Source organism: Allobosea sp. GW822-FHT03F07, assembly GCF_058801345.1.
In genome coordinates this window covers 55,636-109,057 of sequence record NZ_JBXAND010000006.1, presented here as the reverse complement: position 1 = coordinate 109,057, position 53,422 = coordinate 55,636, and the positions used below count along the sequence as shown (strand labels likewise).

Annotated in this window: 58 protein-coding genes, 1 tRNA gene and 1 pseudogene (2 of these 60 running past the window's edge); 34 read left to right on the top strand and 26 right to left on the bottom strand. The window is 66.6% G+C overall.

Annotated elements, in window-relative coordinates:
• Positions 1–403, top strand: the 3' portion of a protein-coding gene (recO, locus tag AC1RMY_RS18040; protein ID WP_492866818.1) for a DNA repair protein RecO. Its footprint begins 341 nt before the window's first position; the window shows 403 of its 744 coding nt (coding positions 342–744); its start codon lies beyond the left edge, outside the window; the stop codon is at positions 401–403.
• A 199-nt stretch (positions 404–602) separates the two neighbouring features.
• Here recO and AC1RMY_RS18035 read toward each other — a convergent pair.
• Positions 603–695, bottom strand: a pseudogene (locus AC1RMY_RS18035) (DUF1003 domain-containing protein); the annotation flags it as partial.
• 63 nt (positions 696–758) lie between these two features.
• Between AC1RMY_RS18035 and AC1RMY_RS18030 the strand changes: the two are divergent.
• Both AC1RMY_RS18030 and parC read left to right on the top strand, forming a co-directional pair.
• The gene (locus AC1RMY_RS18030; protein WP_492867214.1) at positions 759–1,286 is read left to right on the top strand and encodes a hypothetical protein; all 528 of its coding nucleotides are present in this window, start codon (positions 759–761) and stop codon (positions 1,284–1,286) included.
• Entirely contained in the window at positions 1,232–3,475 is a 2,244-nt protein-coding gene (gene parC / locus AC1RMY_RS18025; protein WP_492866816.1) for a DNA topoisomerase IV subunit A, read from the top strand. The genes AC1RMY_RS18030 and parC overlap by 55 nt, the downstream gene beginning before the upstream one ends.
• A gap of 273 nt (positions 3,476–3,748) precedes the next feature.
• Here the strand turns inward: parC and AC1RMY_RS18020 are convergent, their stop codons facing one another.
• The 10 genes from AC1RMY_RS18020 to hemB form a co-directional block, all read right to left on the bottom strand.
• Positions 3,749–4,360: an outer membrane protein gene (locus tag AC1RMY_RS18020; RefSeq protein ID WP_492866814.1), complete on the bottom strand. Its 612-nt coding sequence runs from the start codon at positions 4,358–4,360 to the stop codon at positions 3,749–3,751.
• Positions 4,361–4,466: 106 nt separating this feature from the next.
• Positions 4,467–5,459, bottom strand: coding sequence for a DUF2336 domain-containing protein (locus AC1RMY_RS18015; RefSeq protein WP_492866813.1), 993 nt, complete (start codon positions 5,457–5,459; stop codon positions 4,467–4,469).
• Positions 5,460–5,649: 190 nt separating this feature from the next.
• On the bottom strand, positions 5,650–6,672 hold the full coding sequence (locus AC1RMY_RS18010; protein ID WP_492866812.1) for a DUF2336 domain-containing protein: 1,023 nt from the start codon (positions 6,670–6,672) through the stop codon (positions 5,650–5,652).
• A 168-nt stretch (positions 6,673–6,840) separates the two neighbouring features.
• On the bottom strand, positions 6,841–7,587 hold the full coding sequence (locus tag AC1RMY_RS18005; protein WP_492866810.1) for an arginyltransferase: 747 nt from the start codon (positions 7,585–7,587) through the stop codon (positions 6,841–6,843).
• Positions 7,588–7,662: 75 nt separating this feature from the next.
• Positions 7,663–8,013 carry a hypothetical protein gene (locus tag AC1RMY_RS18000; RefSeq protein ID WP_492866809.1) on the bottom strand — a complete coding sequence of 117 codons (351 nt, stop codon included), beginning with the start codon at positions 8,011–8,013 and terminating at the stop codon, positions 7,663–7,665.
• A gap of 74 nt (positions 8,014–8,087) precedes the next feature.
• Positions 8,088–8,561: an RDD family protein gene (locus tag AC1RMY_RS17995; protein ID WP_492866807.1), complete on the bottom strand. Its 474-nt coding sequence runs from the start codon at positions 8,559–8,561 to the stop codon at positions 8,088–8,090.
• A gap of 55 nt (positions 8,562–8,616) precedes the next feature.
• A complete protein-coding gene (locus tag AC1RMY_RS17990) occupies positions 8,617–9,876 on the bottom strand; it encodes a threonine ammonia-lyase (protein WP_492866806.1) in 1,260 nt (419 codons plus the stop codon).
• Positions 9,877–9,915: 39 nt separating this feature from the next.
• Positions 9,916–11,325: a branched-chain amino acid ABC transporter permease gene (locus AC1RMY_RS17985; RefSeq protein ID WP_492866804.1), complete on the bottom strand. Its 1,410-nt coding sequence runs from the start codon at positions 11,323–11,325 to the stop codon at positions 9,916–9,918.
• Positions 11,326–11,388: 63 nt separating this feature from the next.
• Complete coding sequence (locus AC1RMY_RS17980; protein ID WP_492866802.1) at positions 11,389–11,760, bottom strand: GatB/YqeY domain-containing protein; 372 nt, start codon at positions 11,758–11,760, stop codon at positions 11,389–11,391.
• 82 nt (positions 11,761–11,842) lie between these two features.
• Positions 11,843–12,811 (bottom strand): porphobilinogen synthase, encoded by a 969-nt coding sequence (hemB, locus tag AC1RMY_RS17975; protein ID WP_492867189.1) that lies wholly within the window; start codon positions 12,809–12,811, stop codon positions 11,843–11,845.
• A gap of 278 nt (positions 12,812–13,089) precedes the next feature.
• Between hemB and AC1RMY_RS17970 the strand changes: the two genes are divergently transcribed.
• The 4 genes from AC1RMY_RS17970 (at position 13,090) to AC1RMY_RS17955 (ending at position 16,842) form a co-directional block, all read left to right on the top strand.
• A complete protein-coding gene (locus tag AC1RMY_RS17970; protein WP_492866800.1) occupies positions 13,090–14,145 on the top strand; it encodes an enoyl-CoA hydratase/isomerase family protein in 1,056 nt (351 codons plus the stop codon).
• 2 nt (positions 14,146–14,147) lie between these two features.
• On the top strand, positions 14,148–14,600 hold the full coding sequence (locus AC1RMY_RS17965) for a DUF6163 family protein (RefSeq protein ID WP_492866798.1): 453 nt from the start codon (positions 14,148–14,150) through the stop codon (positions 14,598–14,600).
• A gap of 205 nt (positions 14,601–14,805) precedes the next feature.
• On the top strand, positions 14,806–15,318 hold the full coding sequence (gene ldtR, locus AC1RMY_RS17960; RefSeq protein ID WP_492866796.1) for a transcriptional regulator LdtR: 513 nt from the start codon (positions 14,806–14,808) through the stop codon (positions 15,316–15,318).
• Between the two features lie 282 nt (positions 15,319–15,600).
• Complete coding sequence (locus AC1RMY_RS17955; protein WP_492866795.1) at positions 15,601–16,842, top strand: L,D-transpeptidase family protein; 1,242 nt, start codon at positions 15,601–15,603, stop codon at positions 16,840–16,842.
• 103 nt (positions 16,843–16,945) lie between these two features.
• Here the strand turns inward: AC1RMY_RS17955 and AC1RMY_RS17950 are convergent, their stop codons facing one another.
• On the bottom strand, positions 16,946–17,644 hold the full coding sequence (locus tag AC1RMY_RS17950; RefSeq protein ID WP_492866793.1) for a L,D-transpeptidase: 699 nt from the start codon (positions 17,642–17,644) through the stop codon (positions 16,946–16,948).
• A gap of 222 nt (positions 17,645–17,866) precedes the next feature.
• Positions 17,867–18,745 carry a LysR substrate-binding domain-containing protein gene (locus AC1RMY_RS17945; RefSeq protein WP_492866791.1) on the bottom strand — a complete coding sequence of 293 codons (879 nt, stop codon included), beginning with the start codon at positions 18,743–18,745 and terminating at the stop codon, positions 17,867–17,869.
• 99 nt (positions 18,746–18,844) lie between these two features.
• Between AC1RMY_RS17945 and AC1RMY_RS17940 the strand changes: the two genes are divergently transcribed.
• On the top strand, positions 18,845–20,155 hold the full coding sequence (locus tag AC1RMY_RS17940; RefSeq protein ID WP_492866789.1) for an aspartate aminotransferase family protein: 1,311 nt from the start codon (positions 18,845–18,847) through the stop codon (positions 20,153–20,155).
• An 18-nt stretch (positions 20,156–20,173) separates the two neighbouring features.
• On the opposite strand, the gene nhaA is transcribed toward AC1RMY_RS17940, so the two are convergent.
• Positions 20,174–21,361: a Na+/H+ antiporter NhaA gene (gene nhaA / locus AC1RMY_RS17935; protein ID WP_492866787.1), complete on the bottom strand. Its 1,188-nt coding sequence runs from the start codon at positions 21,359–21,361 to the stop codon at positions 20,174–20,176.
• A 220-nt stretch (positions 21,362–21,581) separates the two neighbouring features.
• Between nhaA and glyA the strand changes: the two genes are divergently transcribed.
• From glyA to AC1RMY_RS17920, 3 genes are all read left to right on the top strand, one after another.
• Positions 21,582–22,883 carry a serine hydroxymethyltransferase gene (glyA, locus tag AC1RMY_RS17930; RefSeq protein ID WP_492866785.1) on the top strand — a complete coding sequence of 434 codons (1,302 nt, stop codon included), beginning with the start codon at positions 21,582–21,584 and terminating at the stop codon, positions 22,881–22,883.
• 73 nt (positions 22,884–22,956) lie between these two features.
• Entirely contained in the window at positions 22,957–23,199 is a 243-nt protein-coding gene (locus tag AC1RMY_RS17925) for a hypothetical protein (RefSeq protein ID WP_492866783.1), read from the top strand.
• The gene (locus tag AC1RMY_RS17920) at positions 23,199–23,672 is read left to right on the top strand and encodes a PIN domain-containing protein (RefSeq protein WP_492866782.1); all 474 of its coding nucleotides are present in this window, start codon (positions 23,199–23,201) and stop codon (positions 23,670–23,672) included. The genes AC1RMY_RS17925 and AC1RMY_RS17920 overlap by 1 nt, the downstream gene beginning before the upstream one ends.
• 25 nt (positions 23,673–23,697) lie before the next feature.
• Here the strand turns inward: AC1RMY_RS17920 and AC1RMY_RS17915 are convergent, their stop codons facing one another.
• Positions 23,698–24,657, bottom strand: coding sequence for a hypothetical protein (locus AC1RMY_RS17915; RefSeq protein WP_492866780.1), 960 nt, complete (start codon positions 24,655–24,657; stop codon positions 23,698–23,700).
• A gap of 343 nt (positions 24,658–25,000) precedes the next feature.
• Here AC1RMY_RS17915 and nrdR point away from each other — a divergent pair, with 343 nt between their 5' ends.
• From nrdR to AC1RMY_RS17860, 11 genes are all read left to right on the top strand, one after another.
• Complete coding sequence (gene nrdR / locus AC1RMY_RS17910) at positions 25,001–25,492, top strand: transcriptional regulator NrdR (protein WP_492867187.1); 492 nt, start codon at positions 25,001–25,003, stop codon at positions 25,490–25,492.
• Complete coding sequence (gene ribD / locus AC1RMY_RS17905; protein WP_492866778.1) at positions 25,485–26,630, top strand: bifunctional diaminohydroxyphosphoribosylaminopyrimidine deaminase/5-amino-6-(5-phosphoribosylamino)uracil reductase RibD; 1,146 nt, start codon at positions 25,485–25,487, stop codon at positions 26,628–26,630. The genes nrdR and ribD overlap by 8 nt, the downstream gene beginning before the upstream one ends.
• Complete coding sequence (locus AC1RMY_RS17900; RefSeq protein WP_492866776.1) at positions 26,630–27,277, top strand: riboflavin synthase; 648 nt, start codon at positions 26,630–26,632, stop codon at positions 27,275–27,277. Before ribD ends, AC1RMY_RS17900 begins: the two co-directional genes overlap by 1 nt.
• 34 nt (positions 27,278–27,311) lie before the next feature.
• A complete protein-coding gene (ribH, locus tag AC1RMY_RS17895; RefSeq protein ID WP_492866774.1) occupies positions 27,312–27,821 on the top strand; it encodes a 6,7-dimethyl-8-ribityllumazine synthase in 510 nt (169 codons plus the stop codon).
• Complete coding sequence (gene nusB, locus AC1RMY_RS17890; RefSeq protein ID WP_492866772.1) at positions 27,818–28,285, top strand: transcription antitermination factor NusB; 468 nt, start codon at positions 27,818–27,820, stop codon at positions 28,283–28,285. Before ribH ends, nusB begins: the two co-directional genes overlap by 4 nt.
• Before the next feature lie 157 nt (positions 28,286–28,442).
• Complete coding sequence (gene thiL, locus AC1RMY_RS17885) at positions 28,443–29,441, top strand: thiamine-phosphate kinase (RefSeq protein ID WP_492866771.1); 999 nt, start codon at positions 28,443–28,445, stop codon at positions 29,439–29,441.
• Positions 29,442–29,482: 41 nt separating this feature from the next.
• Positions 29,483–30,688, top strand: a complete 1,206-nt coding sequence (locus AC1RMY_RS17880; protein ID WP_492866769.1) for an MFS transporter — start codon at positions 29,483–29,485, stop codon at positions 30,686–30,688.
• A gap of 37 nt (positions 30,689–30,725) precedes the next feature.
• Entirely contained in the window at positions 30,726–31,526 is an 801-nt protein-coding gene (allE, locus tag AC1RMY_RS17875; protein WP_492866767.1) for a (S)-ureidoglycine aminohydrolase, read from the top strand.
• A gap of 221 nt (positions 31,527–31,747) precedes the next feature.
• Positions 31,748–33,904, top strand: a complete 2,157-nt coding sequence (locus AC1RMY_RS17870) for a sodium-translocating pyrophosphatase (RefSeq protein WP_492866765.1) — start codon at positions 31,748–31,750, stop codon at positions 33,902–33,904.
• Positions 33,905–34,135: 231 nt separating this feature from the next.
• Positions 34,136–35,320 (top strand): DNA cytosine methyltransferase, encoded by a 1,185-nt coding sequence (locus tag AC1RMY_RS17865; RefSeq protein WP_492866763.1) that lies wholly within the window; start codon positions 34,136–34,138, stop codon positions 35,318–35,320.
• Positions 35,317–35,808, top strand: a complete 492-nt coding sequence (locus AC1RMY_RS17860) for a very short patch repair endonuclease (RefSeq protein WP_492866761.1) — start codon at positions 35,317–35,319, stop codon at positions 35,806–35,808. Before AC1RMY_RS17865 ends, AC1RMY_RS17860 begins: the two co-directional genes overlap by 4 nt.
• Here AC1RMY_RS17860 and AC1RMY_RS17855 read toward each other — a convergent pair.
• A complete protein-coding gene (locus AC1RMY_RS17855) occupies positions 35,710–36,558 on the bottom strand; it encodes a hypothetical protein (RefSeq protein WP_492866759.1) in 849 nt (282 codons plus the stop codon). The two genes, AC1RMY_RS17860 and AC1RMY_RS17855, sit on opposite strands and share 99 nt — an antisense overlap.
• A 93-nt stretch (positions 36,559–36,651) precedes the next feature.
• Complete coding sequence (locus tag AC1RMY_RS17850) at positions 36,652–37,146, bottom strand: outer membrane protein assembly factor BamE (protein ID WP_492866757.1); 495 nt, start codon at positions 37,144–37,146, stop codon at positions 36,652–36,654.
• A 142-nt stretch (positions 37,147–37,288) separates the two neighbouring features.
• Between AC1RMY_RS17850 and AC1RMY_RS17845 the strand changes: the two genes are divergently transcribed.
• From AC1RMY_RS17845 to sugE, 7 genes are all read left to right on the top strand, one after another.
• Positions 37,289–37,843 carry a ubiquinol-cytochrome C chaperone family protein gene (locus AC1RMY_RS17845; protein WP_492866755.1) on the top strand — a complete coding sequence of 185 codons (555 nt, stop codon included), beginning with the start codon at positions 37,289–37,291 and terminating at the stop codon, positions 37,841–37,843.
• Complete coding sequence (locus AC1RMY_RS17840) at positions 37,833–38,387, top strand: YceD family protein (RefSeq protein WP_492866753.1); 555 nt, start codon at positions 37,833–37,835, stop codon at positions 38,385–38,387. Before AC1RMY_RS17845 ends, AC1RMY_RS17840 begins: the two co-directional genes overlap by 11 nt.
• 115 nt (positions 38,388–38,502) lie before the next feature.
• A complete protein-coding gene (plsX, locus tag AC1RMY_RS17835; RefSeq protein WP_492866751.1) occupies positions 38,503–39,573 on the top strand; it encodes a phosphate acyltransferase PlsX in 1,071 nt (356 codons plus the stop codon).
• Positions 39,574–39,585: 12 nt separating this feature from the next.
• On the top strand, positions 39,586–40,563 hold the full coding sequence (locus tag AC1RMY_RS17830) for a beta-ketoacyl-ACP synthase III (protein ID WP_492866749.1): 978 nt from the start codon (positions 39,586–39,588) through the stop codon (positions 40,561–40,563).
• Between the two features lie 189 nt (positions 40,564–40,752).
• Positions 40,753–41,067: an integration host factor subunit alpha gene (locus tag AC1RMY_RS17825; protein WP_108050887.1), complete on the top strand. Its 315-nt coding sequence runs from the start codon at positions 40,753–40,755 to the stop codon at positions 41,065–41,067.
• 35 nt (positions 41,068–41,102) lie between these two features.
• A complete protein-coding gene (locus AC1RMY_RS17820) occupies positions 41,103–41,576 on the top strand; it encodes a MerR family transcriptional regulator (RefSeq protein WP_492867185.1) in 474 nt (157 codons plus the stop codon).
• A 149-nt stretch (positions 41,577–41,725) separates the two neighbouring features.
• The gene (gene sugE / locus AC1RMY_RS17815; protein ID WP_492866747.1) at positions 41,726–42,040 is read left to right on the top strand and encodes a quaternary ammonium compound efflux SMR transporter SugE; all 315 of its coding nucleotides are present in this window, start codon (positions 41,726–41,728) and stop codon (positions 42,038–42,040) included.
• Positions 42,041–42,098: 58 nt separating this feature from the next.
• Here sugE and AC1RMY_RS17810 read toward each other — a convergent pair whose 3' ends face one another.
• Positions 42,099–42,317, bottom strand: coding sequence for a hypothetical protein (locus AC1RMY_RS17810; RefSeq protein ID WP_492866745.1), 219 nt, complete (start codon positions 42,315–42,317; stop codon positions 42,099–42,101).
• Between the two features lie 148 nt (positions 42,318–42,465).
• Between AC1RMY_RS17810 and AC1RMY_RS17805 the strand changes: the two genes are divergently transcribed.
• On the top strand, positions 42,466–42,969 hold the full coding sequence (locus tag AC1RMY_RS17805) for a YciE/YciF ferroxidase family protein (RefSeq protein ID WP_492866743.1): 504 nt from the start codon (positions 42,466–42,468) through the stop codon (positions 42,967–42,969).
• 61 nt (positions 42,970–43,030) lie between these two features.
• On the opposite strand, the gene AC1RMY_RS17800 is transcribed toward AC1RMY_RS17805, so the two are convergent.
• The 3 genes from AC1RMY_RS17800 to AC1RMY_RS17790 all read right to left on the bottom strand — a co-directional run bounded on the left by AC1RMY_RS17800 (position 43,031) and on the right by AC1RMY_RS17790 (position 44,676).
• Complete coding sequence (locus AC1RMY_RS17800) at positions 43,031–43,174, bottom strand: hypothetical protein (RefSeq protein WP_492866741.1); 144 nt, start codon at positions 43,172–43,174, stop codon at positions 43,031–43,033.
• Complete coding sequence (locus AC1RMY_RS17795; RefSeq protein ID WP_492866739.1) at positions 43,171–44,184, bottom strand: LysR family transcriptional regulator; 1,014 nt, start codon at positions 44,182–44,184, stop codon at positions 43,171–43,173. The genes AC1RMY_RS17800 and AC1RMY_RS17795 overlap by 4 nt, the downstream gene beginning before the upstream one ends.
• 66 nt (positions 44,185–44,250) lie before the next feature.
• The gene (locus tag AC1RMY_RS17790; RefSeq protein ID WP_492866737.1) at positions 44,251–44,676 is read right to left on the bottom strand and encodes a DoxX family protein; all 426 of its coding nucleotides are present in this window, start codon (positions 44,674–44,676) and stop codon (positions 44,251–44,253) included.
• Between the two features lie 238 nt (positions 44,677–44,914).
• On the opposite strand from AC1RMY_RS17790, the gene AC1RMY_RS17785 reads away from it, so the two are divergent.
• Entirely contained in the window at positions 44,915–45,847 is a 933-nt protein-coding gene (locus AC1RMY_RS17785; RefSeq protein WP_492866735.1) for a ring-cleaving dioxygenase, read from the top strand.
• 78 nt (positions 45,848–45,925) lie between these two features.
• Positions 45,926–46,549 carry an alpha/beta hydrolase gene (locus AC1RMY_RS17780; RefSeq protein ID WP_492866733.1) on the top strand — a complete coding sequence of 208 codons (624 nt, stop codon included), beginning with the start codon at positions 45,926–45,928 and terminating at the stop codon, positions 46,547–46,549.
• A gap of 40 nt (positions 46,550–46,589) precedes the next feature.
• Here AC1RMY_RS17780 and AC1RMY_RS17775 read toward each other — a convergent pair whose 3' ends face one another.
• Both AC1RMY_RS17775 and AC1RMY_RS17770 read right to left on the bottom strand, forming a co-directional pair.
• A complete protein-coding gene (locus AC1RMY_RS17775) occupies positions 46,590–46,820 on the bottom strand; it encodes a transcriptional regulator (RefSeq protein ID WP_492866731.1) in 231 nt (76 codons plus the stop codon).
• A 323-nt stretch (positions 46,821–47,143) separates the two neighbouring features.
• Complete coding sequence (locus AC1RMY_RS17770) at positions 47,144–48,004, bottom strand: LysR substrate-binding domain-containing protein (protein ID WP_492866729.1); 861 nt, start codon at positions 48,002–48,004, stop codon at positions 47,144–47,146.
• 138 nt (positions 48,005–48,142) lie between these two features.
• Between AC1RMY_RS17770 and ilvD the strand changes: the two genes are divergently transcribed.
• On the top strand, positions 48,143–49,984 hold the full coding sequence (gene ilvD, locus AC1RMY_RS17765; RefSeq protein WP_492866727.1) for a dihydroxy-acid dehydratase: 1,842 nt from the start codon (positions 48,143–48,145) through the stop codon (positions 49,982–49,984).
• A gap of 179 nt (positions 49,985–50,163) precedes the next feature.
• Here ilvD and AC1RMY_RS17760 read toward each other — a convergent pair.
• Positions 50,164–50,241 (bottom strand) — tRNA-Pro (locus tag AC1RMY_RS17760).
• 208 nt (positions 50,242–50,449) lie between these two features.
• Here AC1RMY_RS17760 and AC1RMY_RS17755 point away from each other — a divergent pair.
• Positions 50,450–51,268 carry a class I SAM-dependent methyltransferase gene (locus AC1RMY_RS17755; RefSeq protein ID WP_492866725.1) on the top strand — a complete coding sequence of 273 codons (819 nt, stop codon included), beginning with the start codon at positions 50,450–50,452 and terminating at the stop codon, positions 51,266–51,268.
• On the opposite strand, the gene AC1RMY_RS17750 is transcribed toward AC1RMY_RS17755, so the two are convergent.
• A complete protein-coding gene (locus tag AC1RMY_RS17750) occupies positions 51,238–52,503 on the bottom strand; it encodes an O-antigen ligase family protein (protein ID WP_492866723.1) in 1,266 nt (421 codons plus the stop codon). The two genes, AC1RMY_RS17755 and AC1RMY_RS17750, sit on opposite strands and share 31 nt — an antisense overlap.
• On the bottom strand, positions 52,500–53,422 hold the 3' portion of the coding sequence (locus AC1RMY_RS17745) for an undecaprenyl-phosphate glucose phosphotransferase (protein WP_492866721.1). Its footprint extends 628 nt past the window's final position; only the last 923 of its 1,551 coding nucleotides appear in the window; the start codon falls outside the window, past its right edge; its stop codon occupies positions 52,500–52,502. The genes AC1RMY_RS17750 and AC1RMY_RS17745 overlap by 4 nt, the downstream gene beginning before the upstream one ends.

The window sequence follows — 53,422 nt, the reverse complement described above, 5'->3', positions numbered from 1 at the left end:
TTCCGTGCTGGTCGAGCATCTCGACGAACCCAGCCTCGCCCCGGCGCTGGTCGTGCGCTTCGAGCTGGCGATGCTCTCCGAACTGGGCTTCGGGCTCGATCTCGCGCGCTGCGCTGTCACGGGCTCGCCCGATGATCTCAGCCATGTTTCGCCGAAATCCGGCAAGGCCGTCAGCCGCAAGGAAGCCGAGCCCTATCGCGATCGGTTGCTGGCGCTACCGCCCTTCCTGAGCGAAGGGCAGGGTGCGCGCCAGCCGACACCTGCCGACCTTCTTGCCGGTTTCGCGCTGACCGGCCATTTCCTGCGCCGTCACGTCTTCGAGCCGCGCGGCTTGGCCGAGGCGCCGGAGCGCGCGCGGCTGGTCGAGTTCGCGCTGCGCGCCGGCGCCACCCCGGCCGCCTGAGCGCTGCGCAGCTCCTGCAGCAATTCGATCTGGACCTCCTGGATCTCGGCGAGGCGCTGCCATTGCCGGTTGACCAGATGGTCCATCTTCTCGTGCAGATGCCGGATTTCCAGCTCGGCCTTGAGGTTGACCTGGTAGTCGTTGCGCGAGCGCGCCGGTCCTTCGCCTCCTGGCGCTGCTGGCTCATCATGATGACGGGCGCCTGCACGGCGGCGAGGCAGGAGAGGGCGAGGTTGAGCAGGATGAAGGGGTAGGGGTCGAACTGTGCCGCGCCGATGATGTTGATCACCATCCAGACGGCGATGAAAACCCCGAACGAGATCAGGAAGCGCCAGCTTCCGCCGAAGCTCGCGACATGGTCGGCGAGGCGCTGGCCGAAGGTGCGGTCGCGGTCGATGTCGTCGTCGGTGTTGCTGGTGATCAGCTCGGAGCGGGCGAGGCTTTCGGCCACCTGCCGGTCGAGCTCGCTGATTTCGCCGCGTTCGCTCGCCAGCAGAGCGTTGACGTAGCGCAGGCGATAGGCGGCGATCTGGTCTTGCGCGATCAGCGCATGGTCCGGCAAACCAGGGTGGTCCTGGCGGATCGCCTCGGCCAGGGCCGGCCGCAGCGCATCGATATGGACCAGTTCGCGCTTCGGCACGGGCTTTCCGGTGAGGGAACAGATGCCCTTGTCCGTGCTGTGATTGTAGTTCGTCATGCAGCTCTCCGTCGGTGCCGGGCGCATTCTCGTCGATTGCATGGGGCGATATCGCCCGCCATCGTTCTAGCCGGGCGATTCGCGCCGTGCGATAGAGGCGCGAACGAAATGACAGTCGGGGCAAGCACGCAATGGGTAAGCCGGTCGATCCGCCGCCGGAGGACGAATCCGAGCGCATCGATCTGAAATCGGCGCTCGAAGAGCGCTATCTCGCCTATGCGCTCTCCACCATCATGCACCGGGCGCTGCCGGACGCGCGCGACGGTTTGAAACCTGTCCACCGTCGCATCCTGCATGCGATGCGCCTGCTCAGGCTCGATCCCGGCCAGGTCCACAAGAAATGCGCCCGCATCGTCGGCGACGTCATCGGCAAGTTCCACCCGCATGGCGACCAGTCGGTCTACGACGCGCTGGTGCGCCTCGCGCAGGATTTCGCTCAGCGCTATCCGCTCGTCGACGGCCAGGGCAATTTCGGCAATATCGACGGCGATAACGCCGCCGCCTATCGCTACACCGAAGCCCGCATGACCGAGGTCGCGCGGCTCCTGCTCGACGGCATCGACGAGGACGCGGTCGATTTCCGCGAGACCTATAACGGCGAGGACGAGGAGCCGATCGTGCTCCCCGCCGCCTTCCCGAATCTGCTCGCCAACGGCTCGCAGGGCATCGCGGTCGGCATGGCGACTTCGATCCCGCCGCACAATGCCGCCGAGCTCTGCGACGCCGCTCTCTACCTGGTCCAGCACCCGGAGACCTCCTCCGAGCAGCTGATGACGTTCGTGCAGGGCCCGGACTTTCCGACCGGCGGCGTCATCGTCGAGAGCCGGGCCTCGATGGCCGAGACCTACCGCACCGGTCGCGGCGCCTTCCGCACGCGGGCGCGCTGGGAGGCCGAGGATCTCGGCCGCGGCACCTGGCAGGTCGTCGTCACCCAGATCCCCTACATGGTCCAGAAGGGCCGGCTGATCGAGAAGATCGCCGAACTCCTGAACGAGAAGAAGCTGCCGCTGGTCGCCGACATCCGCGACGAATCGGCCGAGGATATCCGCATCGTCATCGAGCCGCGCGCCCGCAATGTCGATCCGGCGCTGATGATGGAATCGCTCTTCCGGCTGACCGAGCTGGAATCGCGCATTTCGATGAACATGAACGTGCTGACCGGCGGGCTGGTGCCGCGCGTGCTCGGCCTGAACGAGGCCCTGCGCGCTTGGCTCGACCATCGCCGCGACGTGCTGCTGCGGCGCTCGCGCTTCCGGCTGGGGCAGATCGAGAAGCGGCTGGAAATCCTGCGCGGCCTGCTGATCGTCTATCTCGACCTCGATCGCGTCATCAAGATCATCCGCGAGGAGGACGAGCCGAAGATCGAGCTGATGCGCTTCTTCGAGCTGACCGAAATCCAGGCCAACGCCATCCTCGACACCCGCCTGCGTGCGCTGCGCAAGCTCGAGGAAATGGCGCTCAAGACCGAACTCGACGAGCTGACCACGGAAAAGGGCCAGATCGAGGAGCTGCTGGCGTCCGAGCCGGTGCAGTGGAAGCTGATCCAGCACGACATCCGCGAGGTGAAGAAGCTCTTTGGGCCGGAGACGGAGATCGGCAAGCGGCGCACCACCTTCGCCGACATGCCCGACACTACCGACATCGACCTGACGCAGGCCATGGTCGAGCGCGAGCCGGTGACGGTCGTCATTTCCAAGAAGGGCTGGATCAGGGCGCTCAAGGGCCATGTCCAGGACCAGTCGACGCTGACCTTCAAGGGCGATGACGGGCTGAAGACCGCCTTCTTCACCGAGACCACGGCAAAGCTCCTGGTGCTCGCCTCGAACGGCAAGGTCTTCACGCTGGAGGCCTCGAAGCTTCCCGGCGGGCGGGGCTTCGGCGATCCGATCCGCCTGATGATCGAGCTGGAGGAGACCGCCGAGATCGTCTCCGCCTTCCCCTATCGGCCAGGCCTCAAGCTGCTGATGGTGACTTCCGACGGGCGCGGCTTCGTCGCGCCGACGGATGATGTCGTCGCTAATACCCGCAAGGGCAGGCAGGTGCTCAACGTCGATGCGCCGGTGACCGCCCTGCTGGCGGCCCCTGCCGATGGCGACCATGTCGCGATCATCGGCGAGAACCGCAAGCTCAACTGCTTCCCGATTTCCGAGGTCGCGGAGATGGGTCGCGGCAAGGGCGTCCGCCTGCAGCGCTACAAGGATGGCGGCGTCTCCGACGCCAAGACCTTCAAGCTGGCGGACGGGCTGACCTGGCGCGACACCTCCGGGCGGACCTGGACCGTGGCACAGAGCGAACTGATGGAATGGCTCGGCCATCGCGGCGAATCCGGCCGCCTGCCGCCGAAGGGCTTCCCGAAGAACAACAGATTTGCTTGAGAGGGCCGTTAAGGGCGCGGGGAACCCTCTCCCATGGGGAGAGGGCATGGTGAGGGGTCGGCCGCTGGACGACCGACCGTGACCTCACGGCCGTTTCGCTGTCAGGCAAGCGCTCCGCTGGCCCAGGGGCCTACACCTCACCCCTGTCCCTCTCCTTACAGGAGAGGGGTTCCGCGCGCCCTCTGCTGAGAAGCCAGGACCAATTAAGCTGTGTGTTGCCAGAGCCTTGGAAGCTGCGGCGGAATCACCCCCGCAACCGCCTGAATCGATCTCTCAGCGGATCGCCTCGCCGACGACGCCGACTTCGAGGCCGAGCGTCAGGTTGTTGGTCACGGCCCATTCGACGCCGGCGCGCGCCTCCGGCCGGACCCGTATATCGCTGCGCGTGAACGGCGTGGACCACGGCGTCGCGCCATAGCGCCAGGTTTCATTGGCGGCGGCCATCCCGACCTTGCCGTAGACCAGCACATCTGGCGTCACGAGCACGCCGGCCTTGATCTGGAAGGCGCCGGCAAAATCGCGCGTATAGGCGGTCTGGCCGAAGCCCGGCGTGCCGTAGCCGCCCAGCGCCGGCGCGTATTCGAGTGCGCCGACGATGCCGTAGACGAAGTTGCCCTCCTGCCGCATCGTCCCCGCCTCGAGCCCGAAGGTCGGCCCGGCATTGCCGCCGAGCCGTTTGGAGCTGGAAACCTGGAAGCCGGTCGAGATCCGGGCGTAGGAGCCGTCCCATTTGGGAACGAGCGTAGGCTCCGACCAGGCGAAAGAGGGCAGCGGCGCAAAGCCCGTGAAGGGCAGCCAAGCCTGCGCGCTGGCACTTCCCGAAAACAGCGCTGCCGCGCCGAGTGCACAGGAAAAGACTGCGCCGGAAAGAAGGGGAAATCTCACGTCGAAAGCCATCCTCGCCGCCGGTTTGCGCAAGGCATGCACACACCGCACATGGTCAGGCTAGCATGAGGTCGCCCGAATGTCGCGGATTTGTGGCGCGGGAAGATCAGGCGAGCTTGGTCTTGAGCTTCAGAAAACGCATCGTGCGTTCGGCCACGGCCGGATCGAGCCGCTCATAGCTGCGCAGATCGTCCTTGGTGGCGTTCTTGGCGAACATCAGCCGCCTCGCCCGCAGGGTCAGGATGGCCTCGAAGGCCGCCGTCCCGATGCCCAGCGCCCGGCAGGCGACGGCGATGCCGCTGGCATCGCGTTGCATCAGCACGCGCAGAGCCTGGTCGGTCGTCAGGCTGGCGACCTGGGCGAAGACCAATGCGAGATGAAAGGCGCGGTCTTCGTGGGCGAGCATGGTCACGATCTCGTCCAGTGGCCGCGCTCCGGCCGTGAGGTCGGCGAGCAGCAGCTTGATCTCGAGGCGCTGCTGCCGGGCCTGCCGGGCCAGGTGGACCGCTTCGCTGCTGGCTTTCGACCACAGCCCGCCTTCGTCGCTGAGTTGCTCGACCATCCGCATCACCCTCTCGGCCCGGTTCGGCGTGAGGTTGGAGCGGGTCGATAGCGCAAGGCCGATCTCGCCGTCGGCGCCGCCGCGCTCGATCAGCCGGTCGAAGCCCTTGTCGGACAGGCTCGCGCCTTCATTGGCGCTGACCGTGTGCAGGACTTCGCGGTCGCCGCGCTCGACGAGGATGTCCGTGACGCTCTCGGAGAGCCGCGAGCGTTCGGCGATCGCGACGAGATGGCGCTGCGACTGGCTGACGGCGATGGCCGCCAGATCGGTGTCGGTCAGCACCGGCGAGAGCTTCAGGACGAGACGCGCGACATCCGCGTCGGAGTCCGTGGCCAGCGTCACGGCGACGTCGCGTGGCAGTGCCGGCGTCGCGGCGACGCGATCGGCATAATCGCGGCGATCCTCGGTTTCGAGATGTGGAAGCGATTTCACGGCGATGTCGCCGTAATGCGCCTGGGACTCCGCGCTCGGCGTCTCGTCCAGCAGAAAGAGGTCGGTGACGGCGTTGAGAAGCTGTCGACGGGAATCCGACGACATCTCTGCGGGCATCCGGGTCAATTCGTCGAACATGAGGCGGTCCAGGCGCAATCTATCAGACTAGCCTTACGGCATAGCGCTTGCCTGAACCTTAAGATGAACCTGGACGGACGGGGTGAACCAGAGAATTTCTTCCGGATATGCCAGCCGGCGCAGGTTGCCGCCCACGTCTTCCGGGAGACCTTGCCCGTCAGGCGACCCTGGCCTTCATGCGGATGAAGCGCATGCCGCGCTCCGCCGCCGTCATGTCGATCTGCGCGTAGCGGCGCAGATCCTCCTCAGTATCCTTGTTGGCGAACATCAGGCGCCGCGAGCGCAGGCCCAGGATCGCTGCGAAAGCCGGGTAGCCGACATCCAGCGCACGGCAGGCCAGGGCTATGCCGCTGACATCCCGTCGCAGCAGGGCGCGCAAGGCCTGCTCGACGCCGATATCCGACGAGCGGGCGATGACCTGGGCGAGGTGATAGGCGCGGTCCTCGTTGGCGAGCATGATCAGCACGTCGTCGATCACGCGGGTCTTCGCCTTGAGGTCCTTCAGGAGCAGGCTGACTTCCAGCCGCTGCTGGCGCGCCTGCCGGGCGATGGTGGCCGCCTCGCTCTCGGGGCGCAGTTCGACATCGTCCTCGCCGAGTTCGGCCAGCAGGCGCATGACGCGCTCGGCGCGGCCGTCGGTCAGATCGGAGCGGACGGCGACGGTGCGCGGGATCGCGGGTTCCTCGCGGCCACGCTCCAGCAGGCGGTCGAAGCCCTCCTCGGAGAATTCGGCGCCCTCGTTGCCGCCGACCGTCTTCAGCACGCCATTGTCGCCGCGCTCGACCAGGATGTCGGTGATGCTCTCCGACAACCGGACGCGCTCTGCGATGGCTGTGAGATGCTCCTGCGACTGGTTGAGCGCGATGGCGGCGAGGTCGCGATCGGTCAGGACCGGCGACAGGCGCAGGACGAGGCGCGCCACTTCGCTTTCGGGATCGCCGGCGAGCGCGTTGGCGACGCTGCGTGGCAAGTTCGGCTCGGCCGCGACCTCGTCGGCATAACCTTGGCGCGCCTCGGCATCGAGATGCGGCAGGGCGCGCAGCGCAATCTCGCCATAATGGTGCTTGGACATCCCGGTCGGCTCCGGATCGTAGAAGAACAGATCCGTGACCGCGTGCAGAAGCCGCCGGCGTGCATCCGACGAGGTCTCCGCAGCGAGTTTGAACAGGGAGTGCAGCATGACGCCCTCCAAGCCTTTCTGATCGGGGCCAGGCTTGCGAGAAGCCTCGACAAATGTGGCGCAGCACCGCCGCCACGCAACCATTGTCATGGAATGGTATGAACAAAAGCTGTTGCGGGTCTTACCCCGGCGAGAGCCTGCGGACGGGGATTGTTCCGGGGGAAGGCGTCAGCCGACGCGCTCCCAGCCCTGCGGCAGCAGGCGCTCCTGCGGCAGGAAGCGTTCCTTGTAGGCCATCTTCGGCGAGCCATCGACCCAGTAGCCGAGATAGACGTAAGGCAGGCGCAGGCGGCGCGCCCGTTCGATATGGTCGAGCACCATGAAGGTGCCGAGCGAACGTTGCTCCAGCGCCGGATCGAACACCGAATAGACCATCGAGAGCCCGTCGCTGAGCGTATCCGTCAGCGCCATCGCATAGAGATCGCCCTGGCCGCGCCCGGTGAAGCCGCTGTCGGGCCCGCGGCGGCGATACTCGATCAGCGAGGTCTCGACATGGCTGTCCTCGACCATCATCGCGAAATCGAGCGCCGACATCGTCGCCATGCCGCCATCGGGATGGCGCTGGTCGAGATAGGAGCGGAACAGAGAGTAGTGCTCGGAGCGGGGGCGCGGCGGCAGGCTCTCGCCGATCAGGTCGCTATTGCGCGACATCACCTTCCGGAAGCCGCGTGACGGGCGGAAGTCGTCGACGATGACCCTGACCGAGACGCAGGCCCGGCAGGTTTCGCAGGCCGGCCGATAGGCGATGCTCTGCGAGCGCCGGAAGCCGCCCTGGCTGAGCACGTCGTTGAGGTCGCGCGCGCGGGATCCGACCAGATGGGTGAACACCTTCCGCTCCTCGCGCCCGGGCAGGTAGGGGCACGCGGTCGGTGACGTCAGATAAAATTGCGGGGCATCCCGCAACGGGCGCGTCACGTCAGGTTCGCTCCGGAAAACCGCTTCGCATATTCAGTGTATCACCCGCCGGTCCGGCAACAAGCGTCGCCCGGATCAGCCGAACATGTTTTGCTTGCTGAGCCCGAAGATGTCGTTGGCGAGCGCCGCCGCGATGCCGAGCGTCATCACGATGAGCCCGGTCATGAAGAGGCGCTGCGTGCGGTCGTAGCGTGTCACGAGCAGCGAATCCCGGCCCATGAGATTGGCGAAGGCCTTGAGCTGCATGCCGATGCCGGCGGCCAGCAGGATCAGCGGGATGAAGTCGATACGGCTCCACGCATTCGGATTGGCGGCCCAGCGGCTGAGGAAGGTCAGGGAGAAGCCGAGGATGATGCCGACGGCCGTCAGCGAGCCGTTACGGAAGGTCGAGTCGATCTTCTCCGGCTGATCCGGCTCGGCGGCCATCGGCTTCGTCCGTCTCGCATCGCTTCAGCTAAAAAGGCAGAAAGCGTGACGCGAGGCAACTGGCCGGCGATATGTCAGGCGCGCACCACCACCAGCCCGGTGAGCAGGTCGTGGCCCAGCCGCCGGTCGCTGCGGACGAGGCCGCAGAGGATGTCGAGCAGCCAGAGCCCGACCGTGCCCGCCGCGACATAGAACAGCAGAGCGTGAACCGCCGCAGCCAGTCCGTCCGGGCGCCCGCCGGTCGCGGTCTCGACCCTGAGCCCCGCCATTCGCATGCCGAAGGTCGCCTGGCGCGGGCCGCCAATCGTCAGCGCCGCATAGCCGAGCGCCGTCGCCACGCTTGCGATCGGGATCAGCAGCCAGGCCGCGCCGAAGGTGACGATGCCGAGCAGGGCCAGCGCGAACCAGACCAGCGAGCCCAGGATGAAGAGCACGATGATATCGCCGATCCAGGCGAAGATTCGCGAGCCCAGCACGCCGCTGACGTCCTGGACGGGGCGCTCGCCGACCGCGACGATCGGGGGGCGGCTGTAGCGTGTGTCGGTCATCTGTCCCTGGTTCCAATTCGTGCGGCCGGAATGGCCGCGCAGCGATAATGTCGGTTCAGCGTCCCGGTTCCGCAAGACTGCGCTCGGTGAGACCACGCGGCAATACGCGATGCGGCGCGAAGCCGCTTTCCCGCAAGGCCGCCTCGATCGCCGCCGAATGCGCGCTGCCGCGGGTCTCGACGGTGACGTCGAGCGTCACGCCCTTGGCGGGGACGTCGAGGAAGAGCCGGCCATGGCTGACCTCCAGGATGTTGGCGCCCTGCTCGCCGAGGAGGCTCGCGACCTTGCCGAGGAGCCCCGGCCGGTCGCTGGTGGTCAGGCGGAAGGCGACGATGCGGTCCTCGCGCTCGAGCTCGCGCACCATCACGGCGGCGAGCAGCCGTGTGTCGATGTTGCCGCCGCAGAGCACGAGGCCGACCTTGCGCCCGGCATAGCGCCCGGGCTCCTTCAGCATCGCGGAGAGACCGGCCGCTCCCGCGCCTTCCGCAAGGCTGTGCTGGAGACTGGCGTAGGCATAGACAGCCCGCTCGATCAGGTCCTCGCCGACGAGCACGATGTCGGAGACGAGGCTGGAGACGATCGGCAGCGTCTGGACGCCGACGGTCTTGACGGCGATGCCCTCGGCCAGCGTCGCCCCGCCGATCGGCAGGTCATCAGCGTTGATCGCGTTGAAGAAGGAGGGGTAGAGTTCAGCCTCGACGCCGATCAGTTCGATGCCAGGCTTCAACGCCTTGGCCGCGACCGCATTGCCGGCCATCAGCCCGCCGCCGCCGAGCGGGATGATCAGCACGTCGAGGTCGGGCTCGTCGTCGAGCATCTCGCGGGCGATCGTGCCCTGGCCGGCCATCACGGCGGGATCGTCGTAAGGGTGGACGAAGACCAGTTCCTCGGCCTGCGCCAGTTCGCGCGCCCTTTGAGCGGATTCGTAGAGCGTCTCGCCGTGCAGCACGACGCGGGCGCCATGGGAGCGGGTGTTCTCGACCTTCACCAGCGGCGTCGTCTCGGGCATCACGATCGTCGCGGGGATGCCGAAGCGGCGGGCGTGATAGGCGACGGCCTGGGCGTGGTTGCCGGCCGACATCGCGATGACGCCGCGCTCGCGCTCGTCCTCGCTCAGCGTCAGCAGCTTGTTGACCGCGCCGCGCTCCTTGAAGGAAGCCGTCGCCTGCATGTTCTCGTGCTTCACCAGAACGGTCGCGCCGGTCAGCTCGGAGAGCCGCGGTGCCGGCACCAGCGGCGTGCGCAGGACATGGCCCTCGATGCGCCGCGCCGCCTCCTCGACATCCGCGGGGGTGATCACGAAGGGCTCGCTCATGGCCAGATTTCCATTGATCGGTTCTCAGACTTGTGTTCGTCAGACTTGGCGCGGCGCCAGCGCACCATCGCCGAAGAAGCCGCCGGGCCGCAGGATCAGCACCGCGGCGAGCAGGGCATAGACGGCGATGTCGCGCTGTTCGAGCGGCATGGTCGATGACCACAGCACTTCGAACAGCGCGATGCAAAGCCCGCCAAGCGCCGCCCCGGCCGGTGAGCCGATACCGCCCAGGATCGAGCCGACCAGCGCCTTCAGCCCCAGCGAGAAGCCGCCTGCGAAACCCATGCCGCCATAGACGGCGGTGACGATCACGCCCGCCATGCCGCTTGCCGCGCAGGCGAGGATCAGGGCCCGGTCATGGACTGCCCGCGCATCGACGCCGAACAGCGCTGCGGTCCGCGCATCGTCCGAGACGGCGCGCCATTGCCGGCCATAGGCCGAGCGGGCGATCATCCGCACGAGGCCGAGCGTGACTGCAAACCCCATCGCGGCCACAGTGAGACCCAACGGCGTCACCGTCACGATGAAGTTGCCCGCCCGCGCCAGAGCCATCGGCTCGTTGAAGACCGGAGGCAGCCAGCGCAGCCCCGCCCCCTGCGCCAGCCGCAGATATTCCGATAGCGCGATGGAAAGCCCGATCGTCGCGATCAGCACCTGCTGGCCGGGAGCCTGCCCAAGAGAAGCCCGCCCAAGAGAAGCCTGTCGGATCGGCGCCTGCCGCCCCTGGCCCAGCGGGTCAAAGGCATGGTCGAGCGGGCCCAGCACGAAGCGGCCCATCGCGAAGCCGTGGAGGGCGCAGGCCAGGATCGCCACGAGGAAGGCGACGACCAGCCCCGAGGCCGGGGTCGAGGCGGCGAGCGAAAACAGCAGCGCGGCGCCGACCACCGCGGACAGGGCTCCCAGCGCCGCGAACTCGCCGAAGCTCAGGATGATGCGCCCGGTCAGCCCGTAGATCAGCGCATAGGCGCAGGCGAGCAGTGCGTAGATCGCGGCGGAGGGCAGGGCGCTCAGCCCTTGCTGGAGGCCATAGGCGAGGCCGGCCGACAATTCCGGAAGCGCCTCGGTGCGGGCGGCGCCGGGATCGGGCGGCGGTTCCTCGCGATTCTCCAGATAGAAGCGCCGCAGCAGGTAGAAGCTGGCATCGCTCATCGGGCGGCCGTCGCTGGCGATGCCGATCAGCGCGCCGCGCTGCAGACTCTGGCCCTCGCCGGCGAACAGGCAGTCGATGCGCCTCCGTTGCACGGCCCCGCCCCCCGCTGGCACGCTGTAGAGGATGCGCAGAATGTTGGCGCGCGGCCCGTCTTCGACGCCCTCGATCGTGATCGGCGTGCCCGGCGCATTCAGCGCCGGAATCGCCTGCCGGCAGAGCCGCTGCTGGTCCGTGTCGAAGCTCTCGCCGCAGGAAGCGAGCGCGAGCACGAGCAGAATCGTCGGCAGGAGAGGACGCATGTGGCGCGACGGTAGCTCCTGCCGACGCCGTTTAAAACATGACTCCGCAGCGAGTATCCGCGGTCAACTCAAGTCGGGCGGATCGAGATAGCGACCCAGGATCAGCGCCCCATGAGACATATCCTGAGCCTTGTCGCCATGCCCGAGACGGCGATAGTCATCCGCCGCGTCGCTCCGGCTGCGAATTTCGGTTTCGACCACACCGCGCAGCTCGTCCTTGCCCAGCACCCTGCGCGGGACTTCGGAAGCCCCGTCGCCAAAAGCATGAAATACATAGGTGCTGTGCCGGTCACCGACCGGAACAGCCTGGGCATTTTCGATCGCGGCGATCAGCTCGCGCAGGGCCGTGACTTCGGCAGCCTTGCGCTCGCGCATCGCTGTCAGCAGGTCGGCTCTGAGCAACGCCAGGAAGCGCTGGCTCTCATCTGTGATCATGGTGAAACCGTATCGATATTCCGGCACGGCGTAAGCCTGTTGGAGCCGTCGAGGCAAGCGGCCTCGTTCGAGCCGGGAAAACTCAGCCCGCGGCCTTCAGCGCCTGAGCCACCTGCGGAGCGAAATAGGTCAGCACGCCGTCGGCGCCGGCGCGCTTGAAGGCGGTCAGGCTCTCCATCATCGCCCGGTCGCCGTCGAGCCAGCCATTGCGGGCGGCGGCGACGATCATCGCGTATTCGCCGGACACTTGATAGGCGAAGGTCGGCACCCGGAAATGGTCCTTCACCCGCGCGACGACGTCGAGATACGGCAGGCCGGGCTTGATCATCACCATGTCGGCGCCCTCTTCGAGGTCGAGCCCGACCTCGGCGATGGCCTCGTCCGAATTGGCCGGATCCATCTGATAGGTGCGCTTGTCGCCGACCAGCGTCGCGTTGGTGCCGATCGCGTCGCGGAACGGGCCGTAGAAGGCCGAGGCGTATTTCGCCGCATAGGCCATGATCTGCACGTCCTCATGGCCCGAGCCGTCGAGCGCGTCCCGGATAGCCGCGACGCGGCCATCCATCATGTCGGAGGGCGCGATGACGTCCGCGCCCGCATCGGCCAGCGCCAGCGCCTGCTGGACGAGGATCGCGACGCTGGCGTCGTTGAGGATGCGCTCGCCCTCCATCACCCCGTCATGGCCGTGGGAGGTGTAGGGGTCGAGCGCGGCGTCGCAGATGATGCCGATCTGCGGCACCTCGGCCTTGATCGCTCGGACCGCCCGGCACATCAGGTTGCGCGCGTTCAGCGCCTCCGAGCCGGTCGGATCGCGCAGCGACTTCTCGACGAAGGGGAAGGGCGCGATCGCGGGGATGCCGAGCGAGGCGGCATGCGCGCTCTGGCGCACCGCCTCGTCGATGTTGAGCCGGTCGACACCCGGCATCCAGGCGACGGGCGTGCGCGCCTCGGCCGAATCCATCAGGAACAGCGGCCAGATGAGGTCGTCCGTGGAAAGCCTGGTTTCGCGCACCAGCCGCCGCGACCATTCCGCCTTGCGGTTGCGGCGCATGCGCCGGGTCAGCCCGAGCGATGGGGCGTTCACATCCTGGCGTGCCTGCGGGGCGGGGAAGGGCCGCACGTTCCGGGTGTCCAATGGTGCCTCCGCTGCCGGCAATGCCGGGACTTGGCTACCCGGAAGCTGGCTCTTAGCACATCGGAACGGTTCCAAAAAAGGGCGTGTGGTCGCATGCCTGCTCCCGCTGAAGCGGCGCAGCCGGTCGCCGCCGCGTTGACAACCATCGACGCCCCGGACCAGAACCGGAGCGAAACCGCGGAGACAGAAGGCGCATGTCGCAGAATCCGGAGATTGTTTGCGAGGTGCGCGGAGCCGCCGGCATGGTCATCCTCGACCGGCCCAAAGCCCTGAACGCCCTGAACCTGCTCATGGTGCGCGAACTCGCCCGGGCCCTTGCCGCATGGGAGAAGGACCCGCGGGTCGAGCGCATCGTCGTCACCAGCACCAGCGAGAAGGCCTTCTGCGCCGGCGGCGACATCCGCGCGCTGCACGATCTCGGTAAGGCCGGCCGCCATGACGAGATGCTCGCCTTCTGGGGCGAGGAATACATCCTCAACGCCCATATCAAGCGCTATCCCAAGCCCTATGTCGCGCTGGTCGACGGCATCGTCATGGGCGGCGGCGTCGGGATCTCGCTGCATGGCAGCCACCGCATCGCCGGCGACCGCTATCTCTTCGCCATGCCCGAGGTCGGCATCGGCTTCTTCCCCGATGTCGGCGCGACCTATGCGCTGCCGCGCCTGCCCGGAGCAGCCGGGACCTATCTCGCCATGACCGGAGACCGCGTCGGCGCCGCCGATGCGTTGGCGATCGGGCTCGCCACCCATGCCGTGCCGAGCGCCCGAATGGCGGAACTGGCGGACGCCCTGACGCACCCCGATGCGCTGGACGATATCCTGGCCGGCTTCAGCCATGATCCCGGCCCGGCGAAGCTCGCGAGCGAGCGCGCGACGATCGCGGAATGCTTCGGCGCGGCGAGCCTGCCCGAGATTTTCGCTCGGCTCGACCATGCCGCGGCGGCCGGCAGCGAATTCGCCGGCAAGCTGCGCCGGACGCTGGCCGTGAAGTCGCCGACGAGCGTCGCCATCGCCTTCGAGCAGATGCGCCGCGGCGCCGGCATGGATTTCGCCGAGGCGATGCGCACCGAATTCCGGATCGTCTCGCGCATCGCCCATGGCCATGACTTCTACGAGGGCGTGCGGGCCGTCGTCATCGACAAGGACCAGGCCCCGAAATGGCGGCCGGACTCGATCGGTGCGCTCGATCCTGCAGCGATCGAGGCCTATTTCGCGCCGCTCGGCGTGGCCGAACTGGCGCTGGAGGCCTGAGCTTGGGTCTTGGCGGAGATGGAGACGCCCTGCGCGGCACCCGGGCGGAGGACAGTTCTGGCGGCGGGGTCGAAACGGCGTCGCGGCGCTGGCGGACTGTCCTGGTCTGGATGCTGCGCATCCTCTCGGTGCTCTGGCTCGCCAAGGGCCTGCTCGCCTGGGCCGTGATCTTCGGCGTCGGCGGAGAGAGCCAGCCGCCCTTCGAGGCCAGGTTGCTCAGCTTCCAGGCGATCACGGTCTATTTCGCGGTGATCGACCTCGTCGCCGCCGTCGGCCTCTGGCTGACCTCGACCTGGGGCGGCGTGCTCTGGCTTCTGGCGGCGATCAGCCAGCTCCTGCTCGCCTTCTTCTTCCCGCGCCTGCTGCCGATGGCGCCCTGGCTGGTCGGCAGCTATGTCGCCGCGATCCTCGCCTATTTCCTAGCGACCTGGGCGGCGGAGAACGAAGGCTCCTGATCCGAAATGTCGATCGATTGCGTCGAGCCACGGTAATAAACGCTTTAGCTTAAGCGTTTCTGGCTTCATTTTGGATTCACCCAAAGGGGTAAATCTCCGATTCATCCTGATATTTAAACTCGTTTTCATCCGCGTCGCCTATGGTGTTTCTCAGAAGCGGATCGGGAGATCAATCCTGACCGGCAGTCAACAGGCGGGATATACCATGAAATCGAGCGTCAAGACTTCGGTCGTCGAAAGGTCTGAAGAAGCTGATCTGAAGGTCAAGCCTCTCTACCTGGAGTCACTCACTCTCGTCGAGCGGCTGCATCGCCGCCTCCTCGACGTCATCAAGGACGAGTTCGAGCGGCGCGGCCGCGACGACGTCAACAGCGTCCAGGCCCTGCTGCTCTACAACATCGGCGATGCCGAGCTCAGCGCCAGCGAACTGCGGACGCGCGGCTACTATCTCGGCTCGAACGTCTCCTACAACGTCAAGAAGCTGGTCGAGCTCGGCTATCTCCACCATGCCCGCTCGCGGATCGACCGCCGCTCGGTGCGCATCAGCCTGACCGAGAAGGGCGCCGAAGTGCACAATCTCGTGAAGGGCGTCTACGACAAGCACGTTCGCACGGTCGAACAGATCGGCGGCATCGCCTCCGACGACTTCGAGCGGATGAACAACGCCCTGCTGCGCCTCGAGCGCTTCTGGACCGACCAGATCCGCTACAAGCTTTGAAACCGGCGCTTCAGCCCGGATCTGGCGCCTCCAGCCGTCCTTCGAAGCTCCCGGCCCGCCGCCGGGGGCTTCGCCGTGTCCGCGCTGCAACAGCGCCCGGCTCGCTTCGCCATGCATGTGTCGAGACATGGCCATGCCCTAAATTCGCCGCTCTCATCACGCGACGTTAACTGTGCTACGGCAGCGTCGTCTGGATACGAGGTCCTCCGCGCAGCGGGGGCAGGTATTCTTGCGGCGCTTCTTGGCGCCCGGGCGAGATGGACGAGTTCAAAGAGGGAAGCGATGTCGACGAAGAGCCTGACCCGCCGCGAAACAGTTTTGGCGCTGCTTTCGGGCGCCGCTGCGACCACGGCCGCGCCGGCCTTCGCCCAGCAGGCGGAGTGGCGCCAGAGCTATGATTCGGGCGCTCGCAACGCGGTTGCCCGCTCCCATACGCCGATGATCTCGCCCGAGTCCCTCCAGGCGACCGAGCAGGCGATCATCGCCTATCGTGACCTCGCGGCCCGCGGCGGCTGGCAGCCGGTCCAGCTCGGCGAGAAGATGGGCGTCGGCTCGCGCGGTCCGGGCGTCGTCGCCCTGCGCCAGCGCCTGATCATCACGGGCGATCTCGACGCCAATGCCGGCAACAGCAATGTCTACGACTCCTATGTCGAAGCCGGCGTCCGGAATTTCCAGGCTCGTGTCGGCCTCTCCACCACGGGCGCGATCAACCGCGCCACCGTCGCCGCGCTGAACGTGCCGATCGAGCGCCGCATCCGCCAGCTCGAGACCAATGTCGTGCGCTTGCGCTCGCTCTCGGGCAATCTCGGTCAGCGCCATGTCGTCGCCAACATTCCCGCCGCGACGGTCGAGACCGTCGAGAACGGCGTCGTCGCGACCCGTCACGCCGCTGGCGTCGGCAAGATCGACCGCCAGTCGCCGCTGCTCTCGACCAAGATCCCCGAGGTCAATTTCAATCCGACCTGGACGGTGCCGGCCTCGATCATCAAGAAGGACCTCATCCCGAAGATGAGGAAGGAGCCGAGCTACCTCACCGAGAACAAGATCCGTATCATCGGTCCCGCTGGCGAGATTGCGCCCGAGCGCATCAACTGGAACTCCGACGAGGCGACCCGCTACACCTTCCGGCAGGACCCCGGCGGCGAGTTCAACTCGCTCGGCTTCGTGCGCATCAACATCCCCAGCCCGCACGGCGTCTACATGCACGACACCCCGGCCAAGGGCATCTTCGGCGACGATTTCCGCTTCGTCTCCTCGGGCTGCATGCGCGTCCAGAACGTGCGCGACTATATCGCCTGGCTGCTCAAGGAAACGCCCGGCTGGGACCGCGCCCGGATCGACCAGGTCATCGCTTCTGGCGAGCGCGTCAACGCCCGCATCAGCAATCCGGTGCCGTGCTACTGGGTCTATGTCACCGCCTGGGCGACGCCCGATGGCGGGGTGCAGTTCCGCGACGACATCTACAACAAGGATGGTCTGGGCTCCGCGCCGATCGCCGCGCTGCAGGGCGAACGAGACATCTGAGCGGTCGCTACCGCTGCTGAACAGAAAAGGCCCGCCGGAGACGGCGGGCCTTTTCCATATGGGCAATGGGCGGCGATGCAGTCAACGCAGAGAGCGGGGCTGCCTATGCCGGCAGGACGACCACCTTCGTCTTGACCGGCGTTTGCGAATACAGGTGGATCATGTCCTGGCTGAGCAGGCCGACGCAGCCACTCGTGACGCCCGAGCCGATCGTTTCCGGATCGCTGGACGCATAGATCGTGTAGAGCGTGTAGGCGCCGTTCTGGTAGAGATGGAGCGTCCGGGCGCCGAGCGGGTTGTCGAGGCCGCCGGGCATGCCGCGGGCCCATTTCGCCGCCTCGGGCTGCCGCTTGATCATCTCCTTCGGCGGAGTCCAGGTCGCCCATTCGGATTTGCGCCCGACATAGGCGTCGCCGCTCCAGCGGAAGCCGTCACGGCCGACATTGGCGCCGTAGCGGGTGGCGTTTCCGTCGCCCTCGATGCGGTAGACATAGTAGTTGCCGGGATCGACGATGATCGTACCGGGCGCTTCCTTGGTCTCGTAACGGACGGTCCGGCGGAAATACTTCGGATCGACCTTGCTGACATCGGCCGCCGGGATCGGGAATTTCTCCTCGGGCACCGGCCCGTAGAGCTTCTGCGCCTCGGCGAGGCTCATGCCGTCGGACGTCACGCAGCCGCCCAGCCCCAGCGCACCGAGACCCGCGGTCGAGCCGACCAAAAACGAGCGGCGGTTGAGAAGTCCGGGCCGAGCGGCCTCGTCCATCCCGCCGGAAGCGCCATTCCTACCGTCGATGATCATGATTTTGGACTTCCCATACTTTGCTACCCGACGAGATGCTGCTTCGACAGATGCCCGCTGAGCGCTTTTACTGCGCAGGGATTGTCGTCACAAGTCGTGGCTGACAAGCTCAAGCCTACGCTGCGCAGCGCGCTTGCCACGCCCTGAACTCGGCAAGGTCCATGCCGTCTCGCAACCGCGCGTCGAGGGGCGCTCGGCGCGGGGAGACCGAAAACGGCCTCCTCACGGCTCGGGCGGGAAGGGCTCCGGCTGCGCCAGCGTCGGCAGCACGAGGCGGATATGGTCCCCCAACGCCCTCGTGGCGGCCGAAGGCCGTAATTCGCCGAACTCCAGCGCAATCCCGATCTCGGGAAGCGGCGGCAGGCCGGCGGAAAGGATGTGGAGATCGGGAGGAACCGCCATCCGGGTGAGCACGCTGATCGCGTGCCCCGAACGGGCGATCGCGATCAGACCGGCGAGGCTGTTGCTGGCGAAGGCGATCCGGTAACGGCGATCGATCGCGTCCATCGCATCGCAGGCCGCCCGGTAGTCCAGGGTCATGGGCGCGGACAGCGCCAGGGGCAGGCTGGGCTGGGCCAGGATCGCCGGCTCGGCCTCGTTCGCGACCCAGACGAAACTTTCCCGCCGGACGACCTCGCCGCCGGACGGGTCCGGCAGAGAGACCAGCGCCATCTCGAGCTGTCGCCGATGCAGCAGCGGGCGCAACTCCGACGTCGGCGCGCAAACCATGCGCAGCTCGACCTCGGGATGAAGAGCGCAGAAGCCCCTCAGCAGCTCCGGCAGGAATGCGATCGAGTAATCCTCCGGGCAGCCGAGGCTCACCGAGCCCTTGAGCCCGGTCCCGCGCATCTCGGCCAGAATCTCGTCATGGCGAGCGAGGAGAGACTCGGCATGCGCCAGCAGCTTTTCGCCGGCTGTCGTCAGCCGCACCCCCGATCCCGTCCGGTGCAGCAGGGGTTGGTCGATCAACGTCTCGAGGCGCTGCATCTGCATGCTCAGGGCCGATTGTGTACGCCCGACCTGCGAGGAGGCGATGCTGATCGAGCCGGTGCGCGCGACGACGACGAAGTTGCGGAGCAGGGCGAGGTCGAGCGTGCGCATGGTATCAACTTAATCAATATCGGCTTGAAATAATATCAATTTGCGCAGCGCAGCAAGCGCGATTACCCATCGGAAACTCCTGCTTCCGAGGTGGTCTCCATGTCGCTGAACGCCGATCCCGCCTTCTGGGCTGCCGCGAACAAGCATCTGACGCGCTATGGGCCCGATTTCGAATCGATCATCGTCGAGCGGGCCGAGGGCAGCCTCGTCTACGACGCCGATGGCCGCGGCATCCTGGATTTCACCTCCGGCCAGATGAGCGCCGTCCTCGGCCACAGCCATCCCGATATCGTCGCGACCGTCGATCGGCAGATGCGGTCGGTCGCCCACCTCTTCAGCGGGATGCTGTCGCGACCCGTCGTCGATCTCGCTTCGCGTCTTGCCGCTCTCGCCCCGGGGCTCGACCGCGTGCAGTTGCTGACCACGGGCGGCGAATCGAACGAGGCGGCCATCCGGATGGCGAAGCTCGTGACCGGCGGGCACGAGATCGTCGCCTTCGCGCAGAGCTGGCACGGCATGACCGGCGCGGCCGCCTCGGCGACCTACAGCGCCGGGCGGAGGGGCTATGGGCCTGCCGCCGTCGGCTCCTTCGTCATCCCCGCTCCGAACTCCTATCGGCCGCGCTTTGCTCGACCGGACGGCACCAACGACTGGCAGGCCGAGCTCGACGACGCCTTCGCGCTGGTCGACAGCCAGTCGACCGGCAACCTCGCAGCCTTCATCGCCGAGCCGATCCTGTCGAGCGGCGGCATCCTGGAGCTTCCGCCCGGCTATCTCGCGGCGCTGAAGCGCAAATGCGAGGAGCGCGGCATGCTGCTGATCCTCGACGAGGCGCAGACGGGCATCGCCCGGACCGGCGACATGTTCGCCTTCCAGCGCGACGGCGTGACGCCCGACATCCTGACGCTGTCGAAGACCCTCGGCGCCGGGCTGCCGCTCGCGGCTGTGATGACAACGGAGGCCATCGAGCAGAAGGCGCGCGAGCGCGGTTTCCTCTTCTATACCACGCATGTCTCGGATCCTTTGCCGGCCGCCGTGGGCGTGACGGTCCTCGACGTGGTCGAGCGGGACGGGCTGGTCGAGCAGGCGGTAGCGCGCGGCGAGAGGCTGCGCAGTGGCCTGCTCGCTCTTCAGCAGAGGTTCGAATGCGTCGGGGACGTGCGTGGCCGAGGGCTGCTGCTCGGGCTCGAGATCGTCGCCGATCGTCAGACCAAGGCGCCGGGCTTCGAGCTTGGGGCCGGCATCATGGCGGAAGCCATGCGCCAAGGTCTCAGCATGAACATCGTCAAGCTGCCCGGCATGGGCGGCGTCTTCCGGATCGCACCGCCGCTGACCGTCTCGGATGCCGAGATCGATCGCGGCCTGGAGATCATGTCCGACGCGATCGCGGCCGTGAGCGGCGCGCGCTGACCGGCGGGGCAGGGCGCTTCAGCGTGCCTGCCCCGCCATCCGCAGTACCAGCGCCCCCGCCACCGCGGACACCACCGAGCCGAGCAGCACGCCAATCTTGGTCGCCTTGCCCAGTTCCACCGCGTCTTCGGGAAAGGCGAGCGCCCCGATGAACAGGCTCATGGTGAAGCCGATGCCGCAGAGCAGGGCGACACCGTAGAGATGGAGGAGGTTGGTCTTGGCCGGCATTGCGGCGAAACCCGCCCTCATCGCGAGCCAGGAGAAGCCGAAGACGCCGATCTGTTTGCCGACGAACAGGCCGAGTGCGATGCCGAGCGGTATCGGCGCGAGCGCACTCGCCGGCGTCATGCCGGTGAAGGAGACGCCGGCATTGGCGAAGCCGAAGATCGGCACGATCAGGAAGGCGACCCAGGGGTGCAGGAGGTGTTCGAGCGTATGGAGCGGCGAATGCTCCGGCTCGTCGCTGTCGCTGCCGTCGCCGATCGGGATCGTGAGCGCGAGCGCGACGCCGGCGAGCGTCGCGTGGACGCCGGATTTGAGCACGAACAGCCAGAGCAGCGCACCGATGGCGAGATAGGCCCAGAGCCGCGTCACATTCATGCGGTTCAGCGCGATCAGCACGACGATGCAGGCGCCGGCCAAGCCTAGCATCGGCAGTGACAGGCCCTTGGTGTAGAACAGCGCGATGATCACGACCGCGCCGAGATCGTCGATGATCGCGAGCGCCGTTAGGAAGATCTTGAGCGACACCGGCACGCGCGAGCCGAGCAGCGCGAGCACGCCGAGCGCGAAGGCGATATCGGTCGCGGTCGGGATCGCCCAGCCTCCGACCGCGACCGAATCGCCGCGCGTCATCGCCAGATAGATCAGCGCCGGGGCCACCATGCCGCCGAGCGCAGCGATGCCGGGCAGGGCCCGCCGCGACCAGGAGGAGAGCTGGCCCTCGACGAATTCGCGCTTGATCTCGAGCCCGACCAGCAGGAAGAACACCGCCATCAGCGCATCGTTGATCCAGTGCAGGACGCTCAGCGGCCCGACATAGGTCTCGAGCAGCGAGAAATAGAGCGGGGAGACCGGGGAATTGGCGATCGCGAGCGCCAGCGCCGCCGCGATCATCAGCAGCACGCCGCCGGCGGCCTCGCTTCTCAGAAAGGCGCCGAGAGGGGAACGCCTGTCGAAGGCGGCGTCGTCGCTGTCGTGCTGCATCGCGGAGCGCGTTCCCTGTTCTTTTGAAAGCCGGGCTCCGTTCTGGCCTGCCCGCGCGCTCATGTCACCCGCTTGGTGCTTGTAAAAGACGCATCGCGAGTGCTACGGGACCCGCGACGGCGGGATCGCGCGCGGATTCCGCAAGCCTTCGCATCCGCATGCCGCGCGGGGTCGAGAAGCCCTGCAGCCTGCGACGATCCAGCGCCGATGGAGCCTCGCCATGAGCCATGACGCCGCCGCCGACAAGCACCTTTCGAACTCGTTCTTCGCTGCGTCGCTCGCCGATGCCGATCCCGAGATCGCCCGTGCCATCGAGCTCGAACTCGGCCGCCAGCGCGACGAGATCGAGCTAATCGCCTCGGAAAACATCGTCTCCCGCGCCGTGCTCGAAGCGCAGGGCTCGGTGATGACCAACAAATACGCGGAAGGCTATCCCGGCCGGCGCTATTATGGCGGCTGCCAGTTCGTCGACATTGCCGAGAAGCTCGCCATCGAGCGCGCCACCCGCCTGTTCGGCTGCGGCTTCGCCAATGTCCAGCCCAACTCCGGCAGCCAGGCCAACCAGGCCGTGTTCATGGCGCTGATGCAGCCCGGCGACACCTTCATGGGCCTCGACCTCGCCGCCGGCGGGCACCTCACTCATGGCGCGCCGGTCAACCAGTCCGGCAAATGGTTCAACGTCGTCTCCTACGGCGTGTGCGTCCTGGACCAGATCATCGACTATGACGCGCTCGAGCGCCTCGCCCGCGAGCACAAGCCCAAGGTCATCGTCGCCGGCGGCTCGGCCTATGCCCGCCATTGGGATTTCGCTCGCTTCCGCGCGATCGCCGACGAGGTCGGCGCCTATCTCTTCGTCGACATGGCGCACTTCGCCGGCCTCGTCGCCGGCGGCTCGCATCCCTCGCCGTTCCCTCATGCCCATGTCGCGACCACGACCACGCACAAGACCCTGCGCGGCCCGCGCGGCGGCATGATCCTGACCAATGACGAGGCCCTGGCCAAGAAGTTCAATTCGGCGATCTTCCCGGGCATCCAGGGCGGGCCGCTGATGCATGTCATCGCCGCCAAGGCCGTCGCCTTCCAGGAGGCGCTCCAGCCCGAGTTTAAGATCTACGCCCGCGCCGTCGTCGAGAACGCCAAGGCGTTGGCCGATACCCTCAAGACCAAGGGCTTCGACCTCGTTACCGGCGGCACCGATAACCACCTGATGCTGGTCGACCTGCGCTCGAAGAAGGTCACCGGCAAGGCGGCCGAGGCCGCGCTCGGCCGCGCCCACATCACCTGCAACAAGAACGGCATCCCCTTCGACCCGGAGAAGCCGATGGTGACCTCTGGTATCCGGCTCGGCACCCCCGCCGCGACCTCGCGAGGCTTCGGCGTCGCCGAGTTCAAGAAGGTTGGCGAGCTGATCGCGGAGGTCCTGGACGGGCTGGCCGTGAATGGCGAGGAGGGCAATGCCGCCGTCGAGGCTCAGGTGAAGGCCAAGGTCCATGAGCTGACCGCGCGCTTCCCGATCTATTGAGGCCGTGACAGGGCAGGGCGGCTTGAACGAGCCGCCCTACGGGGTTACATACATGACGGCAGGAGAAGCCGTCATGGGCAAGACCGCGATCACGATGCGTGAACTGCAGAAGATGTCGGCCGCGACCATCAGGGCGCTGCCGCATGCGGTTCCCGTGAAGAGCGGCGACGAGACGGTCGCGATTCTCACGCCGGTCGGACGGCCCGACGCTGCTCGGATCGCCGCGGCGCTGAAGCGGAGCGACAGCTATAACGCGTCGCTGTCTCCTGAAACGAAGTTGCGGCTCGAGCGATTTCTCGGTGAGCGCACAGATTGATGCGCCCACGCGATCCTTCGGAAGCGCTCGTCATTGACGCCAATGTCGTGCTGAGCGCCGTGCTGGGGTTTCGCTCGCGGCCTTTGCTCGAACTGGCGAGCACGCGCCGCGCTCTGATCATCTCGGTGCAGGCCTCGCTCGAAGTGAAGCATGTGCTGTCACGTCTCGCGCCCGATGAGCCTGCCTTGATGGAGATCGCGGACGAGATCCTCGGTTCCATCGAAGTCGTGGCGGAAGAGCGTTACGACGACGGTGTGAGCGCCGCCGAAGCCTGGCTCCGCAATGCTGTCGCCTCCCGCAATGGCAGCACGAGTGACGCGCATCTCCTCGCTTTGGCCTGGACCTACGATGCCGACATCTGGTCCCATGACCGCGACTTCGCCGGTACGGGCTGGCCGTCCTGGTCGAACGCCAATCTCGCCGCCGCCCTGACGGACGAGGCGCCTGCCGCCGTCGTCGCCCCGGAGCGCTGAGGACGGGGCAGGGCCGATCGCCCGCTCAAGGGAACCTGCCCTTGAGCTCAAACATGATCAGGTTCTCGGTCTGGTTGCCCATGTCCGGCCGGTTCTTGCGGCTGAGGTCGACGCCGAGCTTCATGCTCTCGGTCAGCTTGTAGGAAGCCGAGGCGCTGCCGGTGACGTTGTCGTCCTTGAGATGGGCCGCGACCGCCAGTCCGAAGCGATCCTTGTTTGCGCCGAGCCTCAGCGTGATGTCGACCTTGGGCTTGGTCATGTCCTGCTTGACGATGCCGGTCAGGTTGATCACGCCATACTTGACCATGACCTCGCCGTTGGCTTGCGTCGACTTTCCGACCGTAGCGACGATCTGCAATGCGAGGTCGATCTTGAGCTGCTCCCACTCGATCTTGCCGGTAATCTTGCCGCCATAGCGATCGGCCGTCGGGTCGAAGACGATGCCGCCGACGCCGAGCTTCAGGGCGCCGAGCTTCACCACCTCGAATTTGAGCTTCTCCAACTCGCGGATGCCCATAGCATAGGCCGGGCCGCTGGGCTTGGTGATGTAGAGGGCCACGCCCGCGCCGACCGTCAGCACGGCGCCGACGACGTAGAGGATGCCCTTGTTCTGATCGACCCAGACGCCGATTGCGGATGACTTGGCCGCTTCCTCGAAATTCTTGAGCTGCGTCTCCAGCGCCCTGAACTTCGTCGAGCCCTTGATCTGCTTGAGATAGGCGTCGGTCGCGGCCGTGCGCACGCCGTCGACGACCGAGGATTGCAGCTTGCTGATTTCGTCCGGCGTCAATTGCGAACTCGCTGTCGGGCTGCGCGATTGCGCGAAGCTCAGCATCGCCTTCTCGGCGGCCTGCAGCAGAGTCGGACTCTTGAAGGTCTGGATCAGGCGTTCGGGCGAGCGTTGGATCTCGGAATCGAGGAGATCGAAGGCCAGCAGCACGAGGCCGCCGAAGGCATCGACCGGGTTGCCTGCGTCGTCGGACATGATTGGCTTCCTGTCTCTCTGGTTCCGAGGGAATTTCAGCAGGCTGCATCGCGGAGGCGATGCATCGCCCGGGTGCCTGCAGCGACCGGCCACAGACGATGAGGGTCACCTAATCCGCCATCGTGAAGGCTGGGGACGGGGGCGGCGAAAGGCCCCGCGTTGCTCCTGCCTTCCGCCATGATAGAAGCTCCGCATCATCGGGCGTGACGATCTGCGGGTTGGTCGTTGCGAGGCGCGTTGAGGTTCACCGAACCGGCTGCTTTTTCGCTGGCCGGCGCTAGGGCTACTGAGGCAAGGAACGCTTGACGGCATCGTCCGCCGGGCAGGTCGAAGGATAGGCATGATGCGCTGCCCCTATTGCGGCTCCCTCGACACGCAGGTGAAGGATTCCCGCCCCACGGACGATTCCGCCTCGATCCGGCGTCGCCGCGTCTGCCCCGATTGCGGCGGCCGCTTCACCACCTTCGAGCGCGTGCAGCTGCGCGAGTTGACGGTCGTCAAACGTTCGGGCCGGCGCACCGCCTTTGACCGCGACAAGCTCCATACCTCGATCGAGGTCGCTCTGCGCAAGCGCGCCGTCGCGCCCGAACGGATCGAGCGCATGGTCAACGGCATCGTGCGCCAGCTCGAAAGCTCGGGGGAGGCCGAGATTTCGAGCTCCGCCATCGGCGAACTGGTCATGGAGGGGCTCAAGGCGCTCGACGACGTCGCGTATGTCCGCTTCGCCTCGGTCTATAAGAACTTCCGCGAAGCGCGCGACTTCGAGGAAATCCTCGGTCAGCTCGGCGGCGACGAGGAGGAGGGCGAAAGCCCATCCGCGCCCACCCGTGACTGATTCCGTGCGGCGGCAGGCCGCGATCGACCGGCATTTCATGCGCCAGGCGCTCGATTTCGGCGCGCGCGGACGGGGCACGACCTGGCCGAACCCCTGCGTCGGCGCGGTCGTGACACAGGATACGGCGGACGGTCCCGTCATCGTCGCGCGCGGCCACACCCAGCCCGGCGGCAGGCCGCATGGCGAGGCCAACGCCTTCGACAGGGCGGGACCCAACGCGGCGGCGGGCGGCACGCTCTACGTCACGCTCGAACCTTGCTCGCATCGCACGATCCGCGCCGCCACGCCCTGCGTCGAGCGCACGATCCTCGCCGGCGTCAGGCGGGTCGTGTCCGCGATGGCCGATCCCAACCCGCTGTTCCGGGGGCTCGGCTTCGCGCTGCTGCGGACGGCCGGCATCGCGGTCACGACGGGCGTGCTCGAAGACGAGGCACAGCGCACCCATCGCGGCCATGTCCTGCGTGTGACGCAAGGGCGGCCGATGGTGACTTTCAAGATCGCGCGCACGGCTGACGGCTACGCCGGCGGGCCGGGGGGTGAACGGATCACGGTCTCCTGTCCGGCTGCGAGCGGCTGGGTCCATCTCCAGCGCGCCCATCACGACGCGATCATGCTCGGAATCGGCTCGGTGCTCGCCGACGACCCGCTATTGACCGTGCGGCTGCCCGGCATGGCGGAGCGCTCGCCGGTCCGGATCATCCTGGATTCGCATCTGCGTCTGCCGCTCGGCTCGCAGCTCGTGAAGACCGCCGGCGAGGTGCCCGTCTGGGTCGTCGCGACGGAAGCCGCGCCGGTCGAGCGCGAACTCGCTCTCGTCGCCGCCGGCGTCGAGGTCATGCGCGTCTCCGCCGATGCCGACGGTCATCTCGATCTGCGCGAGGCGCTACAATTGCTCGGCACACGCGGGCTCACCCGCGTCTTCTCGGAAGGCGGGCCGACGGTTGCGGAAAAGCTCGCTCTTGCCGGGTTGCTCGACGAGGTCATCGTCTCGACCTCGCCGAATGCGCTGGGCCGGCCCGGCATTGTTGCCGTGCGTCCGCCTCTTGCGGCGCTGCTGGCCGATGGCGATGTTTACGCCCGCATCGAGACCGGAGTGATCGGTCACGACCAATTCGAGCATTTCGTGAGGACAGGCTGATGTTCACCGGCATCGTCACCGCCATAGGCAAGGTCGTCGAGGCCGATCGCAAGGGCCCGAGCCTGAAGCGGCTCGCCATCGCCAGCCCGTATGCCGCGGCTGGCATCGAGATTGGCGCATCCATCGCCTGCGCCGGCGTGTGTCTCACAGTCACCGCGCTGAAGCCGCGAGAGGATGGCGAGCCTGGCTGCGTCTTTCAGGTCGAGGCTGCCGCCGAGACCCTCTCCAAGACGTTGGTCGGCGATTGGGAGCCGGGCACGGCGATCAATCTCGAACGCTCGCTCAAGGTCGGCGACGAACTCGGCGGCCATCTCGTTACCGGCCATGTCGATGGCGTCGGCCAGATCCTGAGGATCGAGCCGATCGCCCCCGATCCGGACGAGCCTTGGGGGGCGACGGCCCGCTTCCACATTCGCGCGCCGCAGGGACTGCCGCGCTTCATCGCCGCCAAGGGCTCGATCTGCCTCGACGGCACCTCGCTCACGGTCAACACGGTCGAGGACGACGTCTTCACCGTGCTGCTGATCCCTCATTCCTTCAGCGTCACCACCTGGGGGGAGCGCAAGGAGGGCGATCCCGTCCATGTCGAGGTCGATCTGATGGCGCGCTATGCCGCGCGGCTTGCGGAGGCGCGCCCGCAGGGGTAACAGCGCCCCTCAACACCCGAGAAGGATAAGAACCATGGCCGGACCCCGGCAGATCTCGGCCGACAAGGCCGCAACTCCTGCCGTCCCGCTGGACGGCGCGCGCGTGCTCGTGGTCGAGGCGCGCTTCTACGACAAGCTGGCCGACGAGCTGCTCGAAGGCGCGCTCGCCGTGCTCGACAAGTCCGAATGCCGCGTCGATGTCGTCACCGTGCCCGGCGCACTCGAAATTCCCTCTGCCATCGTCATCGGCCTGCGCGCCGCCGACGAGGCGGTCGACCCCTATGAGGCGGTGATCGCGCTCGGCACCGTCATCCGCGGCGAGACCGGCCATTACGACATCGTCGCCGGCGAAAGCTCGCGCGCGCTGATGGACCTCTCAGTCGCCTTCGCGCTGCCGCTGGGCAACGGCATCCTGACCGTCGAGAACGAGGCGCAGGCCTGGGCCCGCGCCAACCGCTCGCAGATGGACAAGGGCGGTGGTGCGGCGGAAGCGGCGCTGGCCGTGCTGCGCTACAAGCGCTCCCTCGGGGAGCAATCGAAATGAGCCGGGCCGAGATGCGGCGCGGCGCACGGCTCTCCGTCGTGCAGGCACTCTACGAGATGGAGATCGGCGGCCGCGGCGTGGTCGAGGCCATGGCCGAGTTCGAGGCGTTCTGGATCGGCAAGGAGGTCGAGGACATCGAGCTGCCCAAGGCCGAGATCGCCTTCTTCCGCGATCTTCTCGGCGGCGTCGTCCGCGAGCAGCGCCTGGTGGACCGCGCGGTCGACCAGCTCCTGGCCGAGGGTTGGCCGCTGAAGCGGATCGAGGCCGTCGTTCGCGCGATCTTCCGGGCAGGAGCCTATGAATTGGCCTTCCGTAAGGACGTGCCGGCCCGCGCCGTGATCTCGGAATATGTCGCGGTGGCGCGCGCTTTCTACGAGGGCGAGGAGATCGGCATGGTGAACGCCGTGCTCGACAAGCTCGCCCGCGATTTCCGTTCCGACGAGTTTGACGCCCCGGCGGCGTGAGGTCGTCATACCGATAGAACACGGCCGTCATCCCGGACGCAGCGAAGCGGACATCCGGGATCCATTCCGGAGCATTTGCAGGTGAGGCTCAGGCATGGATCCCGGGTCTCCCTGCGGTCGCCCGGGATAACGGCGCGGGGTAGGGAAGGGCGTGTCCTTGGAAACTGAATCGTCACGCCCGGGCGAATTCGAGCTGATCGCCCGCCATTTCGCACCGATCGCCGGGCCCGGCGGGCTCGGGCTCATCGACGATGCGGGATTGCTCAGGCCGGCGCGTGGCTACGAGGTGGTCGTCACGGCCGACGCGCTGGTCGCCGGCGTCCATTTCTTTGCCGACGACCCGCCTGCCTCGATCGCCCGTAAGGCGCTGGCGGTGAACCTGTCCGATCTCGCCGCCAAGGGTGCGAATCCGGACGGATTCGTGCTCTCGCTCGCCTTGCCGAAGGGCTGGGAGGAGGCGTGGCTGACAGGCTTCGCTGCAAGCCTCGCTGTTACGGCGGCCGAGCACCACTGCCCCCTGATCGGCGGCGACACGGTCTCGACGCCTGGACCGCTGATGATCTCGATCACAGCCTTCGGCAGCGTGCCCGCCGGCCGCATGGTGCTGCGCTCCGGCGCGAAGCCGGGGGATCTCGTGCTCGTCTCCGGCACGATCGGCGATGGCGCGCTGGGCTTGAAGGTGCACGGGCCCGACAAACCGGGCTGGGTCTCGGGGCTGGCGGAGCAGCAGCGCGCCTTCCTCGCCGATCGCTATCTGCATCCGCGACCGCGCCTTGCCGTGGTGGAGGCGCTTCAGCGCCATGCCACGGCAGCCATGGACGTCTCGGATGGGCTCGTCGGCGACCTCGCCAAATTGCTCAAGGCCTCTGGCGTCGGCGCCGAAATCGACCTCGACGCAGTTCCGCTGTCGGCGGCGGCGCGCGCTGCGATCATGGCCGATCCCGCGCTGGCGGAACTGGCCTGGACTGGTGGAGACGATTACGAAATTCTCCTCACGGCCTCGGAAAGGGAATATCCTGCTCTGGCCGCGGCGGCCGAGGCAGCCGAAGTAGCGCTGACCCGCATCGGCCATGTGACCGATGCGGTGGGCGTGGCGACGTATCGCGAAGGGGGCAGGGCGCGCAGCTTTACGCGCGGCTCCTTCGCTCATTTCTGAAGGCGGCCGCCAAGCGCCGTCAGGTCGAGGGCGGCAGACGCATGAACCAGCACGTTCCGGTCGGTGATGGCGACGCGCTCGCCAAGCGCAACTCCGTGGTCCTCGCCTGCGCCCAGGGCCTGGGCGGCGCGAGCCCTTCGATCGTCATCTCGCTCGGCGGCATTGTCGGCTCGCAACTCGTCACGGACCAGACCTTCGCGACTGTTCCCGTCAGCCTGATGCAACTAGGCATCGCCTGCGGCGTTATCCCGGCCGCGATGCTGATGCGGCGGCTGGGTCGTCGCAACGGCTACCTGATCGGCGCGCTGATCGGTGCCACCGCCGCCAGCATCGCTGCAGCCGGCACCAGCATGCGCCTGTTCTGGCTATTCTGCTTGGGTACCTTCGCCTGCGGACTCTATGGCGCCTTCGTACAGAGCTATCGCTTCGCCGCCGCCGACGCCGCGACCGACAGCTTCAGGCCGCGGGCGATCTCCTGGGTCATGATCGGCGGCATCGCGGCGGGGGTCATCGGCCCGCAATCGGTATACTGGACGCGCGATCTCACGCCCGATGCGCCCTTTGCCGCGAGCTTCCTCGCCCAGGCTTGCCTGGCGCTCATCGCGATGCTGGTGATCCTGCAGTTGCGCGCGCCACCGGTCGCCAAGGTCGCGTCCACCGGCGGCCGGCCGCTTCCCGAGATCATGCGCCAGCCGAAGTTCATCGCCTCCGTCACTGCGGCGCTGGTCGCCTATGGCTTGATGAGCTTCGTGATGACGGCTGCGCCGCTCGCCATGGTCGGCTGCGGCCATTCGGTCGGCGACGCCGCGCTCGGCATCCAGTGGCATGTGCTGGCGATGTTCGGGCCGAGCTTCTTCACCGGCCGGCTGATCGCGCGCTTCGGCAAGGCGCAGGTCACGGTCGCGGGTTTGCTGCTGACGGCGCTGGCGGCGGTCGTCGGGCTGTCCGGCCTCAGCGTCGCGCATTTCTGGGTCGCGCTGGTCTTGCTCGGCGTCGGCTGGAATTTCGGCTTCATCGGCGCCACCGCCCTCGTCACCGACTGCTACCGGCCCGAAGAGCGGGTCAAGGTCCAGGCCGCCAACGATTTCCTCGTCTTCGGCTCGGTCGCCATCGCCTCCTTCTCATCGGGCGGTCTGCTTCATGCCGGTGGCTGGGACAGCGTCAACTGGCTGGTCTTCCCGCCAGTGGCGCTGGCGCTGGCGCTGGTCGCCTGGCAGGCATTTCAGAAGCCCGCCGTTCCGGCCTGATCCTTGCCAGAACGCAGCGATCGTCAGGAGACCGCCGATGCGCCCCCACCAGTTTCCGCAAGTGCCCGGCCGTCCGGCCGTGGGCGCGATCGGGCATAACCGCGGCGTCGTCGCGCGCAACTACGCCTTCATGCCGCCTGAAGGGGTCCTCGTCAGCCGGCTGCCGCATCTGGAGAAGACGATCGTCCGCATCCTCGCCGCGCCGGTGCTCGGCGCGGCCTTCGCGCAATATGTCTTCGAGATCGAGCCGGGCGGCGGCACGCGTGCCCCTTTCGCCGAGGACGGCATCCAGCATTTCTATTACGGGCTGTCTGGCGAGGCGGCCTTTTCAATCGATGATCAGGCCGCGACCACGTTCCGGCAGGGTAGCTTCGCCTATCTGCCCCCAGGAAGCTCCTTCAGCCTGCGCAACGAGAGCGCCGAACCTGTTCGCGTTCTCGCGCTGCGCAAGCGTTACGAGCCCGCGCCGGGACTGGCCGTGCCCGAGCCGATCCTCTCGCATCAGGACGCGGTGCCCGTGACCAATCACACCGGCATGGAGGGGCGCGGCTTCCAGTTCCTGCTGCCCTATGGCGATCTGCGCTTCGATTTCGAGATGAACCTGATGTGGTTCAAGCCCGGCACCTGCTTCCCGGATGTCGAGACGCATGTGATGGAGCACGGGCTCTACATGCTGGAAGGGCAGGGGCTCTACTTCCTCGGCCAGGACTGGCACGAGATCTGGGCCCGCGACTTCATCTGGATGGGCGGCTACTGCCCGCAGCAGTTCTATCCCACCGGCTTCGACGACGCCTGCTACCTGCTCTACAAGAACGTCAACCGCGACGTGGCGCTGTAGAGCGGCGACGACCGGTTCCCGACCTGATCCGATAGCAGCACATCCGCCCATCGCCGCGTTTGCGCTTCCGCGCGAAACTTGCCACAAATTCGCCTGACACTGGCGACGCGAAGCGGGCCTTGATGTTTCTTGGCCCGCTTTTCCTGTGCCTGGCGTCCAAAACGGCAAATGAGGAGCGATAGCGCTCCCGATGGGTCGGAAGCTCGAGGACAGGAAACCGAATGTCAGCCCTGCTTATCATCATCGTCTTAAGTGCATTATCGATCGCCTATGGCGTCTGGGCCTATGCCGACGTCATGAAACGCGATGCCGGCAACCAGCGCATGCAGGAGATTTCCGCAGCGGTCGCCGAGGGCGCACAGGCCTATCTGAAGCGCCAATACGTCACCATTTCGATGGTCGGCGTCGTCCTGTTCGTCGCACTGGCCTATCTGCTCGGCAAATGGGTTGCCGTCGGCTTCCTGATCGGCGCGGTGCTGTCGGGCACGGCCGGCTTCATCGGCATGAACGTCTCGGTGCGCGCCAATGTCCGCACCGCCCAGGCGGCGATGCAGTCGCTGGGGGACGGTCTCGACGTCGCCTTCAAGGCGGGCGCCGTCACCGGCATGCTGGTGGCGGGCCTCGCTCTGCTCGGCGTCGCCGTCTACTACGGCGTCCTGACCTCGATGCTCGGCTTCAGCCCGTCGAGCCGCGTCGTCATCGATTCGCTGGTGGCGCTCGGCTTCGGCGCCTCGCTGATCTCGATCTTCGCGCGTCTCGGTGGCGGCATCTTCACTAAAGGCGCCGATGTCGGCGCCGACCTCGTCGGCAAGGTGGAGGCCGGCATTCCCGAGGACGATCCGCGGAACCCCGCGACCATCGCCGACAATGTCGGCGACAATGTCGGCGACTGTGCCGGCATGGCCGCCGACCTGTTCGAGACCTATGCGGTGACGCTGGTCGCGACCATGGTGCTGTCGGCGATCTTCTTCGCCGGTCAGCCCGTGCTGGGCACGATGATGCTCTACCCGATGGCGATCGGCGCCGCCTGCATCGTCACCTCGATCATCGGCACCTTCTTTGTGAAGCTCGGCGCTAACCAGTCGATCATGGGCGCGCTCTACAAGGGCTTCATCGCGGCGGGCGTGCTCTCGGTCGGCGCGATCGCGGCAGTCAACCACCTGATGTTCGGCGGCTTCTCGGCCTCCTTCACCACCGGGCAGGGCGTCACCTTCACCTCGGGCGGGCTCTTCGCCTGCGCGCTGGTCGGCCTCGCCGTGACGCTGCTGATCGTCGTCATCACCGAATACTACACCGGCACTGGCAAGCGCCCTGTGGTCTCGATCGCCCAGGCCTCGGTGACCGGTCACGGCACCAACGTCATCCAGGGCCTCGCCGTCTCGCTGGAAGCGACCGCGCTGCCGACGCTCGTGATCGTCGCCGGCATCATTGTCTCCTACGGCCTCGCCGGCCTGTTCGGCATCGCCATCGCCACCACCGCGATGCTGGCGCTGGCCGGCGTCGTCGTGGCGCTCGACGCCTTCGGCCCGGTCACCGACAATGCCGGCGGCATCGCCGAGATGGCCGGCCTGCCCAAGGAGGTGCGCCAGTCGACCGACGCGCTCGACGCCGTCGGCAACACCACCAAGGCGATCACCAAGGGCTATGCGATCGGCTCCGCCGGTCTCGGCGCCCTGGTGCTCTTCGCGGCCTATACCTCGGATTTGAACTTCTTCATCGCCGAGGCCAACAAGGCAGGCTCGACCACCTTCCAGTACTTCAAGGGCGTCACGGTCGATTTCACGCTGTCCAACCCCTATGTCGTCGTCGGCCTGCTGCTCGGCGGCCTGATCCCCTTCCTCTTCGGCGGCATGGGCATGACGGCGGTGGGACGTGCGGCCGGCTCCGTCGTCGAGGAGGTGCGCCGCCAGTTCAAGGAGAAGCCCGGCATCATGAACGGCACCGAGCGGCCCGATTACGCCCGCGCCGTCGATCTGCTGACCAGGGCCGCGATCAAGGAAATGGTCGTGCCCTCGCTCCTGCCTGTGCTCGCGCCGATCGTGACCTATTTCGCGATCAACGCCATCGCCGGCCGGAACCAGGCTTTTGCTGCGGTGGGTGCCATGCTGCTCGGCGTCATCGTCACCGGCATCTTCGTGGCGATCTCGATGACCTCCGGCGGCGGCGCCTGGGACAACGCCAAGAAGTCCTTCGAGGACGGTTTCGTCGACAAGGACGGGGTGCGTCACATGAAGGGCTCCGAGGCGCACAAGGCCTCGGTCACCGGCGACACCGTCGGTGACCCCTATAAGGACACGGCGGGCCCCGCCGTGAACCCGGCGATCAAGATCACCAACATCATCGCGCTGCTGCTGCTGGCGATCCTGGCCCATAGCTGAGACGTCAGCACAGTCCGGCCACGGGCACCCTCGCGGAGCGATCCGCGGGGGTTTTATTTACTGGAGGCAGACCGCTCCATCTCCAATCTCGCCTTGTCAAGCCTCCCGCCTCCGGAATGTCTGCATTGCGAACATTGGGAGAACAGATTAACCTGCAAAGAATTATGTGGTCTGCTGTGGCGTCATCGATTTTGATTCGGCGAAGAGCGGCGAGGGGAGCGAGTGCAAGCGATGAAGGTCGCCGGATTGTTCGCCGGAATCGGCGGGCTCGAGCAGGGATTGGCGGCCGCGGGACATCGATCGCAGTTGCTCTGCGAAGTCTGGAGCCCGGCGCGCGCCGTTCTCAACCGGCACTTTCCCGACGTACCGATCGCCGGTGACGTGGCCGAACTCACCGACCTGCCGGCCGATACCGATCTCCTCGTCGGGGGCTTTCCCTGTCAGGACCTGTCGCAGGCCGGGCTGACCGCAGGCATCGGCGGAACGCGTTCGGGCCTGGTCGGCCACGTCTTCCGCCTGCTGGATCGCCGGCCGGTGCCGTGGGTCGTGCTCGAAAACGTCAGTTTCATGCTCCACCTCGACAAGGGTCGAGCACTGCAGACACTCGTCGAAGCATTCGAGGAACGTGGCTATCGTTGGGCCTATCGCGTCGTGAATTCGCTGAGCATGGTCCCGCAGCGCCGGGAGCGCGTGCTCTTCGTCGCCACGCTGACGGATCAGGATCCCGCCGGCGTCCTGTTCCCCGACGACGTTGCGCCGCCGGCGAACGCCACCAGCCTCGACCGGCAAGCACACGGATTCTACTGGACTGAGGGCGTGCGCGGCCTGGGCTGGGCGCCGGATGCGGTCCCGACGCTCAAGAACGGCTCCACGGTCGGAATCGCGTCCCCTCCGGCGATCCTGCTGCCCGGCGGCGGACTCGTGACGCCGGACATCCGCGACGCCGAACGTCTGCAGGGGTTCGCGGCAGACTGGACGAAGCCCGCAGAAGAGGTCGCTCGTGCCTCCATCCGCTGGTCGCTCGTCGGCAATGCAGTCACGCAGCCGGTGGCGCGTTGGCTGGGCACGCGTTTGGCTGAGCCGGGCGTTCACGAGCTATCGCGCGATCGCTCTCTCGAAGACGGCGGCCGCTGGCCGAAGGCCGCGCGCTATGACGGTGACCGGCGATGGGCCGTCGAGATCGGCAGCTTCCCGGTCTGGACCGATCGGCCGCCTCTGGCTGAATTCCTTCGGTTTGAGGGCAAGCCCCTCTCCGCGCGCGCGACGCGCGGCTTCCTGTCCCGCACGCAGCGCAGCTCGCTGCGTTTCGTGCCGGGCTTCCTCGAAGCCGTCCGCGCTCATCTCGCACGAGTCGAGGACGGCGTGACGTCGCCCTCCGGCCGAGCCCGAACCGCAACGCTGCTCGCGGCGGAATGACGGGTCAGCCCGAGCCGCCCGATCCAAGCCGTAGCGCGTTGATGGCGAGTGTGCGGCAGAAGGGAACGGGTGCCGAACTCACCGTCGCCGGCATTCTGCGACGGCTCGGGCACGCCTACCGACTAAACGTTCGCAGCCTGCCCGGCTCGCCCGACTTCGCCAATCGCAAGCGAAGATGGGCGATCTTCGTTCAAGGCTGTTTCTGGCACCATCACACCAATTGCCGACGTGCCACGATCCCGAAATCCAACACCGCATTCTGGACGGCGAAGTTCATTGCCAATCGAGCGCGCGACGCGCGGTCCATTCGAGCCTTGCGCGCAAGGGGCTTCAGGGTAGCGATGATCTGGGAATGCGAAGTCGCGAAGCCGGACGCGTTGACCCAGAGGCTATCCAAGATCCTTGAACCGCGTCGCGTAGATGTGGGCGAGCCGGTCGATCATCGAGGCGTAGTGATAGATGTCGCCGGGCTGGGGTGCCGGCGATGACGAGACGAGCCCCACTGGCGAACCATCGTTGACGCAATCGATCACCACGATGGCGAGCGCGTCGTAACCGGTGTCGCCGGTCTTCGAGCGCTTCGGCAATTGGCGGATCTTGTCGACGGCGAGTTCGGCGTCCCGCGGCTGGCGGTGCTCGCTCCATTCCGGATCGGTTGCGCGATTCTTCTTATTGAGGTCGGGGCTGAGATAGCGCGAAGCGATGTTGACCATGGCGAAGCCGGCCGCGATGGCCTGGTCGGACGCCCCATGGACCGTCAGGTGCGACGAGTTGAGTTCGTCGTAGAGCCTCGGCAAGGCGCGCTGATGCGCCGTCATGCAGGCTTTCGCCTCCAGTGCCATCAGCACCGAGCCGACGGGTGCACGGCCGAGAGCAGGAAGCTTTTCGAGTTCGGCCTTCTCCGCCTCGCTCAGGATGATACCGTAATCAGCCGCCATCGCGGCGAGCGTCTTCTCGGCTTTCACCGGCGCGGACGAAGCCGTGCAGAGGACGAGATCTAGGTTCTTCTTCCGGTCGTGTACGAAATCCCGCATTTCGTGATTGATGCCGAAATGTACGACGCCCGCCTCGACATGGCGCTTAAGCAACGGGCTCGACCTCAACAGGTCGAAGACGATGCCCCAGCACGCGACCTTGGAATGGTGATCGCTGCGCGAATGGTACTGCCAATCGTTGCCGAAACGATCGCGCCGGTCGGCCTTCGACAATGTTCTGACCAAGATGGCCGGACCGTGCATTTCGGCTCCCGCTCGCGAATCGTCATTCGAACTTAGCGGGAAATAGTCTGCCGTGTCCGCTGCCTCTTAATATCAGACGTTCGACGCGCCGCATTACGAACCGAACGGGGTGAACCTCGTCACGCCGCGGAAGAGGTTGCGTAGGAAGCTCTGCTCCTCGCCGCCGGTCGCGGTGGTGCGGCTGATGAAGTCGAAGATCACGCCGTCCTGCAAGCCGTAATGGGCGATGCGCTCGACCTTGAAGCCCTTGTTGAAATAGACCACCAGCACCTTCTGGTCGACGACCGTCAGGTCCTGGAACTGGAAGCGTCGGCGCACCGTCTGCCCGATGTAGTAGAAGGTCCGGTTGCCGACTGTCGAGGTCGTCGAGGGCGTGCCGAGGATCGTGAGCACCTGCTGCACGTCCATGCCGACCTTGACCTGCGCAATCAGCGCCTCGTCGGCGACGAAGCCGCGCTGGAATTCCTCGTTCATGCCGGCCGAGGTCGCCAGCTTGAAGCCGCCGGCATTGGGGCCGCAGGCTGCGAGGGTGAGGGACGATGTCGCGAGAAGGCCAAGGAGGGCTGCACGGCGGGAGACGACGATCATTCGGACAGCATCCAGTGGCGTTGCGGCTCGGGTGCAAGGCCCGCGCCGCTTGTCAAACGGGTGGAGGTTGGCGTAACGCCCGAGAATGGCTTTGGCAAGGCAAGGACGTCTTCCCGGCCGCCAGCCGGAGATGCGGTTTCGAATGTTTGGTTTGTTCGGCAAGCGGAAAGACAGGCAGGCGCCGGTCGATGCGTTGTTCAAGCGCATCGCCGAGGCGTCGCGCCAGCCTGCGCTCTATCTCGCCGGCGGCATTCCCGACAATTTCGAGGGACGCTTCGAATCGCTGACGCTGCACGTCTTCCTCGTGCTCAGGCGCCTGCGCGAGTTGCCGGCTCCGGCCGCAGATCTGGCGCAGGAGCTGGTCGATGCGTGCTTTGCCTATCTCGAACTCGGCTTCCGCAATGGCGGTATCAGCGACATCGCCGTGCCCAAGCGCATGAAGAAGATCGGCCAGATGTTCTATGGCCGCATTCGCGCCTATGAGACGGCGCTGGAACGTCAGCGCACCGAGGATCTGGTCGAAGCGCTGCGCCGCAATGCGAGCGCCGATCAGACGTCGGGCGAGGGCGCGATCATGCTCGCCGCCTATGCCGGCCGCGCCCAGGCGCATTTGGCCGGGCTCGACCTGGAAGCGATCCTCAAAGACGGTGCCTTGTTTCCGGCGCCCGCCGTCATGGAGGCCAGCCATGGCGCCTGATGCCGCCTCGCCCCTGCCGCTGCGCCGGCCCGTCCGGATCGAGGATATCAAGCAGCGCGGGTCCCGGATCGCGGTCCAGGCCGATGCGGCCGAATGCGCTGGGGTCGCCGGCATGCTCGACCTGCCGTCGGTTGAGAAGCTCGAGGCGCGCTACCTGCTCACGCGCAACGGCGAGCGGGTCAAGCTCGAGGGCGAGATCGAGGCGGCGCTGCACCAGACCTGCATCGTCACCCTCGATGCCTTCCCGGTGACGCTCTCCGTGCCGCTGAAGCTCGATTTCGCTCCCGAAGAGCCCGAGACGCCGCGGCGCCGGAGCGCCGACGAGGATGGCGAGATCGACATCGAGGTTCGCCTGAACGAGGACGACCCGCCCGAGCCGATCGTCGACGGCGTGATCGATCTCGGCGCGGTGACGCTCGAATTCCTCGCTCTGGCACTTGATCCCTATCCGCGCAAGCCCGGCGCGGCCTTCACCGAGCCGGCGCCGGAAGAGCCGCCGGAATCGCCCTTCGCTGCGCTTGCGCGGCTCAAGCGCGACGAATAACGGCGCTTGCCCTCTTAACCATGGCTTGCGGCTCACGCCTAACTCGCTATTGTCCCGCCCGCATCGAGCCGCCCCGGAATGAAGGTCGGCCGCTCCTGGGATCAACCATCACTCCATGACACGACCGGTTACAATCGCGCTCGATGCGATGGGCGGGGATCACGGCCCCTCCATCGTCATCCCCGGCGCCGCGCTGACGCTGGAGCGCCGCCCCGATGCTCGCTTCGTGATCTTCGGGGATGAGGCACAGGTCCTGCCGCTGCTCGACCAGCATCCGAAGCTCAAGGCCGTCACGACCTTCCACCACACCGAAGTGTCGGTGAAGATGGACGACAAGCCGAGCCAGGCCCTGCGCTATGGCCGCTACAAGTCCTCGATGTGGCGCGCCATCGACGCGACCAAGACCGGGGAGGCCGACGTCACCGTCTCCGCCGGCAACACCGGCGCGTTGATGGCGATGTCGAAGTTCTGCCTGAAGTCGATGCCCGAGGTCGACCGTCCTGCCATCGCCTGCCTGTGGCCGACGGTTCGCGGCGAGAGCATCGTGCTCGATGTTGGTGCGACCATCGGCGCGGACGCCCGCCATCTCGTCGATCTTGCGGTGATGGGCGCTGCGATGGCGCGAGTGGTGTTCGATCTGGATCGCCCGACCGTCGGCCTGCTCAATGTCGGTGTCGAGGAGATCAAGGGTGTCGAGGCGGTGAAGGAGGCCGGGCGCATCCTGCGCGAGGGCAACGTGCCGCATCTGAGCTATCACGGCTTCGTCGAGGGCGACGATCTCGGCAAGGGCACCGTCGATGTGGTGGTGACCGAGGGATTCACCGGAAATATCGCGCTTAAGACGGCGGAGGGTACCGCCCGGCAGATCAGCTCTTATCTTAAGGCTGCGATGAGCCGCTCGCTGATGGCCAAGATCGGTTATCTGTTCGCGCGCGGCGCCTTCGCGGCGCTGAAGGACAAGATGGATCCGCGCAAGGTCAATGGCGGCGTGTTCCTCGGCCTCGAGGGCATCGTCATCAAGAGCCATGGTGGCACGGATGCGATCGGTTTCGCCAGCGCGACCGAACTTGGCTATGAGATGGCGCGCGAGGATCTGATGGCGAAGGTCCGCGAGATGGTCGCGGCCTCGGCGCGTCAGGAAGCGTCGATGCAGCAAGCGGCTGCGCAAGCACCCGCCGCCCAATAGGGAAACGCGTATTTGTCTATCCTGCGTTCTCAGATCGTCGGCTGCGGCTCCTATCTTCCAGCCCGTATCGTCACCAATGCCGAATTGGCCGAGCGTGTCGATACGACCGACGAATGGATCGTCCAGCGCACCGGCATCCGCCAGCGCCATGTCGCGGCCGAGGGCGAGGCCACCTCGACGCTCGGCCTCAGGGCGGCGCAGGCGGCGCTGAGCGATGCCGGCATGGACGCCAGCGAGATCGACATGATCATCGTCGCGACCGCGACGCCGGACCACACCTTTCCCGCGACGGCGACGCAGATCCAGGCGGCGCTCGGCATCGATAACGGTGCAGCCTTCGATCTCCAGGCGGTCTGCTCCGGCTTCGTCTTCGCGCTGGCCACCGCCGACAAGTTCCTCTCCTCGGGCGCGGCAAAGGCGGCACTGGTGATCGGGGCCGAGACCTTCTCGCGCATCCTCGACTGGGAGGATCGCACCACCTGCGTGCTCTTCGGCGATGGCGCCGGGGCCGTGGTCATGAAGGCGGCGCCGGGCGAGGGCACGCTGGCCGATCGCGGCGTCCTTGCGACGCATATCCGCTCGGACGGGCGCTACAAGGACAAGCTCTATGTCGATGGCGGGCCGGGCTCGACCAAGACGGTCGGCTTCCTGCGCATGGAGGGCAAGGAGGTCTTTCGCCATGCCGTCGTCAAGCTCGCCGAGACGGTGCGGCACACCTTTGACGAAACCGGGCTGAGCGGCGCCGACATCGACTGGTTCGTTCCGCACCAGGCCAATCGCCGCATCATCGACGCGACCGCCGACAAGCTCGGCATCGGCCATGAGCGTGTCGTGGTGACCGTCGATCGCCACGGCAACACCTCGGCCGCCTCGATCCCGCTGGCGCTGGCCGAGGCGCATCGCGATGGCCGCATCAAGCGTGGCCAGCTCGTCCTGATCGAGGCGATGGGCGGCGGCTTCACCTGGGGGTCGGCGCTGATCCGCTGGTAAGCCGGCAAGGCAGAAAATTGATCGGATTTTCCCGATTTTCTAGCCATTTTCATGCAATTTTTATATGGGCGGCGCACATGCGCCCGTTCGAGCATTGACCGCGGCAGCGGCTGCGCCTAGCGTCCGCCGTCCGTAATGGCGAGAGCAGGTGGCAAGCCCATCGGCCGCATAACGCCTTGGAGGATATGGATGTCGGGGCAAACGGTTACGCGGGCCGATCTGTGCGAGGCCGTGTATCAGAAGATTGGGCTGTCTCGGACGGAGTCGTCGAAGCTCGTCGAGGCGGTGCTGGATGAGATTTGCGACGCAGTCGCCCGTGGCGAGAACGTCAAGCTGTCTTCGTTCGGGTCCTTCGTCGTGCGCGACAAGGGCGAGCGAATCGGGCGTAATCCCAAGACGGGTGTCGAAGTTCCGATCGAGCCGCGTCGCGTGATGGTGTTCAAGCCCTCGAATGTGATGAAGGCCCGCATCAACGGGCAGTTGGGCGAGGGTGAAGACGAGTGAGCCTGGAGTTCCACAACGGCGATACCGAGGCCGACATGGACACCAAGAGCGCAGATGCCTTCCGGACCATCAGCGAGGTCGCCGAGGACCTCGACATACCCCAGCATGTGCTGCGTTTCTGGGAAACGCGCTTTTCCCAGATCAAGCCGCTCAAGCGCGGGGGCGGCAGGCGCTATTATCGCCCCGACGACGTAGCGCTGCTCAAGGGCATCCGCCGGCTGCTTTACGGCGAGGGCTATACGATCAAGGGGTTGCAGCGCATCCTCAAGGAGCAGGGGCCGCGCCATGTCCAGGCAATCGGCCGCGGCGCGCCGATCGGCCCTCCGCCGTCGGAGGGAGGAGGCGCCTCCTCGCGCCCTCCGGGCGACGCCGGGCCGAAGCAGCAGGCACGGGCACAGGTGCCGCCCGGCCTCGACGACATCACGCTTCTGACCGCCGTGATGGCTGAACTCGGTGAATGCAAGCGCATCCTCGACCGTGCACTCCAGCCTGCGGCCGAGACCGCCTGACAGGCAAAAACGTCGCGCCAGCGACGCTTGAATGCGGCTGGCTTGCGGGATAGATCGGCTGCGGAGGACGACCTCTGGCGCCAGTGAATATCCTCGGCGCTTCCCTTCCAGGCGTGGACGACCTCGCCCCTTTCACGAGGAGCGCCGTCATGGCCTGGCTCTATCTCTTCATCGCCGGTCTGTTCGAGGTCGGCTGGGCGATCGGCCTGAAATACACCGACGGCTTCACCAGGCTCATGCCGACGGCACTGACACTTGCCAGCATGGTGGTCAGCCTCGGCCTGCTCGGCCTCGCGCTCAAGGAACTCCCGGTCGGAACGGCTTATGCGGTCTGGACCGGTATCGGCACGATCGGCACCGCCGCTCTCGGCATTGTCCTGCTCGGCGAGCCGGCGACCGTGATGCGGCTGGTCTGCATCGGGCTGATCGTCGCCGGCATCGTCGGGCTCAAGCTCGTCGCCTGAGACGGCCGGGTTCGAGCGCGCGCCGATCAGATTGCCGAGCAATCTGATCGGATCCGGCTCAGCGTCGCCGCCAATCCTCGGGCCAGTAGCCGTTGCGCTCCAGCAGGACGATGAGCACGATCACCGCGAGCGTGACGGCGAGCGTGAGCACCTTGGCGTTCCACGGCGTGCCGCGGCCGATCAGCCAGATCAGGGTCAGGCCGATCATGAGGGGGACGAGCATCTCCATGAGGAGAGCGTAGAGCAAGCTGCGCCGGGACGGAACGGGGACTGACATCGTGTCCGCAAGCGAACAGCCGCGAGAGGCAAAGATGTCGGCCGAAGTGGAACCCATCCCGGCGGCATACGTTCGCTCCAGGGGAAGCGCATCGCCTCCAGGGCATGCCGGCCTGTCTCAGCCCATCGACACGCGACAGGAGAATGACATGGGACTTTTTTCCAAGGACATCAAGACGATGGATGATCTCTTCGTCCATCAGCTGCAGGACGTCTATTACGCCGAGAAGCAGATTCACAAATCCCTGCCGAAGATGATCGAGAAGGCGACCGACGCCAAGCTCAAGCAGGGCCTTGAGGCGCACCGGGCCGAGACCGAGGGCCATATCAAGCGGCTCGAGCAGGTCTTCAAGCAGCATGGCGCCGAGGTGAAGGCGGTCAACTGCCCGGCGATCGACGGCATCCTCAAGGAAGCCGACGAGGTTGCGGGCGAAGTCGCAGACAAGCAGGTGCTCGATGCTGCGATCATCGCCGCCGCCCAAGCGGTCGAGCATTACGAGATCACCCGCTACGGCACGCTCGCAGCCTGGGCCAAGCAGCTCGGCCGGGCCGACTGCGCCGCGTTGCTCCAGCAGAACCTCGACGAGGAATTTGCGGCGGACGAAAAGCTCTCGAAGCTTGCCGAGTCCGGCATCAACCGCAAAGCCGCCTGACGGCGTCCGTTCCTTCAGCAAGTGACGCCCGCGACGGATTCCCGTCGCGGGCGTTCGTCGTTCAGGTCGGGTTTCCCGGATCTCCCGGCGGGACCTTCGGCGGCTTGTCGCTGAAGCGGCCATGAGCCCAGTAGCCTGCGAGCGCTAAGCCCAGCGGGATCGAGACCAGCAGCAACACGGTGAGGAAGCCCCAGTCGCCGGTCATGGCGCAACCTCGGCTGGTTCTGAGGGAGCGGACGCGCCGCGCGGCGAGATCGCCAGCGATCCTTCGATCAGGGGCTTCATCCGCCCGAGTTCGACAGCCATGAAGTCGAGGAAGAGGCGGACGCGTGGCGAGTGCCTCAGGTCGGGATGCGTCAGGAGCCAGAGATCGGCCGAGAAGCCGGGATCGGGCGCCGCCAGCCGCGTCAGGCCGGGCTTCGTATCGGCGATGAAGCAGGGCAGGAAGCCGATCCCGATCCCGGCCTCGACCGCCTCCGACAGACCCAGCACGGTGTTGACCTTGTAGACGATGCGCTCGGGCGCGACATGCTGGGCGAGATAGCGCACTGCCTTCAGCCCGGCGAACTGCTCGCCGAGCGAGACCCAGCGATGCTTCCACAGCTCTTCGATAGGCACCGTGCCGGCGTCGCTGAAATCGGCGGCGCGGCCATAGAGCGCCCAGGCGATGCGGGCGGCCCGGCGCCCGACCAGCGTCTCCGGCGGGTTGTCGGTAGCCCGGATCGCGACGTCGGCGTCGCGCTTCGACAGGTTGAGCGACTGGTTGCTGAGCAGCATGTCCAGCCGGATGTCCGGGCATTGCACCAGAAAGGCGGCGAGGACCGGCGTCAGCAGGTCGACCAGCAGCGTGTCGTTGGTGGTGACGCGCAACTCGCCGGTGGGCTTGATGTCCTGCCCGGCGAGCTTTAGCGCGAACGCATTGATGTCGCCGTCGAACCGCTCGGCCAGTTGCGCCATTTCGTCACCGGCAGGCGTGGCGACATAGCCGCTGCGATGGCGCTCGAACAGCTTGATGCCGAGCGCCTCCTCGATCTGGCCGAGGCGGCGGAAGACGGTCGAATGGTTCAGGCCGAGTGTGATCGCGGCGGCCGGCAGGGCCCGCTTTTCGGCGATCGCCCTGATCAGGCGGAAATCATCCCAGGCGAGCGCCTTCGTCGGCAAGGTCTTGGTCGGCAGCGTCTTGTTCGGCGTGTTCATGCGGGTACTGTCAGGCATGGCTTCGCCGCCATCAAGGCCTTGGCCCTGATGGCGGCGATGAGGCAGCAGGCTGGGCCGTGTCGCTCAGGCTGCGGCGGGCTTGGCCGAAACCGGCAGCGGCGCAGACTTCAGAGCCAGGGCGCCGTCGCCGATCAGGCCATGGGCCAGCGCGGCGAGCGCCAGGAAGGCCGGATACTCCCAACCACCGTTCGGAGCGTTGAAGACCCAGCCGTTGGGGGCGTGGATCGCGAGCGCGCCGAGCAGAACCGGCAGCAGCAGGATCGAGACATAGCGGCCATAGAAGCCGGTGAGGATCGCAAGGCCGCCGATGAGCTCGGCCAGGATGATCGGCCAGGCGAGGAAAGTCGGCAGGCCGACCTGTCCGAGGAAGCCGGCGAAACCGGCCGGGGTGAAGATCACGAGCTTGAGATAGGCATGGGCGATGAACATCAGGCCGAGCGCGACGCGCAGGCCAAGGGCACCATAAGGGGCGAGGCGATTGTCGATCATGATGGCAGTCTCCAGGAGCGGGACCGGGCTGGTCTCGCCACAAGAGATCGCTCTCGCCGTTCTGCAATGCAAACGGTGAAATGACAATGATTACATTGCAGATGTGCAATAACTTCACTCTGGCGCTTTGGCTGCACCGGACCAATCTTCCTGGCCAACGAGGCGACCGCCTCAAGGGATCGCCCGAGGGGATCGCCCAAGGGGATTGCCCCCAAGCGAGCGTTGGAGGAGCTTCATCATGCAGATCAACGGCATTCATCATGTCACGGCGATCGCCGGCCCGGCGCGCCGCAATCTCGACTTCTACGGCCGCGTGCTCGGCCTGCGTCTGGTCAAGAAGACCGTCAATTTCGACGATCCCGGTACCTACCACCTGTATTATGGCGATGCCGCCGCGGCTCCGGGGACGATCCTGACCTTCTTCCCCTGGGAGCATGCCGCTCCCGGCAGGCTCGGCGTCGGCGAGACGCAGGAAACGGTGTTCCGGGTTCCCGCGGCTGCGATCGGCTACTGGACGCATCGGCTCGTTGAGCATGGCGTGCCGCATGATGCGCCGGTCAAGCGCTTCGGCGAGACGGTGCTGGCCTTCCGCGATCGCGACGGGATGCGGCTTGCCCTCGTGGGCGTGCCCGGCATCGAGGCCGAGCCCGCCTGGGCTGGCAGCGATGTCCCGGTGGAGCATGCGATCCGCGGCTTCCACAGCGTCAGCCTGCTGCTCGAGGATGCGGCTCCCACGGGAGCGATCCTGAGCGACGTCTTCGGTTTCCGCGAGATCGGCCGCGAGGACACGCTCATTCGCTACCGCACTGAGGGCGCTTCGCTTGGAAACGTCATCGACCTGCGCGTCGCTGGCGGCTTCCTGCCGGCGCGCCAGGGCGCCGGCTCTGTCCACCATGTCGCCTTCCGCGCCGCCGATGACGCGGCTGAGGAGGAGATGGTGCGCAAGCTCGCGGAGAACCACGGCATCCGCACGACGGAGCAGAGGGATCGGAACTACTTCCGCTCCGTCTACTTCCGCGAGCCTGGCCACGTGCTCTTCGAGATCGCGACCGACATCCCGGGCTTTGCCGTCGACGAGCCGGCCGAGAGCCTCGGCCAGGCGCTGAAGCTCCCGGCCGGGTTGGAGACGCAGCGCGAGCGGATCGAAGCGATCCTCCCCGCCCTCGTCTGAGAGCGCCGCCGCCCTGTCCATGTTCGGGCAGGGCGGTGGGTTCCTCTGCCGATGTGCCCTCTCTTTGCGAAGGAGATCATGATGGACGCCGTCGCGACCACCGATTTCATCCATGTCTACGAGCCCGGCGCCGATGCGGGCCGACCGCCGCTGCTTCTGCTGCACGGCACGGGCGGCGACGAGCGCGACCTGCTCGGCCTCGGCCGGACGGTAGCGCCCGGCGCAAGCCTGCTCTCGCCGCGCGGCAAGGTGCTGGAAGGCGCGATGCCGCGCTTCTTCCGGAGGGTCGCCGAAGGCGTCTTCGACGAGGACGACCTGCGCCGCAGGACGCATGAACTCGCCGACTTCGTCGGGGAGGCCCGAGCGCGCTACGGGCTGGCGGCGCCGGTCGCGGTCGGCTTCTCGAACGGGGCGAACATAGCCGCGAGCCTGTTGCTGCTCCGTCCGGAAGTGCTCGCCGGCGCGGCGCTGCTGCGCGCGATGTCGCCCTTCGCCGACCCGCCGCAGGCGGAGTTGGCGGGCAAGCGCGTGCTGATCCTCTCCGGTGCGATGGATCCGATCGTGCCGGCCGACGATGCGCAGCGTCTGGCGCGAACCCTGTCGGGCAACGGTGCCAGCATCGATCACCGGGCTCTGCCGGCCGGACACGGCCTGTCCCAGCCCGATATCGGTCTGCTCAAGGGCTGGCTGATGGGCGCCTGACGGGAACAGTGGCGGCGCTCGCGCGCCGCCACGCATCATCCTATGTCGCGGCTGCGGCCGCCTTGCGCTTGGGCGCCTTGGCGGCCGGAGGCGGGGCGGGGGGCTCGGCGGCCTGCTTGGCCAGCCGCAGGGCCCGCAGCGCCTCGATCTTCTTGCGGGCGGCGGCCTCCTCGGCCGCGATCCGGCCGCTCGATTTCTGTTTTTCGCGGGGTGCTTCCTGGACGGTGTTCACATCGTGCCAGGCGCGTGTTCCTCGGCCGTCTGCTGCCATCGCTGCATTCCTTCTGTCACACGCTGTAGCCTTAAGCTTACGCGCGAATGCACACGGATACGAGCCGCATTGCGGGCCGCGTGACAGGCTGCCCGCAGGTTCAGTCGATCAGCGGCGTGATGATCGCCATCGCGATCGCCAACACCGCCAGGGCACGGGCCAGAACGGCCCATTGGCCCGACAACCGGAACTCAAGAGAACGCGACAGGGCACGCATGAAACGACTCCCGACAACGCGACAGGCTGACGTTGGGTCATAAGCGCGGCTTCGGCAAGCAATTTCGGGCACCAAGCCTGTGGACAAGGCCGTGCGGACATAAGGCTTAGTCCTGAGGCGGACCGAGCGATTCCTGCAGGAAGCTCGTCATCGCGCGCACGGCTGGCGCCTGCCTTCCAGGGGCGCAATGGAGCGCGATCTCGGATGCCGGTAGCTCCGGCATGCCGTCGCCAGCGCCGAGCAGGCGCAGCCCTGCACGCGCCGTTCCGGCTTTCACGATCGTCACAGCGGCGCCCGAGGCGGCCATGGCCTCGACTGCGCCGATGCTCGAGCTGCTGAACAGGATGCGCCATGGCAGGCCGGCGTCGTTCAGGGCGGCGAGCGCCCATTCGCGATACATGTTCGGGGCCTTGAGCAAGGCGAGCGCGATCCGGGATGTCGGGTCGAAATCATGCCGGTCGGAGCAGGCCCATGCCGTGCGCTCCGTCCGCAGGACCTCGCCACGCCCGTCGCCGCGCTTCTGCGTCGCCAGCACCAGATCGAAATCCTCGCCGAGATTGTCGAGCAGGTCGCGGGTGAAGCCGGTCGTGACCTCGAGCTCGACATCCGGATTCATCCGCGCGAAGCGGGCCAGCGGTTGCGGCAACACCTGTGTCGCATAGTCGTCCATCACCGCGAGCCGCACCCGCCCGGCGACGTGGCGGGCATTGACCACGTCGAGCGCCTCGTCATGCAGCGCGACGATCCGTCTGGCGTAACCCAGGAAATCCTCGCCGGCGCGCGTCAACAGCACTTCATGCGGCGAGCGCTGCAGCAGGCTTTGCCCGGCGAGCTCCTCCAACCGCCGGATCTGCGTCGAGATCGTCGACTGGCTGCGGAACAGCGCGGCTCCCGCCTTGGTGAAGCTGCGCAGTTCCGCGATCGTCAGGAAGCAGCGCAGCAGGTCGATATCGATGTTCCGAAGCATATCCCGTTCTCTTCGCCGCCCCAGCATGGACCGCGCCGATCGGAAGGATCGGATTATTCGATTTTGAAGCTGGCGCGGTGCCGCTTATGACGTTCGTCCGGTTTTCGCCGCGAGATCAAGACGACAAGAGGTCGAGACATGCCCGCCTATCGCTCACGCACCTCCACCCATGGCCGCAACATGGCCGGCGCCCGCGGCCTGTGGCGCGCGACGGGCATGAAGGACGGCGATTTCGGCAAGCCGATCATCGCGGTGGTCAACTCCTTCACTCAGTTCGTGCCGGGCCACGTCCACCTCAAGGATCTCGGCCAGCTGGTCGCGCGCGAGATCGAGAAGGCGGGCGGCGTCGCCAAGGAGTTCAACACCATCGCGGTCGATGACGGCATCGCTATGGGCCATGACGGCATGCTCTACAGCCTGCCCTCGCGCGAGCTGATCGCCGACTGCGTCGAATACATGGTCAATGCCCATTGCGCCGACGCGATGGTCTGCATCTCCAACTGCGACAAGATCACGCCCGGCATGCTGATGGCCTCGATGCGGCTCAACATCCCGACCGTCTTCGTCTCGGGCGGGCCGATGGAGGCCGGCAAATACATTGCCGAGGGCGTGCTCAAGAAGGTCGACCTCGTCGATGCGATGATCGCGGCCGCCGACAGCAAATACAGCGACGCTGAGGTCGAGACGATCGAGCGCTCGGCGTGCCCGACCTGCGGCTCCTGCTCCGGCATGTTCACCGCCAATTCGATGAACTGCCTCACGGAGGCGCTGGGTCTCGCTCTGCCCGGCAACGGCTCGGTGCTCGCCACCCATGCCGACCGCAAGGGCCTCTTCGTCGAAGCCGGCCACTTGATCGTCGATCTCGCCCGCCGCCATTACGAGCAGGACGACGCCTCGGTGCTGCCGCGCAATGTCGCAAGCTTCAGGGCCTTCGAGAACGCGATGACGCTCGACATCGCCATGGGCGGCTCGACCAACACGGTGCTGCACCTGCTCGCCGCCGCCCATGAGGCCGAGTGCGACTTCACCATGGCCGATATCGACCGCCTGTCGCGGCGCGTGCCGGTGCTCTGCAAGGTCGCGCCCTCGGTCGCCAACGTCCATATGGAGGATGTCCACCGTGCCGGCGGCATCATGGCGATCCTCGGCGAACTCGACCGCGCCGGGCTGATCGACACCTCGCTGCCGACGGTCCACAGCGCGACGATGGCCGACGCCCTGGCGCGCTGGGACATCGCCCAGACGCATAGCGAAAGCGTGCGCAGCTTCTACAGCGCAGCGCCGGGGGGCGTTGCGACACAAACGGCCTTCAGCCAGGATCGTCGCTTCGAGGAGCTCGATCTCGATCGCGAGAAGGGCGTCATCCGCAGCAAGGTGAACGCCCATTCGCAGGATGGCGGCCTCGCTGTCCTCTTCGGCAACATCGCACTCGACGGCTGCATCGTGAAGACGGCGGGCGTCGACGCCTCGATCCTGAAATTCTCAGGCCCGGCCGTGATCTTCGAGAGCCAGGATGCGGCGGTCGAGGGCATCCTCAACAACAAGGTCAAGGCCGGCGAGATCGTGCTGATCCGCTATGAGGGGCCGCGCGGCGGGCCGGGCATGCAGGAAATGCTCTATCCGACGAGCTATCTGAAATCGAAGGGCCTCGGAAAGGCCTGCGCGCTCGTCACCGACGGGCGCTTCTCGGGCGGTTCGTCCGGGCTCTCGATCGGCCATGTCTCGCCGGAAGCGGCGGAGGGCGGCGCGATCGGCCTCGTCGAGAGCGGCGACATCATCGCCATCGACATTCCGAACCGCAGCATCTCGCTCCAGGTCTCGGACGAGGAACTGGTGAGACGCCGCGCTGCGATGGAGGCGAAGGGCAAGGACGGCTGGAAGCCCGCCGCCCCGCGCAAGCGCAAGATCTCGACGGCGCTGAAGGCCTATGCGGCGATGGCGACGAGTGCCGCGAAGGGGGCGGTGCGAATCGTCGAGTGAGCGGGGGCATTGGGGGACGGAGGCATAGGGGCGCCGATGCCTGCGCAGGCGGGGCGGCTCTCTCCAGGCACGTGTCGACGACGTAAGGCCCGCCGTGATGCGGGCCCTGAAACCGGACAATGGATAGCCACGACCCCGGTTACTGCGGGTCTGCAAAGTTCCGATTCTCTTGGGATTTATGGTCGGAGCGAGAGGATTCGAACCTCCGACCCCTTGTCCCCCAGACAAGTGCGCTAACCGGGCTGCGCTACGCTCCGACGGCTCGGCTTATAGTGGCGGGTGCGCGCGGATGCAATCCGCTTCGGCCGTTGATTCACGTTGATTGTCCGCCTTCGTGAATTGAGCCGTTGCGGCACAATGCGAGCGCCCGTCCATTAACCCTCGATTAAGTCTGCGATTGCGGGCTTGACGCGATGCCAGCATGGTTTTCCGCGGGACGGGGAGGTCACCCAGGCGGAGAAGGCCATGTCACTGGCGACAGTCACGCAGACCCGGGCTCGGCCCGCGATCCGCCCATCACTGCAATCGACCGGTTCACTCGAAAACGTCTTCCGCGATCTTGCGCCGGATTGGCACTCGCAATGGGCCTGGGAGAATTACGAGGACACCATCCTCGAGCTTTCCCGGCGGTTCGGCCTGCGCCGCGTCTGTGAGATCGGTGGCGGGCGTGATCCGCTGTTCACGGCCGAGCAGGCGAGGCGCCGTGGCATCGACCTCACCGTCAACGACATCGATGCCGGCGAACTGGCGTTGACGCCGGCCGGTCTCAAGACCGCGCGCTTCGACATCGCCGGCGATCTTTCCGAGCCCGACATCGCGCGCGGCGGCTATGACCTGATGATCTCGCGCATGGTCTTCGAGCATGTGGCGGATGTCGAGCGTGCCTGGACCAACATCCATGCCCTGCTCGCGCCGGGCGGCGCCGCGCTCGCCTTCTTCCCGACGCTCTGGGCTCCGGTATTCGCGCTGAATCACGTGCTGCCCGAGAAGGCCTCGCGCGCCATCGTTCACGCGCTCTATCCTGCGCGGCGTGCGGATGGCGACGATCCGAAGTTTCCCGCTCACTACGACTGGTGCCGCGGCAGCCGTGCGAAGCTCGAGCCGATGCTCCGGCGCGCCGGCTTCGACGACATCCATGTCCAGCGCTTCTGGGGGCATGATTACTTCAAGCGAATGCCCGGGCTGCGCCAAGCCGACCACGCCTTCAATGCATTCGCAGCGAAGATCGGCTGGGATTTCGTGACCACCCACGCCTATGTCATGGCGCGCAAGGCCCGCGACTGAAGCGGTCTGCCCGGAACGGACGAAGCCGGCACTGCGGACAACCCCCAGATCAGGCCGATCAGCAGGTAGAAATGCCGCCAGTGATCGGTGTCGATCTGGACGCCCTGCAGGATTGTCACAAACAGCACGGACCAGATCGCGATCGCCTGCATCTGCAGCGGCGAGCGCCGGAAGACGAGCCGCCAGCCGGCATGAATGGTTGCTGCGGTCAGGGCGAGCCACGCGAAGCCTCCGAGCCAGCCATAGGAGGCGAAGGCGTTGATGTAGACGTTGTGCGGGTCCTCGGGAAAGATGAAGCGGAAACGCAACGGGCCGAAGCCGTTGGGCGCCTCGAGCAGCAGCGGGATCGAGCGCAACTGGCTGCCGAACCGGCCTGTCACGCCGAGATCGTAACTCTGCTCCAGCGAGGCGCGGATCTCGAACACCGAGCGGATCGATTCGAAGGAGAGCGCGACCAGCAGCGCCGCCACCGCGAGCCCGACGGCCAGCAGAGCCAGGCCGACGATGCGGGCTCGCTTGCGCGCGCTGTCGGAGGCGAGATAGGTCAGCGCCGTCATGATCAGGACCGAGAGGACGAGGTGGCCCCAGGCGCCGCGCGAAAAGGTCAGGAACAGCGCCAGCAGCGGGACGCTCATCGCGAGGAGGCCGCGCAGGAGGCTGCTGCGCCCCGTCAGCACATGCTGGAGCGTGAAGGCGATAGGCAGCACCAGGAAAGGCCCCAGCACGTTCGGGTCCTTGAAGGTGCCGGACGCCCGACTGGCATAGCTGAAGACGGAGCCGAGGCCGGCGACGTCGAAATAGCCGAGGATGCCCGCGATCGCCGCATACCATGCGGCGACCATGTAGCCCTTGCGCAACGTCTCGATCCGGCCGGCCGGATCCTCGGCCATGATCGCCGCCACCACGACGGAGGTGATCATGAGATAGACCGAGACGGCGGTGAAGCGCACCGAGGGCGCCTCGTCCATCCAGGGGATCAGCGAGAAGACGCCGCCGAGATTGTAGAGCAGCAGCAGGACGATCAGCGGCAGCAGCTTCTGCGAGAGCTTGATGCCGGTCAGCAGGAAGGCGAAGACGACGAGCAGGAACACGAACTCGTAAGGTGACGGCTCGATCAGCGCGAGCCCGCTGGAGGCGCCGAGCAGCCAGAGTGCCCCGCGCTGGATCGAGGCATAGGCGATCAGCGGCCCACGTCGAACGGAAGCGGGTCCGGCGCTGTCCGCGAACGCGCTCAATACGCGTTCTCGGTCTTCGTCATCAGCGACAGCGGCGTCTTCACGAGGATGTAGAGGTCGAGCAGCACCGACCAGTTCTCGATATAGTAGAGGTCATGCTCGACGCGGCGCTGGATCTTGTCCTCCGTGTCGGTCTCGCCGCGCCAGCCATTGACCTGCGCCCAGCCGGTGATGCCGGGCTTGACCTTGTGCCGGGCGAAATAGCCATCGACCACCTGCTCATAGGCGCGGTTGGAGGCCGTGGCATGGACGGCGTGGGGCCGCGGGCCGACCAGCGAGAGATCGCCTCGCAGGACCACGTTGAGCAGTTGCGGCAGTTCGTCGAGCGAGGTCTTGCGGATGAAGCGGCCGACGCGGGTGACGCGGGGATCGTCCTTGGTCACCTGCTTGGCCGCCTTCTGGTCCGCCATATCGTGATAGAGCGAGCGGAACTTCAGCACCTCGATCTGCTCGTTGTTGAAGCCGTAGCGCTTCTGACGGAACAGGATCGGACCCTTCGAGTCGAGCTTGATCGCGATCGCCGTCACCAGCATCACCGGCGAGAGCGCGATCAGCGCCAGCGTGCCGACGACCTTGTCGAAGACCCATTTGACCACGATGTCCCAGTCCGCGATCGGGCGGTCGAAGACATCGAGCACTGGCACCGCACCGAAATAGGAGTAGGAACGCGGGCGGAAGCGCAGCTTCGACATATGCGCCGAGAGGCGGATGTCGATCGGCAGTACCCAGAGCTTGCGCAGCATGGTGAGCAGCCGCGCCTCGGCCGAGATCGGCAGCGTGAAGATCACGAGGTCGAGCTTGGTGCGGCGCGCGAACTCGACCAGATCGTCGATCGTGCCGAGCTTGGGGTATCCCGCGACGAGATCGGGCGAGCGGTCGTCATTGCGATCGTCGAATACGCCGCAGATGCGCAGGCCCG

What these genes read in the sequence shown, in the direction of transcription:
- AC1RMY_RS18030 (WP_492867214.1), top strand. Translation starts at nt 759, where the DNA reads ATGGTCGGCGAGGCGCTGGCCGAAGGTGCGGTCGCGGTCGATGTCGTC.
- parC (WP_492866816.1), top strand. Translation starts at nt 1,232, where the DNA reads ATGGGTAAGCCGGTCGATCCGCCGCCGGAGGACGAATCCGAGCGCATC.
- AC1RMY_RS18015 (WP_492866813.1), bottom strand. Translation starts at nt 5,459, where the DNA reads ATGTCGTCGGATTCCCGTCGACAGCTTCTCAACGCCGTCACCGACCTC.
- AC1RMY_RS18010 (WP_492866812.1), bottom strand. Translation starts at nt 6,672, where the DNA reads ATGCTGCACTCCCTGTTCAAACTCGCTGCGGAGACCTCGTCGGATGCA.
- AC1RMY_RS18000 (WP_492866809.1), bottom strand. Translation starts at nt 8,013, where the DNA reads ATGGCCGCCGAGCCGGATCAGCCGGAGAAGATCGACTCGACCTTCCGT.
- AC1RMY_RS17995 (WP_492866807.1), bottom strand. Translation starts at nt 8,561, where the DNA reads ATGACCGACACACGCTACAGCCGCCCCCCGATCGTCGCGGTCGGCGAG.
- AC1RMY_RS17990 (WP_492866806.1), bottom strand. Translation starts at nt 9,876, where the DNA reads ATGAGCGAGCCCTTCGTGATCACCCCCGCGGATGTCGAGGAGGCGGCG.
- AC1RMY_RS17985 (WP_492866804.1), bottom strand. Translation starts at nt 11,325, where the DNA reads ATGCGTCCTCTCCTGCCGACGATTCTGCTCGTGCTCGCGCTCGCTTCC.
- AC1RMY_RS17980 (WP_492866802.1), bottom strand. Translation starts at nt 11,760, where the DNA reads ATGATCACAGATGAGAGCCAGCGCTTCCTGGCGTTGCTCAGAGCCGAC.
- hemB (WP_492867189.1), bottom strand. Translation starts at nt 12,811, where the DNA reads ATGCGCCGCAACCGCAAGGCGGAATGGTCGCGGCGGCTGGTGCGCGAA.
- AC1RMY_RS17970 (WP_492866800.1), top strand. Translation starts at nt 13,090, where the DNA reads ATGTCGCAGAATCCGGAGATTGTTTGCGAGGTGCGCGGAGCCGCCGGC.
- ldtR (WP_492866796.1), top strand. Translation starts at nt 14,806, where the DNA reads ATGAAATCGAGCGTCAAGACTTCGGTCGTCGAAAGGTCTGAAGAAGCT.
- AC1RMY_RS17955 (WP_492866795.1), top strand. Translation starts at nt 15,601, where the DNA reads ATGTCGACGAAGAGCCTGACCCGCCGCGAAACAGTTTTGGCGCTGCTT.
- AC1RMY_RS17950 (WP_492866793.1), bottom strand. Translation starts at nt 17,644, where the DNA reads ATGATCATCGACGGTAGGAATGGCGCTTCCGGCGGGATGGACGAGGCC.
- AC1RMY_RS17945 (WP_492866791.1), bottom strand. Translation starts at nt 18,745, where the DNA reads ATGCGCACGCTCGACCTCGCCCTGCTCCGCAACTTCGTCGTCGTCGCG.
- AC1RMY_RS17940 (WP_492866789.1), top strand. Translation starts at nt 18,845, where the DNA reads ATGTCGCTGAACGCCGATCCCGCCTTCTGGGCTGCCGCGAACAAGCAT.
- nhaA (WP_492866787.1), bottom strand. Translation starts at nt 21,361, where the DNA reads ATGCAGCACGACAGCGACGACGCCGCCTTCGACAGGCGTTCCCCTCTC.
- glyA (WP_492866785.1), top strand. Translation starts at nt 21,582, where the DNA reads ATGAGCCATGACGCCGCCGCCGACAAGCACCTTTCGAACTCGTTCTTC.
- AC1RMY_RS17925 (WP_492866783.1), top strand. Translation starts at nt 22,957, where the DNA reads ATGGGCAAGACCGCGATCACGATGCGTGAACTGCAGAAGATGTCGGCC.
- AC1RMY_RS17920 (WP_492866782.1), top strand. Translation starts at nt 23,199, where the DNA reads ATGCGCCCACGCGATCCTTCGGAAGCGCTCGTCATTGACGCCAATGTC.
- AC1RMY_RS17915 (WP_492866780.1), bottom strand. Translation starts at nt 24,657, where the DNA reads ATGTCCGACGACGCAGGCAACCCGGTCGATGCCTTCGGCGGCCTCGTG.
- nrdR (WP_492867187.1), top strand. Translation starts at nt 25,001, where the DNA reads ATGCGCTGCCCCTATTGCGGCTCCCTCGACACGCAGGTGAAGGATTCC.
- AC1RMY_RS17900 (WP_492866776.1), top strand. Translation starts at nt 26,630, where the DNA reads ATGTTCACCGGCATCGTCACCGCCATAGGCAAGGTCGTCGAGGCCGAT.
- ribH (WP_492866774.1), top strand. Translation starts at nt 27,312, where the DNA reads ATGGCCGGACCCCGGCAGATCTCGGCCGACAAGGCCGCAACTCCTGCC.
- nusB (WP_492866772.1), top strand. Translation starts at nt 27,818, where the DNA reads ATGAGCCGGGCCGAGATGCGGCGCGGCGCACGGCTCTCCGTCGTGCAG.
- AC1RMY_RS17880 (WP_492866769.1), top strand. Translation starts at nt 29,483, where the DNA reads ATGAACCAGCACGTTCCGGTCGGTGATGGCGACGCGCTCGCCAAGCGC.
- allE (WP_492866767.1), top strand. Translation starts at nt 30,726, where the DNA reads ATGCGCCCCCACCAGTTTCCGCAAGTGCCCGGCCGTCCGGCCGTGGGC.
- AC1RMY_RS17870 (WP_492866765.1), top strand. Translation starts at nt 31,748, where the DNA reads ATGTCAGCCCTGCTTATCATCATCGTCTTAAGTGCATTATCGATCGCC.
- AC1RMY_RS17865 (WP_492866763.1), top strand. Translation starts at nt 34,136, where the DNA reads ATGAAGGTCGCCGGATTGTTCGCCGGAATCGGCGGGCTCGAGCAGGGA.
- AC1RMY_RS17860 (WP_492866761.1), top strand. Translation starts at nt 35,317, where the DNA reads ATGACGGGTCAGCCCGAGCCGCCCGATCCAAGCCGTAGCGCGTTGATG.
- AC1RMY_RS17855 (WP_492866759.1), bottom strand. Translation starts at nt 36,558, where the DNA reads ATGCACGGTCCGGCCATCTTGGTCAGAACATTGTCGAAGGCCGACCGG.
- AC1RMY_RS17850 (WP_492866757.1), bottom strand. Translation starts at nt 37,146, where the DNA reads ATGATCGTCGTCTCCCGCCGTGCAGCCCTCCTTGGCCTTCTCGCGACA.
- AC1RMY_RS17845 (WP_492866755.1), top strand. Translation starts at nt 37,289, where the DNA reads ATGTTTGGTTTGTTCGGCAAGCGGAAAGACAGGCAGGCGCCGGTCGAT.
- AC1RMY_RS17840 (WP_492866753.1), top strand. Translation starts at nt 37,833, where the DNA reads ATGGCGCCTGATGCCGCCTCGCCCCTGCCGCTGCGCCGGCCCGTCCGG.
- plsX (WP_492866751.1), top strand. Translation starts at nt 38,503, where the DNA reads ATGACACGACCGGTTACAATCGCGCTCGATGCGATGGGCGGGGATCAC.
- AC1RMY_RS17825 (WP_108050887.1), top strand. Translation starts at nt 40,753, where the DNA reads ATGTCGGGGCAAACGGTTACGCGGGCCGATCTGTGCGAGGCCGTGTAT.
- AC1RMY_RS17820 (WP_492867185.1), top strand. Translation starts at nt 41,103, where the DNA reads ATGGACACCAAGAGCGCAGATGCCTTCCGGACCATCAGCGAGGTCGCC.
- sugE (WP_492866747.1), top strand. Translation starts at nt 41,726, where the DNA reads ATGGCCTGGCTCTATCTCTTCATCGCCGGTCTGTTCGAGGTCGGCTGG.
- AC1RMY_RS17810 (WP_492866745.1), bottom strand. Translation starts at nt 42,317, where the DNA reads ATGTCAGTCCCCGTTCCGTCCCGGCGCAGCTTGCTCTACGCTCTCCTC.
- AC1RMY_RS17805 (WP_492866743.1), top strand. Translation starts at nt 42,466, where the DNA reads ATGGGACTTTTTTCCAAGGACATCAAGACGATGGATGATCTCTTCGTC.
- AC1RMY_RS17800 (WP_492866741.1), bottom strand. Translation starts at nt 43,174, where the DNA reads ATGACCGGCGACTGGGGCTTCCTCACCGTGTTGCTGCTGGTCTCGATC.
- AC1RMY_RS17795 (WP_492866739.1), bottom strand. Translation starts at nt 44,184, where the DNA reads ATGCCTGACAGTACCCGCATGAACACGCCGAACAAGACGCTGCCGACC.
- AC1RMY_RS17790 (WP_492866737.1), bottom strand. Translation starts at nt 44,676, where the DNA reads ATGATCGACAATCGCCTCGCCCCTTATGGTGCCCTTGGCCTGCGCGTC.
- AC1RMY_RS17785 (WP_492866735.1), top strand. Translation starts at nt 44,915, where the DNA reads ATGCAGATCAACGGCATTCATCATGTCACGGCGATCGCCGGCCCGGCG.
- AC1RMY_RS17780 (WP_492866733.1), top strand. Translation starts at nt 45,926, where the DNA reads ATGATGGACGCCGTCGCGACCACCGATTTCATCCATGTCTACGAGCCC.
- AC1RMY_RS17775 (WP_492866731.1), bottom strand. Translation starts at nt 46,820, where the DNA reads ATGGCAGCAGACGGCCGAGGAACACGCGCCTGGCACGATGTGAACACC.
- AC1RMY_RS17770 (WP_492866729.1), bottom strand. Translation starts at nt 48,004, where the DNA reads ATGCTTCGGAACATCGATATCGACCTGCTGCGCTGCTTCCTGACGATC.
- ilvD (WP_492866727.1), top strand. Translation starts at nt 48,143, where the DNA reads ATGCCCGCCTATCGCTCACGCACCTCCACCCATGGCCGCAACATGGCC.
- AC1RMY_RS17755 (WP_492866725.1), top strand. Translation starts at nt 50,450, where the DNA reads ATGTCACTGGCGACAGTCACGCAGACCCGGGCTCGGCCCGCGATCCGC.